General features: G+C 27.3%; 48 protein-coding genes. 20 read left to right on the top strand and 28 right to left on the bottom strand.

Annotation, left to right across the window (positions count from 1 at the left end; all coding sequences use genetic code 11):
• Positions 1 to 196 precede the first annotated feature (196 nt).
• The 8 genes from ACYQ44_RS05195 to ACYQ44_RS05160 form a co-directional block, all read right to left on the bottom strand.
• A complete protein-coding gene (locus ACYQ44_RS05195) occupies positions 197 to 2,056 on the bottom strand; it encodes an NAD(P)/FAD-dependent oxidoreductase (RefSeq protein ID WP_459995726.1) in 1,860 nt (619 codons plus the stop codon).
• A 23-nt stretch (positions 2,057 to 2,079) separates the two neighbouring features.
• Entirely contained in the window at positions 2,080 to 2,343 is a 264-nt protein-coding gene (locus ACYQ44_RS05190) for a 4Fe-4S binding protein (protein WP_459995725.1), read from the bottom strand.
• Positions 2,344 to 2,363: 20 nt separating this feature from the next.
• The gene (locus ACYQ44_RS05185) at positions 2,364 to 2,696 is read right to left on the bottom strand and encodes a NifB/NifX family molybdenum-iron cluster-binding protein (RefSeq protein ID WP_459995723.1); all 333 of its coding nucleotides are present in this window, start codon (positions 2,694 to 2,696) and stop codon (positions 2,364 to 2,366) included.
• A 12-nt stretch (positions 2,697 to 2,708) separates the two neighbouring features.
• Positions 2,709 to 3,053, bottom strand: a complete 345-nt coding sequence (locus ACYQ44_RS05180) for a NifB/NifX family molybdenum-iron cluster-binding protein (protein ID WP_459995722.1) — start codon at positions 3,051 to 3,053, stop codon at positions 2,709 to 2,711.
• 17 nt (positions 3,054 to 3,070) lie between these two features.
• Positions 3,071 to 3,943: an ATP-binding protein gene (locus ACYQ44_RS05175; protein WP_459995721.1), complete on the bottom strand. Its 873-nt coding sequence runs from the start codon at positions 3,941 to 3,943 to the stop codon at positions 3,071 to 3,073.
• Entirely contained in the window at positions 3,940 to 4,788 is an 849-nt protein-coding gene (locus ACYQ44_RS05170; RefSeq protein ID WP_459995719.1) for an ATP-binding protein, read from the bottom strand. Before ACYQ44_RS05170 ends, ACYQ44_RS05175 begins: the two co-directional genes overlap by 4 nt.
• 111 nt (positions 4,789 to 4,899) lie before the next feature.
• Positions 4,900 to 5,148 carry a DUF5320 domain-containing protein gene (locus ACYQ44_RS05165; protein ID WP_459995717.1) on the bottom strand — a complete coding sequence of 83 codons (249 nt, stop codon included), beginning with the start codon at positions 5,146 to 5,148 and terminating at the stop codon, positions 4,900 to 4,902.
• Complete coding sequence (locus tag ACYQ44_RS05160) at positions 5,145 to 5,435, bottom strand: DUF5320 family protein (protein WP_459995716.1); 291 nt, start codon at positions 5,433 to 5,435, stop codon at positions 5,145 to 5,147. The genes ACYQ44_RS05165 and ACYQ44_RS05160 overlap by 4 nt, the downstream gene beginning before the upstream one ends.
• Before the next feature lie 202 nt (positions 5,436 to 5,637).
• Here ACYQ44_RS05160 and ACYQ44_RS05155 point away from each other — a divergent pair, with 202 nt between their 5' ends.
• The 3 genes from ACYQ44_RS05155 to ACYQ44_RS05145 all read left to right on the top strand — a co-directional run bounded on the left by ACYQ44_RS05155 (position 5,638) and on the right by ACYQ44_RS05145 (position 8,257).
• The gene (locus ACYQ44_RS05155) at positions 5,638 to 6,312 is read left to right on the top strand and encodes a winged helix-turn-helix transcriptional regulator (RefSeq protein WP_459995715.1); all 675 of its coding nucleotides are present in this window, start codon (positions 5,638 to 5,640) and stop codon (positions 6,310 to 6,312) included.
• Entirely contained in the window at positions 6,309 to 7,445 is a 1,137-nt protein-coding gene (locus tag ACYQ44_RS05150; protein WP_459995714.1) for a DegT/DnrJ/EryC1/StrS family aminotransferase, read from the top strand. The genes ACYQ44_RS05155 and ACYQ44_RS05150 overlap by 4 nt, the downstream gene beginning before the upstream one ends.
• 155 nt (positions 7,446 to 7,600) lie before the next feature.
• Entirely contained in the window at positions 7,601 to 8,257 is a 657-nt protein-coding gene (locus tag ACYQ44_RS05145) for an HAD family hydrolase (protein ID WP_459995713.1), read from the top strand.
• Positions 8,258 to 8,273: 16 nt separating this feature from the next.
• Here ACYQ44_RS05145 and pepT read toward each other — a convergent pair whose 3' ends face one another.
• Together pepT and ACYQ44_RS05135 are read right to left on the bottom strand one after the other, a co-directional pair.
• Positions 8,274 to 9,491, bottom strand: a complete 1,218-nt coding sequence (gene pepT, locus ACYQ44_RS05140) for a peptidase T (RefSeq protein WP_459995712.1) — start codon at positions 9,489 to 9,491, stop codon at positions 8,274 to 8,276.
• 56 nt (positions 9,492 to 9,547) lie between these two features.
• Positions 9,548 to 10,546: a hypothetical protein gene (locus ACYQ44_RS05135; protein WP_459995711.1), complete on the bottom strand. Its 999-nt coding sequence runs from the start codon at positions 10,544 to 10,546 to the stop codon at positions 9,548 to 9,550.
• Positions 10,547 to 10,936: 390 nt separating this feature from the next.
• Between ACYQ44_RS05135 and ACYQ44_RS05130 the strand changes: the two genes are divergently transcribed.
• From ACYQ44_RS05130 to ACYQ44_RS05090, 9 genes are all read left to right on the top strand, one after another.
• Positions 10,937 to 11,806: an alpha/beta hydrolase fold domain-containing protein gene (locus ACYQ44_RS05130; RefSeq protein ID WP_459995709.1), complete on the top strand. Its 870-nt coding sequence runs from the start codon at positions 10,937 to 10,939 to the stop codon at positions 11,804 to 11,806.
• Positions 11,796 to 12,818, top strand: coding sequence for an alpha/beta hydrolase (locus tag ACYQ44_RS05125; RefSeq protein WP_459995708.1), 1,023 nt, complete (start codon positions 11,796 to 11,798; stop codon positions 12,816 to 12,818). Before ACYQ44_RS05130 ends, ACYQ44_RS05125 begins: the two co-directional genes overlap by 11 nt.
• 16 nt (positions 12,819 to 12,834) lie before the next feature.
• Complete coding sequence (locus tag ACYQ44_RS05120) at positions 12,835 to 14,478, top strand: GGDEF domain-containing protein (RefSeq protein ID WP_459995706.1); 1,644 nt, start codon at positions 12,835 to 12,837, stop codon at positions 14,476 to 14,478.
• 77 nt (positions 14,479 to 14,555) lie between these two features.
• Positions 14,556 to 16,985, top strand: coding sequence for an HD domain-containing phosphohydrolase (locus tag ACYQ44_RS05115; protein ID WP_459995704.1), 2,430 nt, complete (start codon positions 14,556 to 14,558; stop codon positions 16,983 to 16,985).
• A gap of 157 nt (positions 16,986 to 17,142) precedes the next feature.
• The gene (locus ACYQ44_RS05110; RefSeq protein ID WP_459995702.1) at positions 17,143 to 17,502 is read left to right on the top strand and encodes a PadR family transcriptional regulator; all 360 of its coding nucleotides are present in this window, start codon (positions 17,143 to 17,145) and stop codon (positions 17,500 to 17,502) included.
• 18 nt (positions 17,503 to 17,520) lie between these two features.
• Entirely contained in the window at positions 17,521 to 18,198 is a 678-nt protein-coding gene (gene pdo / locus ACYQ44_RS05105; RefSeq protein WP_459995701.1) for a protein disulfide oxidoreductase, read from the top strand.
• 3 nt (positions 18,199 to 18,201) lie between these two features.
• On the top strand, positions 18,202 to 19,158 hold the full coding sequence (gene trxB / locus ACYQ44_RS05100; RefSeq protein WP_459995699.1) for a thioredoxin-disulfide reductase: 957 nt from the start codon (positions 18,202 to 18,204) through the stop codon (positions 19,156 to 19,158).
• A gap of 260 nt (positions 19,159 to 19,418) precedes the next feature.
• The gene (locus ACYQ44_RS05095) at positions 19,419 to 21,935 is read left to right on the top strand and encodes an adenosylcobalamin-dependent ribonucleoside-diphosphate reductase (RefSeq protein WP_459995698.1); all 2,517 of its coding nucleotides are present in this window, start codon (positions 19,419 to 19,421) and stop codon (positions 21,933 to 21,935) included.
• 76 nt (positions 21,936 to 22,011) lie between these two features.
• Positions 22,012 to 22,509, top strand: a complete 498-nt coding sequence (locus ACYQ44_RS05090) for a hypothetical protein (protein ID WP_459995697.1) — start codon at positions 22,012 to 22,014, stop codon at positions 22,507 to 22,509.
• A gap of 49 nt (positions 22,510 to 22,558) precedes the next feature.
• On the opposite strand, the gene ACYQ44_RS05085 is transcribed toward ACYQ44_RS05090, so the two are convergent.
• Positions 22,559 to 24,238, bottom strand: a complete 1,680-nt coding sequence (locus ACYQ44_RS05085) for a Na+/H+ antiporter NhaC family protein (RefSeq protein WP_459995696.1) — start codon at positions 24,236 to 24,238, stop codon at positions 22,559 to 22,561.
• Positions 24,239 to 24,431: 193 nt separating this feature from the next.
• Between ACYQ44_RS05085 and ACYQ44_RS05080 the strand changes: the two genes are divergently transcribed.
• The 3 genes from ACYQ44_RS05080 to ACYQ44_RS05070 are packed head-to-tail and all read left to right on the top strand — an operon-like array spanning position 24,432 to position 26,137.
• Positions 24,432 to 24,776 carry an ArsR/SmtB family transcription factor gene (locus ACYQ44_RS05080; RefSeq protein WP_459995694.1) on the top strand — a complete coding sequence of 115 codons (345 nt, stop codon included), beginning with the start codon at positions 24,432 to 24,434 and terminating at the stop codon, positions 24,774 to 24,776.
• A gap of 14 nt (positions 24,777 to 24,790) precedes the next feature.
• On the top strand, positions 24,791 to 25,891 hold the full coding sequence (locus ACYQ44_RS05075; RefSeq protein WP_459995692.1) for a permease: 1,101 nt from the start codon (positions 24,791 to 24,793) through the stop codon (positions 25,889 to 25,891).
• A gap of 12 nt (positions 25,892 to 25,903) precedes the next feature.
• Entirely contained in the window at positions 25,904 to 26,137 is a 234-nt protein-coding gene (locus ACYQ44_RS05070; RefSeq protein ID WP_459995691.1) for a thioredoxin family protein, read from the top strand.
• Positions 26,138 to 26,151: 14 nt separating this feature from the next.
• Here the strand turns inward: ACYQ44_RS05070 and ACYQ44_RS05065 are convergent, their stop codons facing one another.
• The 16 genes from ACYQ44_RS05065 to ACYQ44_RS04990 all read right to left on the bottom strand — a co-directional run bounded on the left by ACYQ44_RS05065 (position 26,152) and on the right by ACYQ44_RS04990 (position 45,865).
• Positions 26,152 to 27,492, bottom strand: a complete 1,341-nt coding sequence (locus tag ACYQ44_RS05065) for an FAD-dependent oxidoreductase (protein ID WP_459995690.1) — start codon at positions 27,490 to 27,492, stop codon at positions 26,152 to 26,154.
• A gap of 148 nt (positions 27,493 to 27,640) precedes the next feature.
• On the bottom strand, positions 27,641 to 28,732 hold the full coding sequence (locus ACYQ44_RS05060; RefSeq protein WP_459995689.1) for a 4Fe-4S binding protein: 1,092 nt from the start codon (positions 28,730 to 28,732) through the stop codon (positions 27,641 to 27,643).
• A gap of 281 nt (positions 28,733 to 29,013) precedes the next feature.
• Positions 29,014 to 30,303, bottom strand: coding sequence for an amidohydrolase family protein (locus ACYQ44_RS05055; protein ID WP_459995688.1), 1,290 nt, complete (start codon positions 30,301 to 30,303; stop codon positions 29,014 to 29,016).
• Complete coding sequence (locus tag ACYQ44_RS05050; RefSeq protein ID WP_459995687.1) at positions 30,297 to 31,616, bottom strand: dihydroorotase; 1,320 nt, start codon at positions 31,614 to 31,616, stop codon at positions 30,297 to 30,299. Before ACYQ44_RS05050 ends, ACYQ44_RS05055 begins: the two co-directional genes overlap by 7 nt.
• A gap of 15 nt (positions 31,617 to 31,631) precedes the next feature.
• Entirely contained in the window at positions 31,632 to 32,627 is a 996-nt protein-coding gene (locus ACYQ44_RS05045) for an ornithine carbamoyltransferase (RefSeq protein WP_459995686.1), read from the bottom strand.
• Between the two features lie 33 nt (positions 32,628 to 32,660).
• Positions 32,661 to 33,860, bottom strand: coding sequence for a YgeY family selenium metabolism-linked hydrolase (locus ACYQ44_RS05040; RefSeq protein ID WP_459995728.1), 1,200 nt, complete (start codon positions 33,858 to 33,860; stop codon positions 32,661 to 32,663).
• 311 nt (positions 33,861 to 34,171) lie between these two features.
• Entirely contained in the window at positions 34,172 to 34,816 is a 645-nt protein-coding gene (gene nth / locus ACYQ44_RS05035) for an endonuclease III (protein WP_459995684.1), read from the bottom strand.
• Positions 34,785 to 35,882 (bottom strand): dTDP-glucose 4,6-dehydratase, encoded by a 1,098-nt coding sequence (gene rfbB, locus ACYQ44_RS05030; RefSeq protein ID WP_459995682.1) that lies wholly within the window; start codon positions 35,880 to 35,882, stop codon positions 34,785 to 34,787. Before rfbB ends, nth begins: the two co-directional genes overlap by 32 nt.
• 14 nt (positions 35,883 to 35,896) lie before the next feature.
• Entirely contained in the window at positions 35,897 to 36,418 is a 522-nt protein-coding gene (locus ACYQ44_RS05025; RefSeq protein WP_459995680.1) for a GNAT family N-acetyltransferase, read from the bottom strand.
• A 4-nt stretch (positions 36,419 to 36,422) separates the two neighbouring features.
• Positions 36,423 to 37,295, bottom strand: a complete 873-nt coding sequence (gene rfbA / locus ACYQ44_RS05020; RefSeq protein ID WP_459995679.1) for a glucose-1-phosphate thymidylyltransferase RfbA — start codon at positions 37,293 to 37,295, stop codon at positions 36,423 to 36,425.
• An 85-nt stretch (positions 37,296 to 37,380) separates the two neighbouring features.
• A complete protein-coding gene (gene rffA / locus ACYQ44_RS05015; protein ID WP_459995678.1) occupies positions 37,381 to 38,505 on the bottom strand; it encodes a dTDP-4-amino-4,6-dideoxygalactose transaminase in 1,125 nt (374 codons plus the stop codon).
• Between the two features lie 11 nt (positions 38,506 to 38,516).
• Positions 38,517 to 40,397 carry an asparagine synthase (glutamine-hydrolyzing) gene (gene asnB, locus ACYQ44_RS05010; protein WP_459995677.1) on the bottom strand — a complete coding sequence of 627 codons (1,881 nt, stop codon included), beginning with the start codon at positions 40,395 to 40,397 and terminating at the stop codon, positions 38,517 to 38,519.
• A gap of 1 nt (position 40,398) precedes the next feature.
• Positions 40,399 to 41,391 (bottom strand): radical SAM/SPASM domain-containing protein, encoded by a 993-nt coding sequence (locus tag ACYQ44_RS05005; protein ID WP_459995675.1) that lies wholly within the window; start codon positions 41,389 to 41,391, stop codon positions 40,399 to 40,401.
• Between the two features lies 1 nt (position 41,392).
• Entirely contained in the window at positions 41,393 to 42,346 is a 954-nt protein-coding gene (locus ACYQ44_RS05000; protein ID WP_459995673.1) for a radical SAM/SPASM domain-containing protein, read from the bottom strand.
• Positions 42,347 to 42,359: 13 nt separating this feature from the next.
• A complete protein-coding gene (locus ACYQ44_RS04995) occupies positions 42,360 to 43,052 on the bottom strand; it encodes a WbqC family protein (protein ID WP_459995671.1) in 693 nt (230 codons plus the stop codon).
• Positions 43,049 to 45,865: a glycosyltransferase gene (locus ACYQ44_RS04990; protein WP_459995669.1), complete on the bottom strand. Its 2,817-nt coding sequence runs from the start codon at positions 45,863 to 45,865 to the stop codon at positions 43,049 to 43,051. Before ACYQ44_RS04990 ends, ACYQ44_RS04995 begins: the two co-directional genes overlap by 4 nt.
• Positions 45,866 to 46,061: 196 nt before the next feature.
• Between ACYQ44_RS04990 and ACYQ44_RS04985 the strand changes: the two genes are divergently transcribed.
• The 5 genes from ACYQ44_RS04985 to ACYQ44_RS04965 all read left to right on the top strand — a co-directional run bounded on the left by ACYQ44_RS04985 (position 46,062) and on the right by ACYQ44_RS04965 (position 51,350).
• Complete coding sequence (locus ACYQ44_RS04985) at positions 46,062 to 47,450, top strand: TldD/PmbA family protein (RefSeq protein WP_459995668.1); 1,389 nt, start codon at positions 46,062 to 46,064, stop codon at positions 47,448 to 47,450.
• A complete protein-coding gene (locus ACYQ44_RS04980) occupies positions 47,447 to 48,763 on the top strand; it encodes a TldD/PmbA family protein (protein ID WP_459995666.1) in 1,317 nt (438 codons plus the stop codon). Before ACYQ44_RS04985 ends, ACYQ44_RS04980 begins: the two co-directional genes overlap by 4 nt.
• Before the next feature lie 11 nt (positions 48,764 to 48,774).
• Complete coding sequence (locus ACYQ44_RS04975; protein WP_459995665.1) at positions 48,775 to 49,200, top strand: nucleotidyltransferase substrate binding protein; 426 nt, start codon at positions 48,775 to 48,777, stop codon at positions 49,198 to 49,200.
• The gene (locus ACYQ44_RS04970) at positions 49,190 to 49,489 is read left to right on the top strand and encodes a nucleotidyltransferase family protein (protein WP_459995664.1); all 300 of its coding nucleotides are present in this window, start codon (positions 49,190 to 49,192) and stop codon (positions 49,487 to 49,489) included. The genes ACYQ44_RS04975 and ACYQ44_RS04970 overlap by 11 nt, the downstream gene beginning before the upstream one ends.
• Before the next feature lie 157 nt (positions 49,490 to 49,646).
• Entirely contained in the window at positions 49,647 to 51,350 is a 1,704-nt protein-coding gene (locus ACYQ44_RS04965; RefSeq protein WP_459995663.1) for an oleate hydratase, read from the top strand.
• Between the two features lie 795 nt (positions 51,351 to 52,145).
• Here the strand turns inward: ACYQ44_RS04965 and ACYQ44_RS04960 are convergent.
• The gene (locus ACYQ44_RS04960) at positions 52,146 to 52,709 is read right to left on the bottom strand and encodes a TetR/AcrR family transcriptional regulator C-terminal domain-containing protein (RefSeq protein ID WP_459995662.1); all 564 of its coding nucleotides are present in this window, start codon (positions 52,707 to 52,709) and stop codon (positions 52,146 to 52,148) included.
• Between the last annotated feature and the right edge of the window lie 163 nt (positions 52,710 to 52,872).

Here is a 52,872-nt window from a genome sequence, read left to right as displayed (position 1 = left end):
TAATTTAGATAGGTAAAATTTCAGAATTTACTCTTTGTGTAAAAACACAACTTTTCATTATGCTAAAAGCAATTTTAAATATTTAATCTAAAAAAAATCCAGGTCCCAATGGTTTGTTATACCATAGGTTCCTGGATTTTATTGGTAATTTACTTTTTAGTTTTTATAATAAATTGAAACAATATTTTCCTTGCCGTTATATCTTCATTGCTAATTCAAAACCACCTGTTGTTGCATCTATTATTTGTCCAACTTTTAAAGCATCTCCTATTAAATACACATTGTCTAATTCTTTTGATAATTCTTCATATAGCTTATTATTGGGCTTTGTTCCCGCTGTAACTATAATATCATCAAATTCTCCCAATGATACTACTTCTTCTTTTGTTTGAACAAATACTTCTTTTCCTTTAATTTCCTTTACCAGAGTTTTTGTATAAATAGATATTTTTGGAGCATAATTTTTCTGGAATAGTTTACTTGCTACTATCTCCATTCCTCTTCCAACTTCATCTAATGCTTCGACAACAGTAACTTTTTTATTTTCTTTAACTAATGCTTCAGCTACTTCTAAACCTATTAAACCTCCACCAATTATTAATACCCTCTCACCATTTGCTTTTTTCCCTTCAAAGAAATCAAAACCAGTAATGTAGTTTTCCAAACCTTTAATAGGAGGGACAAATGGATTTGCTCCTGTTGCAACAATAATTGCATCAAATTTTTTATTTTTAAGCGTTTCTACCGTAACTTCTGTATTTATTTTTATAGTTAATTCCTTTTCCGCTTCTCTTATTAAATCATCTAATGTATCTTTCATTGATATTTTTCCAGGCGATCTATATGCTAATACCCATTGACCACCTAAGTATTCATTTTTTTCAAAAACTGTTATATCGTAACCCTTTTTCTTTAAATATAATCCTGCAAATAATCCTGCTGGACCTGCACCAACTATTGCTATTTTCTTTTTATTTTCAATATTAACAACAAATTCTTTATGCAATTCTGGATTTGCAATACAACCTATTGGTTTTCCAGCTTTTACATTGCCAAGACATCCTTGCAAACAACTTCCGCATCTTAAATAATTATTTGAATTTGATAATATTTTATTTGGAAAATCTGGATCTATAATTAATTGCCTTCCAAATACAACTCCATCTATTACTTTATCATTCACTAATTTTATATATCTTTCATTCTTATGCATTCTACCTGCTGCTATTAATGGTAATGAAGTTAATTCTCTAATTTCTTTTAATTTTTTATCCATTACATCTGTTGGTAATGACATGTGATTATAATACCATGGTGCAGAATCACATACATTTCCCCAACCTACATGAATAGCAGAAACTCCAAATTCTTCAGCAAGAGCAAATATAGTTTTTAAATCTTCATTTGAAATTCCATTTTCCACAAACTCATTTCCAGAAATTCTTAAAAATAAAGGAATTTGGATATCTTTTAATTTTGACAACAGTTCTTTAGCAAATTTGAATCTATCTTTTCCATATTCATCTGTTCTTTTATTCATTCTTTTAGAATAAAATTGATGAACTATATAACCATGACCAAATTGAATTTCGATACCATCTGCTCCAGCTTTTTGAGCTCTTAACGCATTTTCTTTAAATGCATCAAGTATATTTTGTATTTCATATTCTGATAATTCCTTTGGCGTTTGACCTGTAGATGGACATTTAAGTGGTGATGGTGCTAACACTTCTCCTGATGCTTTAGGATTAGCAGCTCTCCCTGCATGATTAAGATGAACAATTAATTTTGTTCCATGTTTATGAAGTGTATCTGATAATTTTTTCATTCCTTCTATATGCTCATCTGTATTCAACATAGTTTGTTTAGGATGTTCTTTTCCCGATGGGAGTACAGAAATTGGTTCTAAAATAATCGTCCCAACTCCACCTTTTGCTTTTCTTTCATAGTATTTTATTTGTTCATTTGTAATAAATCCTGTTTTTGGTGTAGCTAATGCTGTTTTTACTGGAGCCATGAATATATGATTTTTCGTTTCTAATTTTCCAAATTTCAAGAAAAATCACCCCTTTTTCATTTTTAAAATCCCCTATTTCGTCCTAATCCTTTTCCAAGTCCTCGGCCCATTCCTCTTCCTCGACCCATACCACGCATAACAGGATTTTCAAAATTTGGTCTTATAGCGTTTTTAGGACATTTTTCCATACATAACCCACATCTTGTACATATGTCATTATTTATATATGGATAACCATCATCTTTTAAAGTTATTGCTCCTTCAACTGGACATACATTTATACAAATTTTACATTTTATACAATCACTTTCTCTTACCCATGGCATTTTATCACCTCCGCCATCATCTATTCCAGTTCACCAGCAAGCATATATCTTATTTCTTCCATTGCATCCTCAACTGTTTTCCCTTCTACAATTAAAGGCTTATATCCCAATTTATCTAATTTTATCATTGAACCTTTTCCCATAGAATTTCCTACCCAAACCTTACAGTGGCCTAAAAATTCCAATATTTCTTCTACCTTTGCATGCATATGTGTTTCTGCATATGGATTTTTTATTTCTTCTACTTTTTTAAATTCATTTCCATCATATTCATATACTACATATATTTCTGAATGACCAAAATGTTCATCATTCAAATGTACTCCATCTTTAGTTCCAAATGCTATTTTCACACTAATCACTCCTTAATGTGTTGCGCTTTCTACTTTTTCTAATTTTCCATTCTTATAATTTTCAATTATATTAGCTAATGTATCTTTTTTTGTTAAATACACTTCTATTCCTGCAGCTTTTAATACCTCAAAAGCATTTTTCCCAACACTTTCTAATATTAATACATTAACTCCTTTTTCAGCCAACATTTGTGATACTTTTGGCCCCATTCCATGCGCATCATTTGCTGTGTTTTCAATAATTTCTGCAATTTCACCTTTAGTTAAATCATAAATTACAAAAAGTTCTGCTCTTGCAAATCTATCATTGCTTAATGAATCTAAAGTTTTTCCTTGTGATGGTATTGCTAATTTCATAATAACACCTCCATAATTTATTTTAATTTTTTCATTACCTTATCAAAAATTTCCTTAATTGATTCAGCAGCTGGACTATTTTCATAATTAACAACAGGATTTATTTCTAAATTAGATTTTTCTACTGTCTCATCAAAAGGAATTTCGCCCAAAACCTCTATTTCATCACTTATACAATAATTAATTATTTCTTTACTTACAACAGGATTTAAATCATATTTATTAATAACTACACCAAAATCTCTTCTAAAATGTCTAACTGTTTCAATAATTCTTTTTAAATCATGCAATCCTGAAGATGTGGGCTCTGTTACTATAACAACATAATCTGTTGCTGTAATAGACGAAGTTGCAGGACATCCAATTCCAGGTGCTCCATCAATTAAAACTATATCTTTACCTTTTTCTTTAGCCTTTTCCATTGCTAATTTTCTAACTTCAGCAACTAATCCACCTGATGTTTCTTCACCTGGATTCAAATTTGCATGAACTATATCCTTTTCTCCATTTACGCTTGAATAATAATATTCTCCAGATAATGCTGTTTCAAGTCTAATAGCATCTTGAGGACATGCTATAACACATGCATTACATCCTTCACATGCATATGGATCTACATCATATATTCCATTTTCAAATGTTATAGCTTCGAATCTACATACATTCTTACAAATTCCACATTTATCACATTTATTCTGATCTATTATTGCTTTCTTTCCACCATAATAATCATGTTTTTCCTTTAATTCACCATTAAACATTAAGTTTAAATTGGCAGCATCAACATCGCAATCTGCAAGAACTGCATTATTCAATAATTCTCCAAATGAGGAACTCAGTGTAGTTTTACCAGTTCCACCTTTTCCGCTTACTATAGCTAATTGTTTCATATAATCATCCCCTTTATTGCTTCAAAAGCTTTTCTAAAGTTTTCTTCCCATTCTGGCATATATTGAGAGAATATTTTTCCTTCGGAATATAATTTTGCTATATTTCTGTCAAAAGGGATTTTTAATAAAATAGGAATATTAGCCTTTTCTGCGTATTCATCTATCATATTTGTCTTACCTGTATCTCTATTTACAACTATACCTGCAGGTATTTCCATTTCTTTTACTAAATCTACAGCAAGCGCTAAATCATGTAGCCCAAATGTTGTTGGTTCTGTTACTAAAATAGCAAAATCAGTATTTCTCAAGCTTTCTACTACAGGACATGACGTACCTGGTTGTGAGTCAATTAATACAACATCTGCCGATTTATCTATATGTTTTTTTAATTGTCTTATAATTCTTACACCTGATGGTTCTCCTATATTTAAAAGACCCATTCCAAATTTTAAATTTTCATTTATTTCACCTAATTTTATCTTACCAATACTTTTTGGTTCCTCCTTAATTGCATCTACAGGACAAACCATTGCACATGCCCCACAACCATGACACAAACTTTCAAATACCATTGTTCCTGTTGGAAAAACAGAAATTGCACCAAACTGACATGCTTTTGCACATTCTCCACATCTTATACATGCATCATTATCTACAACAGGTAGTAATATATCTACGCTTTCCTCTTTATTAAATTTTATATCAAAAAATAAGTGATCATTTGGTTCTTCAACATCAACATCTAATAACTGAACATTATATATTTTTGATAATGTATATGCTAAGTTGGTGGAAACAGTAGTTTTCCCTGTACCGCCTTTTCCACTTAATATTGTTATTTTCACACCATTTCCTCCTATCTAATATCTTTATATATATTATACCACTATATATACAAAAATAATATATCCATTTTTTTAAAAAAGGGTTGGTTTTCCCAACCCTTAATTTTCTATTTACCACCAGCCTCTGCCGCGTCCTCTACCATAACCAATACCAAATCCTCTTCCATAACCCATGCCTAATTTTCTTCCCATACCAAATCCTCTTCCATAACCACTTCTAAATCCATAGAACATGTTACCTCTAGCTAAACCATATCTAGGTGAAACTGGATTAATATAGCCTGAATTTGAACATGGTCCCATTCTTCTTCCTACTGGGCCTGTTCCCATTGGTCCTGTTCCATCAAATCCTGGCATCATCTTTCACCTCCTTGAAGATGTTTATCAATGTCTCTTAATCTTTCTTCAACAAAACGTATTTCTTCTTCAAGATATCTTTTATAATCCATCAACATAGCTTTTTCGTCTTCTATACTTGGTCTATAATAATCTTCATAATTATCATAACCAAATCCTCTTCCATAACCGCGTCCAAAACCTCTTCCGTATCCACGACCCATTCCTCTTCCCATTCCATATCCTCTGCCCGATCCAAAACCTCTTCCATAATTTCTTCCATATCCATAATCATCTTCATAATATGCCATGTCACTCACCTCCTATATGTTTTTTATATATATCCATTTTTATTATATATTTTATACATATATATGTCAAGTATTTTTGTTGAAAAAAATGTTAAGATTTTTATATATTATACTTTAAATTTATAGAAAATATCCTTATTACACATAGATTATTAAATTTTATTGACTTTGAAAGAATATCATGTTATAATTCACTCAGTGAATGAAAAGAGGTGATGAAATGTTTGATTTTGAAGATTATACTTTTTTTAATCCTTCACCAAATTTTAGAGAATTAATGATATTACAGATAATTTCACAAAATGAAAAAGTATCTCAAGAAACAATAGCGAGAAGTGTGGGGATTGTTCCATCAATGGTTAACAGATATTTAAAGGATTTTGAAGATAAAAATTATATTATCAAAACAGGTGAAAATAGGAGAAATATGAATTATGAAATAACTAAAAATGGAAAAAAAAGATTACAATTTTTAACTGTATCTTTTATTAATGAGGTATCAAAGATATACTCTGAAACAAAAAAATCATTTAATAAAGTTTTAAATAGAATAGAAAATATGGGATATAAAAATATTTTATTATATGGTGCTGGAGTTGTCGGAAGTATTGTTTTAAAAGTTTTAAATAGCGAAAGTATAAATGTCATTGGCTTTATAGATGATTCAATTTCAAAACAAGGTGATAAGCTTCACGGAATAAATATTTATTCACCAAAAGAGATTAAAAATTTAAATTATGATATGATTATTATAGCTTCTTTTAGGCATTCAGAAAATATTTTAAAAAATGCAATGGAATACGATCTTTCAAACATTTATATATTTAACATTGATGAAAATGGAAATGTATCTTTAGAGAAAGGGGAATTAAAATGAAAGTACCTTTATTTGATTTAACGAGACAGTATCAAAACATAAGGAAAGAAGTTTTAAATTCTTTAGATGAAATTTTTAGTAACGGTAAAGTTATTTTAGGCCATAATGTAAAATCATTGGAAGAAGAATTAGCCCAATACGTTGGTACAAAGTACGCAATAGGTGTTGCTAATGGTTCTGATGCCTTGGTATTATCTGTTAAAGCTTTAGATATAAAAAATGGTGATTATGTAATTACAACTCCATATACTTTTTTTGCAACAGCTAGTTGCATAACAAGAAATGGTGCAACTCCTATATTTGTTGATATTGAAAAAAAATATTACAATATGAACCTAGATCAAGTTGAAAAAATACTTAAAACACATCCTGAAAAAGATAAAATAAAAGCCATAATTCCTGTCCACTTATTTGGAAAAACTATAGATTTAGATAGATTACAATACTTTAAAGAAAAATATGGAGTTTATATTATTGAAGATGGAGCACAATCAATAGGTTCAAAGTGGAAAGACAAAAAAGGATTTTCAATAGGTGATTTAAGTATTACATCATTTTTCCCAACAAAAAATCTTGGAGGATATGGCGATGGCGGAATGGTATTTACAAATAATGAATCTCTTGCTGATAGAATTAAAAAATTAAGAGTTCATGGTGCTTCAAAAAGATATTATCATGATGAAGTTGGTTTTAATTCAAGATTAGATGAAGTACAAGCTGCAATACTAAGAATAAAGTTAAAATATCTTGATGAATATATAGAAAAGAGAATTAATATTGCAAAAAATTATGATAAGCTTTTTAAAAAGTTCAATTTAGTAGATTTCATTGACTATCCAGAAGTTTTTGAAGACAAATCACATGTATATCATCAATATGTAATTACTCTAAAAAAAGGTAATAGAGACGAATTAAGAACATTTTTAACTGAAAAAGGCATAGGAACATCCATTTATTATCCTAAAGGATTGCATCAACAAAAATGTTTTGAATATCTTGGATATAAGGAAGGCGATTTTCCAATAACAGAGACAGCTACAAGAACAACTTTAGCACTTCCTATATTCCCGGAATTAACTTTAAATGAACAAGAATATATTGTAAAATCAATAAAAGAGTATTATAAGAAATAAAGAAAATTAGCTCATATTTCCCCCCTTCACATAAAAATTGAAGGGGATTTTTGTTTTTTTAAACACTATTGAAAGACATTAATATGATAAATTTAATTGTTATTAGATACAAAATATGATATAATAAAGCTATATATTTCGTATAGGAGGTAATTATGAAGAAATATGTAGCTTTTTTTGATTTAGATAGAACTTTATTAGATAAATACAGTCCACAACTTTATTATAAATATGAAATAAAACATGGTAAATTCTCTTGGTGGAAATATTATAGAATGGGTTTATTTACATTATTTTATAAACTTGGCTTTGAAATAAAAGATATGGAAAAAATGATGCGTGAAACTGCAGCACAATATGCAGGTCAAAGTGCTGAAGAAGCTTTTGGTTTTGCAAAACAATGGTTTGAAGAAGATGGCAAATATCATATAAGAGAAAGTATGAAAAAAGAAATTGAATATCATAGAAATAATAATGCTTATCTCGTAATTATATCCGCTTCTCCAGATTCTATAGTTAATCCAGTTGCTGAATATTTAAAATTTGATGATGCTATTTGCACTAAAACAATAATAAAAAATGGGATTATAACTGGAGAAATGGGAACTTATATGTATGAAGAAAACAAAGTTATAGAAGCAAAAAAATTATGCGAAGAAAATAATTTTGACTTAAAAGAAGCATATTTTTATAGCGATTCCATCTCCGATTTACCTTTATTAAAAATAGTTGGCAATCCTGTTTGTGTGTCGCCAGATTTTAGATTAAAAAGAATAGCTAAAAAAAATAATTGGAAAATAATTAAAAAATGAGAATGGACAACCATTCTCATTTTTTTGCTACAATTTTAATTATTTCTATAATTGTTTCTACAGCTTTTTCCATAGAAGGTATTGGTATATATTCATATCTTCCATGAAAATTATGGCCACCTGTAAAGATATTCGGACATGGTAATCCCATATAAGATAATCTTGCTCCATCTGTTCCGCCCCTAATAGGCTTAATAATAGGTTTAACCCCAACATTTTCCATTGCTTTTTTCGCAATTTCAACAATCTCAAAAGGCACCTTTTCTTTCATATTATAATAACTATCCTTTAATTCTAATTCTACTGTTCCTTCACCATATTTTCTGTTTAATAACTCAACATTTTTCTCACATAACCATTTTTTATTTTCAAATAAAGTTTTATCATGATCTCTTACAATCATCACTAACTTCGCACTATCACAATCACCGGAAATATGAACCACATGAAAAAAACCTTCGTATTTTTCAGTATGTTGTGGTGTTTGTGCTTCTGGAAACATCATCGCTAATTCTGAAGCAATTAATGCTGCATTTATCATTTTATCCTTTGCAGTTCCTGGATGAATACTTTTTCCATGAACCGTATATGTTGCTGTTGCAGCGTTAAAATTTTCTGCTTCTAGTTCTCCGATTTCTCCCCCATCTACAGTATATGCAAAATCCGCTCCAAATTTTTCTACATTAAACCTATCAGCCCCTCTTCCTATTTCTTCATCTGGTGTAAATCCAACTTTTATTGTTCCATGCTCAATTTCCGGATGTTCAATTAAATATTCCATTGCTGTTACTATTTCTGCTATCCCTGCCTTATCATCAGCTCCCAATAATGTATTACCATCAGTAACTATTATTTCTTGACCTATATAATTATTTAATGTAGGAAATTCTTTTGAACTCAAGATTATATTTTTTTCTTCATTTAAGATTATATCTCCACCCTCATATTTTATTATTTTTGCATTTACATTTTTCCCTGTTAATGCAGGAGAAGTGTCCATATGAGCTATAAAACCTATTATTGGAATTTCTTTATTTGTATTCGAAGGAAGTGTTGCATACACATAACCATTTTCATCTAATTCAACATCTTTCATTCCAATACTTTCTAATTCCTCTTTTAAATACTTTGCAAGAATTAATTGCTCTGGTGTAGAGGGACAAGATTTTGATTCCTCATTTGATGTAGTATAAAACTTTGTATATTCTATAAACCTTTCATAAACTTTTTTCATATTTTTCTCCTTTCACAATAAATTATTTTTACATAATTAATATATCATGTGATTAATTAATTGTCAAATTTGAAATCTTCTATTTTTAAGAGTTTATTCTCATTTACTTTGTATTCTTTAAAATTATCATTAGATAATATATAGTAATCGTATTTATTGGATATATAAACAATTAATTCATCAGCAGGAGAATTAAAATATACTCTTTTTTTATCTGATAACAAAGACAAAACTTTTCTATCCTCTTCATTTAAAAAATATTTAATATTATTATCAAATACTATATGTATAGGAAAAAAAGAAACTTTCCCCAAAAACATATTATCAAGTATTTCAATTAAAAATTGTAAAGAATTAATATTCTGATATCTAACAACATTACTTCCATCAATTACAAGTCCTTTTACAAAATCAGTATTAAATAATTTATAATGATAATATGAAAAATTCTTTAATTGTATATTTAATATATGTCTTTCAAAATCATTTAAATTTTTATATATGTCTATAACCTTTTTGAAATAAGATTTTTTATCTTCTAGTGGATCTATTTTTAGTATTTCGTCAAGAAGGTTTTGTATAAAAGGATTTTTCTCATCAAGAGGTACATATGTTATTAAAGCATATAAATCTATATAATCTTTAAATGGTAATTTTTTAAATATAACTTTTGGTGAATATAATTCTATTCCATATTTTTTCAATTTGCTTTCATATCCACCTGGAGGAAATTTATCTGGATACATTAAAAATGTTATCATTTGAACATCTTCTTCCAGTAAATTATAATATTTTTTTAAATCTTTTATTCTATTTTCTTTTGGTTTTTCAACAATATGAATAAGCAAAAATTGTAAATCATTTAAATGCTTACTTAAGATTTTTCTTTCAGCATTTTTACTTAAAAACCTAAAAATAGATAACATTTTTCTTTTATTCAATGTTCTAGGTTTTAATAACCATTTGTTAACTTTCAATACCTCTCTTCTAATTTTTTTATTGTGTTCTATAAAATCTTTTTCTTCTATTATTTTTAATATTTTCCCAAAACTCATATATTCTACTCCTTTTATACAAATTTATTTAAAAAATCTATTATAAATTATTATAAAATTTTGTATAATATTAATGTATACCATATCTAAGTAAGGTAAACAAAAACTAGAACATTGTCTGAAAAAATAGCATATGAAGCCGAGCATAGATGTGAATCTGATACGATCTGTGTAAAAACAATTACGAAAATATACTATTTTCGAAGATTACCAATTAAGGTTTGAGTGGTTGTACTTTTTGGACATGGTATTAATGTGGTATAATTAAAAATATTATAATATAGTTAGGTGATTATTTTGGACAAAAATATATTAAAAAGAATCTATACCATTTTAATTTTAACCCTTTCATTTATATGGGGTGGTATAGTTTTAATATATGGCTTTGTTTTGTGGTTTATATTATATATTCTAAATTTATTAAATAGAAAACTTCCTATAGATGCAGAAAATTTTGATGGTCCATATACGTACACATATAAAAAAGTCAATAATCGTGATTTAAAATTGGATATTTATTATCCAAAAGAAAAAGGTATTCATCCTATTGTTTTTTTCACACATGGTGGTGGATGGGTATCTGGTTTTAGAAATCAAAAAAACAATGTTTCATGGTGTAAATTCTTAGCTTCAAAAGGATTTGCCGTTGTCTCGATTGATTACAGATTAGGCATTTCCCACACTATGGATGATATTTTATCCGATTATACTGATGCCTTAAATTTTATTAAAGAAAAAGCCTATAACCTTTCTTTAGATAAAAATAAAATTGTATTGATGGGACTATCAGCAGGCGGGCATCTTTCATTATTATACTATGCTTATAATACTTTTGTAAAGAATGAAAAAAATATTTCAGGAATACAAGGTGTAGTTGCCTATTATACTCCGTCAAATTTAAAACATTTATTTGATAAAGATGTTAAATCCGTTTTTGCCAAAATAGCTACTGCAACGACATTAAAAGATTTGCCAACCCCTACAAAAGATGGAAAGTATCTATATTACTCTCCAATATTCTGGATAAATAAAAATATGAAACCAATTTTATTAGTACACGGAAAAAAAGATAAAACCGTTCCATTTTCATCATCTGTTGAATTATTAAAAAAATTAAGGGAAAAAGGGGTTCAAACTAAAATTCTTGTTCATAAAAATGGTGATCATGCTTTTGAATTTGAGAATAGAGATATTCAGACTATAAGAATATTACATGAAACTGTTAAATTTATAAGGAGTTTGATGAAAAATGAAAATTGATTTTTCATACGAGAAAAAAAATATTGATTTTATTTCTGGATTTATTTTTAAAGGAAAACATTATAGATGCAATTATATACGCTTTAAAACTTTATATAGAAAACCCGCAGAAGGAACAGAAACCGTCGAACTATATAATTTTATTCCCAAAGACAAGACTTATGCTTCTGCATTAATTTTACACGGTTTGGGTAGTGCTAATATTAAATATATGATATGGCTTGCAAGAAGGCTTGCAAGTGTCGGAATAAACACTTCTATACTTATACTACCTGGAAATTATACCAGGGTTGATAAAAATTCAGTTAGTGGAAGAAATTACTTATGGCCTGATTTGAAGATTATGTATAAATTTTGGGAACACGGTGTTATTGATACTTTAACAACATTAGATTTTTTAAAACAAGAAGGATTATGGAAAAAAGAAAATATTTTAATTGGATATTGCTTAGGAGGAATGGTGGGAACAATTGTTGAAGCATTAAACCCTCAATTAAAACATTTTCTATTAATGACAACAGGTGGTCATTTGCCAGAAATATTATACAATTCACCTGCTACAAAATTTGTAAAAAGACTAATTGAAAAAGGATTTAAAGATGATTTTGATTTACATAATCCTAAAAAAATATTTGATATTTATCATAAACAATTAAATATTGTAAAAAATATGTCTTTAAATGATTTAATTGAATCTGAAATTGTACATCCATTATTTAAAATAGATCCTTTATCATATGCACATTTAATAAATCCTAAAAAGGTTACTTTTGTAGAAGCTCTATTTGATAGAACCTTGTCACGAAAAAGCAGAAAGATGTTAGCCAAAGAATTCAAAGGCTCCAAACATTATATTATCCCCTCAGGACATGTTACATGGTTACCATTTGAATTCTTATTAGCTAAAAATATCATTAATATGCTAAATATCGAAGACTTAAAAATAAAAAGTCGATTATTTGGCTTTGATGAAATCGAAGAAGCACTTGATGATGAAATAATAAAAAAATGAATATGGGGGGACCAAGGTGTTTAAAAAGAATTATTTTGAAAATCTGACCATTAATGGCATTATAGCTTTATTGCTTATTTTCGTATTTCCAATAAAATGGGATTTTAATCTAAAAAATGCTATTATAGTCCTTTTAATAACTTTCATTTCAGACAATATAGATGTAAAATGGAAAAATAAAACACGTCTTGTTTCTAATCTTCCTGGTTTTTTGGTCGCATATTTATACGGCCCACAATACATGTTTTTGGCATCAATTCTAACCTTTTTTAGATTAGAAAAACTGACTTTTTTACAAAGACTTAGAAAACTTTATGTATATTTTATTATGTACTATGGATCATATTTTATTATAAATACTTTACATTTTAATTTATATATTGATTTATTTTTATTCGTAACACTCTCAAAAGTTATTAATTCTATTCTCTCTGATATTGGAAAATTTAATATATTAATGTTTTTAGTTGAATATATATTTTTTATTGCTTCTTTACCAAGCATATATCTATATTTACTCAGTCAAAATAATATAGCGAAATATTATTTTTTGTTTCAAAACTTGTTATTTCTAGGAATTTATTTCTTTTTAAATAAATATTTATATGAAAAAGAAGAAGAAGCTATCAAAAATAAACGATTAAAAAAATTCAATGAGATTATGCTTGAATTTTCAAACCTATTATATTCATATTCTATAAAAGCTTCTAAATATAAAATTTTAAATGATACTGCACAATTTCTTAATGAAAAATTAGGTTATAATTATGTGTTAATTTCTGAAATAGATTATGAAAATGACTTAATAAAAAGAGTTGCTTATGCAGGATTTTCTAAAAAAGAGTTTGAAAGTTTTAAAAAAAGAAAGGTTAAAGCTTCTGAAATTATATCAGATGTTTTTAAGAATGAATATAGATATGGTGATGTATATTTTATACCAAATGTAACGGAAAGATTAGATAAAAATTATTATTTTATTCCAGAACAAAATATAAATACTCAAATTGTACATAATAAAGATTATATTTGGGATAAAAATGATTTATTAGCATTAACATTAAAAGATAAGAATGATAAAATTATAGGTTATATCTCTTGTGATAGTCCAAAAGATGGGTTACGTCCAACAAATGAAGACATGTTAATATTATCTTCTTTAGCAAAAATACTTTCTATGATTATTATTCATGGAGAAAACTTTAAGGAAATTAGAAAATTAAGCGAAACTGATTATTTAACTAAATTATACAATTCATCTAAATTAAAAAAAGATTTAGACGAATACGAGAAAAATAAAACCTTAATTTCCCTAGCTTTTATTGATCTTGATAATTTTAAACAGATTAATGATGAATATGGACATTTAAAAGGAGATTTAATATTACAAGAATTTTCTAATATCTTGAAAACTTCTATAAGAAGTAATGATAGAGCCTATAGATATGGTGGAGATGAATTTGTTATTATTTTTGAAAACATAAACAAATTTAATGCTAATAAAATTATTAAAAGACTAAAAAAGAATTTAACAAAAGCAAATATCAAATTTAGTGTTGGCATAGAAGATAGTTCTAAAACATCAATATCACAACTTGTAAAAGCAGCAGATAAGAAGACATATATTGCTAAAAACAAAGGAAAAAATAAAATTATATATTAACTTAACAAGTTAATACTTATTATTTTACCAAAAAATGATATAGTTCTAACACAACATAATAGTAAGGTGATTTTAACATGAAAAAAATATTTTTTATTTTATTTTTAATAATAAATATAATTTCTTTTCCCATAACCATAGGATTGTATAAAGCTGAACCTATTGTTATTGACGAAAAAAATGGTTTTCTAAATGATATTCTAAATTATATTGCTAAAAACAACAGCATCCAGTTAAATATTATAATTGATACACAAGAAAATTTAATTAAAAAATTAAAAAATAATAAAATCGATGCTATAGCTCCTTTAGCTTATACTAAAGAAAGAGCTAATAGTTTTTATTTTAATAATGAACCTATATTTTTTGAATGGGCTGTTATATATACAAGAAAAAATTTATCCCTTAAATCTATATTAGATTTAAAAGATAAAAAAATAGGTGTAATGAAAACCGATGTTTTTTATGCAGGGAGTAATGGAATAAAAGATATATTAAAAAGCTTTAAAATAAATGCTGATTTTATTGAATTAGATACATATGATGATATTTTTAAAAAATTAGATAAAAAAGAAATTGACGCAGGAGTTGTACCACGTTTTTTTGGACTTGATAGAGAAAAATATTACTCTGTTAATAAAACTTCTATTATTTTTAAGCCTATTGGTGGTTATATTATGTATAGAAAGGATGATAATTTAAAATCTTTATTTAACTTATTTGATAAAGATATTAAAAAATTAAAAGAGAATAAAAACTCATATTATTATAAAAAATTTGATAAGTATTTTGAACCCGTTATAAGAGAAAAAGTACCAAATTGGCTTAAATATACTATTTTTCTCGGAATCATTAGTGTTATTGTAATTTTAATGTTGCTTTATTTATATTCAAAACTATTAAAAAAAGAAGTTGATAAAAGAACAGAACTTTTAAAAGAAGCACTTAATAATTTAGAAGGAAAAATCGATGAATTGAATAAATCAAAAAAATTAATAGAAGAAATAGTAAATCTTTCTCCTAATCCTATATATATTAAAAATATCAAACAGGAAATTATTTTTGCTAATAATGCTTTTTCAAAACTTCTTGGTTTTAAAAAAGAAGAAATTATGGGGAAATCATTATTTGATTTATTTAATGAAAAAAATAAAAAACTAGTGGAAGATTCAATAATAGAAGATATTGAAATTTTATCATCAAATAAAAAAGGTTTTATTGATACATTTGAATTAAATATAAATAACATGATTAAATATTTTAAAGATTATAAATCATCTATTTCCATTTCTGATAACGAAAAAGGCTTATTAGTTTTATGGGTTGATATAACAGATATCATAAAACATCAAAAATTATTAGAAAAAAATAATGCTGAATTAGAATCCTTAAATAATAAACTATTTAAAATAATTAATATCATTAATTATCTTGGAAATAGCGATATTGATTTAAATGAATATTTTGATTATTTATTAAAATTTGCTATTGAACTTTCTGAAAATGCTGAATATGGAAGTATTTCAATTTCTGAAAGTGATAGATGGAAATTTATTTCTACTGTAGGACATAATATTAATATTTTAAAAAATCTCCCTCTTAAGAGTAAATATATGATACAAACTGGTGAAAAAATAAAAATATTTAAAAAAGAAGAATTAGAACAATTTAATGAAAGGGTTTTTGATGATAAAAATTTAAAATCGAATTTTTCAAATGCTATAAAAATCCCCAATGAAATAATGATTGCTACAGCAAAAATAAGCAAAGATAAATTATTAAGTTTTGCTCTTGAAACTTCTGAAAAAAGTAAAAAAAACTTTAACGAATCTGATAAATTAATTTTCAAGGCTTTTATTAATATTGCTAAGACAACATTATCCACAAAGTTAAACATTGATCAAGTAAAAAATGCCTATTTAAACTTTGCAAATAAATTGGCTTTGGTTGCTGAAGCACATGATGATGTAACCGGACAACATATATATAGAGTAGGAGAATTAGCATCTTTTATTGCTAAAAAATTAAAATTACCAAATGAAAAAATTTTAGAAATACATGAGTTTGCTCCCTTACACGATATTGGAAAAATTTTTATCCCCTTAGAAATATTAAACAAAAAAACTAGATTAACTGAAGAAGAATTTGAAATAATGAAAAAACATACTATTTATGCCAAACGTTTATTGGGTAATGATCAATATTTTGACACTGCTTTAAAAATAGCATTATATCATCATGAAAAATATAATGGTGGTGGATATCCTTTTAATATTTCAGGTGATATGATCCCCATTGAAGCTCAAATTGTTTCTATTGTCGACGTATATGATGCACTTAGATCAAAAAGACCATATAAAGAAGCATTATCCCATGATCTTTCAATGAAAATAATATTAAGCGGAGATAATAGAACATCCCCAGATGATTTTAATCCAAAAATTTTAGAAATTTTCAAAACTTATTCTTTAGAAATTAAAAATATATACAATTCCTTTGCAGACTAAAACCGCACACAATGCGACTTAGTTTTTTTGTAACTTTTTTTAAATACAACACATACATTATTGTTATCTTTTCTTATTGACAAATATATACATTTTGTATATAATATGTGTGTGAAAGAAAAATATGACTTTTTTGGTTGTAATTTGGAGGAAAAATATGAAAGAAGTAAATAAATGTAAAGTATTTAATAAAAGCGGAAAGCTAATATGTGATTTGCTTCTTATTTTAATTGCTGAAAAGCCTAGCTATGGATATGAATTGTCCAATAGATTATGCGAAATGGGAGTAACTATCCCTGAAGGAATAGGACAAAAAGGGAGAGTTTATCGAGCATTATCAGATTTAGAAAAGAAAAATGAGATTGAATTTGATTGGGATACTACATCTAGTCCGCCAAGAAAAATATATAAAATAACAAAAAAAGGAAAAGAAAGAATGAAAAGTTTTATTGAAGAAATGGAAATTCAGATTGAAGTATTTAAAAATTTTATTATAAAAGCAAAAGAAAATATATAACATTCGGAGGTGTTTTTTGTGGAAAAATTATTAGATGAAAAAACGTTAGAACAAGTTAGAGACTTATTAGCAGAAATGAAAGGTAGAGTAAGAATCATTTTATTTGAAAAAGAAAATTGTGAATACTGTGATGTAACAAAACAATTATATACAGAATTAAAAGATGGTGTGGAAAATGTTGATTTAGACGTACATCATATTGATTCACCAATTGCTGAAGAATATAATATTGATAAAACATTAGCTCCAGCTACAGTAATTTTAGCTTCAAATGGTTCTGATTTAGGAGTAAGATTTTATGGAATACCATCAGGTCATGAATTCAGTACATTACTACAAGATTTAATTTTATTATCTAAAAATGGTGAGGTAGAATTATCAGAAGATACAGTTAACAAATTAAAAGATATAAATAAAAAAATGAGATTAAGAGTTTTTGTTACTCCAACATGTCTGTACTGCCCAAGAGCAGTTTTATCAGCTCATCAAGCAGCAATGATTAATGAAAATATCAATGGTGAAATGGTAGAAGCTAATGAATTTTACGAAATCTCAATGAAACATAACGTAAGCTCAGTGCCACACACAGTTATTGAAGTATTTGAAAACGGAGAATGGGTTGTTAAAGGTGAATTTATTGGTGCATACCCTGAACCAAACTTTGTTGAAGAAGTATTAAAAGCTGTGGAGGGATAATAAATGTTCTTTGATTTAGGAACATCTAAAAGTAAAAACAATTTAAACGAATATTATGATATGGTTATTATTGGTGGAGGTCCCGCAGGTGTTGCAGCTGGAATATATGCTGTACAAGGAGGAATTAAACCATTAATCATTGAAAAAGATTTAGATGGTGGTCAAGTAAATCTAACAGAGTACGTTGAAAATTATCCTGGATTTACTTCTATTACTGGAGAAGAATTAGCAGAAAAATTAGGAGAACACGCAAAAAATTTTGGCGTTGAATTTCACTATGGTGAAGTAATAAATGTTGATTTTTCAAAAGATGAAAAAATTATTTCATTAGATGATGGAAATATTGTAAAAACAAAAACTGTAGTTATTGCAACTGGTGCTACTCCTAAACAATTAGGTGTTCCTGGCGAAAAAGATTTTGCAGGTAAAGGTGTTTCTTACTGTGCAACCTGTGATGGTCATTTCTTTAAAAATCAAAAGGTTGCTGTAATCGGTGGAGGAAATACTGCTGTTGAAGAAGCTTTATACCTTTCAAAAATAGCAAAAGAAGTTTATATTATACATAGAAGAGACAAATTAAGAGCAGATAAAATATATCAAGATAAAGCTTTTAACACAGAAAATATAAAATTCATATGGAATTCAACAGTTAAGGAAATAAAAGGTGATAAAAAAGTAAATCAATTAGTACTTGAAAATAAAGAAACAGGAGAAATAACAAACTTCGATGTTGATGGAGTATTTATTTTCGTTGGATTATTACCTGTTACTAAATTATTTGAAGGTAAAATAGAATTAGATAAATATGGTTATATAATTACTGATGAACACAAAGAAACAAATGTTAAAGGAGTTTTTGCAGCAGGAGATGTAATACAAAAAGAATTAAGACAGATCATAACTGCAGCTGCAGACGGAGCCATAGCAGCATCATTTGCAGTAAGAGAATATTTCAATTAATTTTGATTATCAAACCATTAATAAAAAACCGGCGAAAATTATCGCCGGTTTTTTTATTTTATATTTATCTTAATTTTATTAATATTATATTAATTCAAAAAATTTAAGATAAATTTTAACCCTTTATTATAAGATTCATGAAAAATAATAATCCGTTTATTATCTAAAAAATTCACAAATTGTAGTGTAAATATTTTATTACACCACAACATATTGTGGTATAATGGTAATGAAAAAATTTTTATGAGGGGGTATGGTTTGTGGAAAAAATATATAATATTGAGGAATTTTTAGATTTTTTTTCTGATATAAATTTATCAGAAAATGCAGAAAGAATTTTAAGAGATAGATATTTATTAAAAGATGGAAAAGGAAATTATCTTGAATATAATTGGGATGATATTTCAAAAAGAGTGTCAAGATATATTGCTAGCGCAGAAATATTATATATAGATGATATTGAAAAGATACATGAAGTAGAAAAAAAGTATTATAAACTTTTAAAAAGCCGTGTTTTTTTACCAAATAGCCCAACCTTATTCAACGCTGGAAAAACTTTGCCTCAAAGTATTTTTAAAAAAACCATCGAAGAAATGACATTAGAAGATTATAAAAATATATATAATTCTAGATCCCGTCATAATATGCTATCAGCATGTTTTGTTGTACCTCTTGAAGATTCTATGGAAGGAATTTTTGATGCTGTAAAAGATGCTGCATTAATACAAAAATACGGTGGCGGAGTGGGTTATGATTTTTCTGAATTAAGACCGAAAGATAGCTCTATTGCTGGTACAGGTGGAAAATCATCTGGACCAATAAGTTTTATGCATGTTTTTAACACAACAGCTTCCACAATTGAACAAGGCGGTGCGAGACGTGGTGCTCAAATGGCTGTAATGAGATACGACCATCCTGACGTAATAGACTTTATTAATTCAAAAAAGAATAATGATGGAAAATCTGTCCTAAATTATTTTAATATATCTATTAATTTTGATAATCCTGAAGAATTTCTTAAAAAGCTTGAAAATGACGAGGAATTAGAATTATCTCATCCAAATTCAAATATTAAAAAAACAATAAAAGCTAAAGAGTTGTTCGATTTAATTGCTAATAATGCATGGAAATCAGGAGATCCTGGAATGCTTTTTCTTGGAAGACATAATAAATACTACGCTTTAGGAGATATTACACCTGTAAGTGCTACTAATCCCTGTGGAGAGGAACCTTTGCCGCCATATGGGAGTTGTAATTTGGGCTCAATTGATATAGCTAAAATTATTGATTTTATTGACCTTGGAAATCCCAATGATGAAAAAAATAACTTATTAAAAGAGTTAATTTATTGGACAACAAGATTCCTTGATGATGTTATTGATATAAATGTATATCCACTTGAACAAATTGATAAAGTTTCAAAAGAACAAAGATTTATAGGACTAGGCATTATGGGACTTGCAGATGCATTATATAAAAAAGAATTACCATATAATTCCGATAATGGCCGAAAATTTATGGCTGAAACGATGGCTCAATTTGCGTACTATTCTCATCTTGCTAGTACAGAACTCGCAAAAGAAAGAGGAAATTTCCCTCTCTTTGAAAAATCTAAGTATAAATCAGGATTTATTCCTTTTCCTATGTTGGATGATAATTATTCAGAAAATATAAAAGTTTGGAATGATCTTATCAAAGAACATTTTTATGGGGAAGCAAAAAAATATAAAAGAAATGTCCAAGTTAATACAGTTGCTCCAACAGGATCCATTTCAAATATTGCAGATACTTCTAGCGGAATAGAGCCAAATTTTATGCTTGCATATATTAGATATATGACCGATAAGGAAGGAAACAGAGTTCCATTGCCATATATGAACAAAATTTTAAGAGATAAATTAGATGGTTTATTAAATAGTGAATTAGAAGCTGAAATAATTGAAAAAGGATCAATTCAAAATATTGAAGGAATTCCTGAAGAATTTAAAAAAATTTTTGTAACTGCTATGGATATTTCTGGAATGGATCATCTTTTAGCACAAAATGTTATTCAAAGCTATTTAGATGCATCGTGTTCAAAAACTATTAATTTGCCAAAAGAAGCTACAGTTAAAGAAATAAAAGATATTTATAAAAAGGCAATGGAATTAAATTTAAAAGGGATAACAATATATAGAGATGGGTCTTTAGAAACACAAGTTTTAACAAAAGCAGAAAAAAAAGAGGATAAAAAAGTTACTTTCTTCGTTTTAGATGAAAAACATAAATTAAGAGCTCGTCCGCGAAAAGAGACACTAAAGAGTGTAACAAGAAAATTCAAAACTCAAGAAGGTACAGTTTATATTACAGTATCATTTGACGATAATGGTGAAGCTATAGAAATCTTCCTTTCAGATGGAACTGAAACTGCTGAAATAATTGGCAGATTATCTTCAATAGCACTAAGATCAGGAGTTTCTGTAGATGAAATACTAGAACAATTATCTAAGGTAAAAGGTACATACTGTAAAGGTATATCTAAAGAAATAAAAAGCGCTCTTGATGATTTCGAATCATTGTGGAAAGAAAATGAAGTAGAAATATTTCATGTTGGAAAACCTTTAAGCAAAGAAGAGGTTGAAAAATTTGTTCATGCAAATAAATTAGAGTATGTTAAGGGATATTATATTGATAATGAAGGAAACACATACTGCCCTACATGTTTAAGTAAAAATTCATTATTAATGACAGAAGGTTGTATTTCATGTAAAACATGCGGATGGTCAAAATGCTCATAGCTTAAAATAAATATAGCATAAAAGTTATATTTTTAAAGTATAATTTATATTATTATAAATAACGTGAGGTGTTAAAATGGCAAAATGCAAAAGTTATCATGAAGCTGCTATTGAAGGGGCAAATGACGGTATATTTCACGGTGATCATATTCACCCAACAGTAATGGTATGGACTTCATTAAATGATGAAAAAACTACAAAATTAATAGAGAAAGTTTCAGAGTTTGATGCTGATTTTGCTGAAGATTTAAAAGAAATGCTTAGTGAATACGGAAATGAAGCTAAAGATATTGCAATCCCATTTCCATTTTCTTTTGAAAGTGATGAAGAATTTGATTTAGCAGAAAAATTATTAAAAGATATATCAGATATTACTGATGCAAAAGCTTATTCTTTTATAGTTGAAGCTATGAGCATAGATGATGAAGATGATACTGTACCTTCAATATTCACTGAGTGCAGAGAAGGAAAAATATTCTTAACTCTTTTTGATTGGGAATACAATATTGTTGATGAAGAAGAATATGAAAGTTCTGATGAAGATATTCAAAGTTTTAGATTGAAAATATTTTAATTTAATATACTTAACAAAAGGAGCGGAATTAATTCCACTCCTTTTGTTATTATGCTTTTAAATCTTTTGGATCTGTTGATTTTCCATAGAATCTTATTACTGAAAATAATCCTGCAAATCCTAATATTAATGTTAACCAAATTGGTAATCCTAATCCTACAAAAATATATCCAACAACTGCTACTAATGCTGCTGTAACTGCATAAGGTAACTGTGTTTTAACGTGATCAATGTGATCTGCTGATGATGCCATAGAAGACATTATAGTTGTATCTGAAATAGGAGAACAATGGTCTCCAAATGTTGATCCTGTCAAAACTGCTCCCAATGTTGCAAATACTAATGTTGATGGTTCGTTTCCTGTATATGCTGCTGCTAAAGGAACTGCTAAAGGTAACATAATAGCCATTGTACCCCATGAAGTTCCTGTTGCAAATGCAACAATTGATGACATAATAAATACTAATGCTGGAACCAACCAGCTAGGTAACGATGAAGATACAACTTGAACTAAATACTCTGCTGTTCCTAAATCAGAAGCAATAGAGCCTATTGACCATGCTAGAATCAAAATAATTGTAGTAATAACAAGTGATTTTGCGCCTTCTACCCAAGCTTCTAATGCTTTTCTCAATGTCATAATACCTTGAGAAACAGCCATAATAACCGCAACTATACTTGCTAAAGCAGAAGCCCAAATCAATGCAGCTGAAGCATCAGCATTACCAAAAGCATTTCTAATTCCATCCCATGTAAATGGCTCGGATAATCCTCCACCTGAATACCATAATCCAATAAAAGCAAAAATAATTAATGTTAATATAGGTACTAATGCATTTGATACTTTTAACGGTATATCACTTTCATCTAATTCTTTTTCAAAATCTGTTGAAAGCATAGGTTCTGCATTATCTGCTAATACCTTACCTGTTAATCTAGCTCTTTTTTCTGCTTCATACATAGGTCCAAAATCCCTCATCAAAGCTCCTATCATAAATACCATAAATAAGGCGAATAAACCATACATTCTATATGGAATAGATTGGAAGAAAACCCCATATGGATTAACGTCTGTTCCTAATGCATTAAATGCATCTCCAATTAGACCTAATTCATATCCTATCCATGTAGAAATTGCAGCCATTGTTGCAACTGGAGCTGCAGTTGAATCAACAATGTATGATAATTTTTCTCTTGAAACCTTTAATTTATCTGTTAATGGTCTCATTGTAGGTCCAACAATTAATGTATTTGCGTAATCATCAAAGAAAACAACAACACCCATCAATGCAGTTGCTAATTGTGCACTTCTTGCTGTTTTTGCCTTTTTAGCAAGTGCATTAGCTATCGCTCTTGTACCACCCATTTTTGCAATAACACCAACCATACCGCCTATAGTCAACGTAAAAATTATAATACCAGCATGCCAACCATCAGCTAAGGCATTTACAGGATATTCAAAAGTTTTTGTATAACTTTCGATGAGTTTCATAAAAAAACCTGAATCTGATGTAGCAAAAACATTAATTAAAGCTCCCGAAAATACACCTAATAATAAGGAAAGAATAACTTCTTTTGTAACAAATGCTAAAATAATTGCCAAAAGAGGTGGAATAATAGACCAAAAACCATAATTTATAGTTGTTGCATCTCCTCCCTCAGCAAAAGCCAAAGTCGCCATTAAAACAAAAACCAACATAATAAAAAAGATCGTAAGTTTTTTCTTCATAAGCACCCTCCCTTAATTGATTTTTAATTATTATATCATATTTTACATGATTTTGTCAAAAATAGTTAATATATGTTATTTTACCTGATTTTAGAGAAATTTATTTTTTACTTATTCGTATAAAAAAATTAATATTTATTTGCTACCATATATCCGGATATTCGAATATATGGTTAAATTAATTTAATGGGAGGTGACTATTATTATTGAAGATATTATGAAAATTTTATCTGATAAAATTCGATTAAGGATTTTAAATATTTTAAGTGAAAAACCACGTTGTGTATGCGAGCTAACAGCTATTTTAGACTTGCCTCAATCAACTGTTTCAAGGCATCTAGCAAAAATGAGATTAACAAATATCGTAAAAACTGAAAAAATGGATTCTTTTACTATTTATAGCCTTAACGAAAAATATATTAAAAAATATACTTTTATTAAATGGCTAATAAAAGACTTAAATAAAGAATTTAAAAATGATTTAGAAAAAGCTAAAAACATTTCAATAGTCAATGGTAGTTGCTCAATTTTAAAATAATTTGGAGGTATAATATGAAAAAGGAACTTAAATCATTTTTGATTATTGTGTTTATTTTTTTACTTTTTTATTTTCTTCCGTTCGAAAATGAAAATATTCACAATTCTTTAATCAATGGATTTGTTATGCTTCATGAATATGCAAGACAACATGTACTTTTATGCTTAGTTCCAGCATTTTTTATCGCAGGTACAATATCTGTTTTTATTAGTAAAAATGCTATTTTAAAGTTATTAGGTCCCGATGCAAAAAAAATTATTGCTTATCCTGTAGCGGCTATTTCTGGAGGAATTTTAGCTGTATGTTCATGTACAATACTGCCACTTTTTGGAGGAATTTATAAAAGAGGAGCTGGGATAGGGCCTGCAATTGCTTTTTTATTCACAGGACCTGCAATAAATATTGCTGCTATTTTTTTGACAGGTACTGTATTAGGATGGGAATTATCTTTTGTTAGATTATTTTCTACAATTATTTCTGCTATTTTTATAGGGGTAATAATGCAATTTTTATTCAAAGAAATGGGAGAAGGGGGATTTGAAATCCCGGAAAATGAAAATATTCCATTAAAAAAAACTTTAGCATTTCTAATTTTTCAACTGGCATTCTTAATTTCAGGAAGTTTAAAATTGAATTTAACATTAAAAATTGTTTTAATGCTATTCTTTGCATTTGGTTCTATTTTTTTAGCTTTTACTTTTGATAAGAACATTAGAAAAAATTATATATATGAAACCTGGGATTTTGCAAAAAAGATTTTGCCTTATCTATTTTTTGGTGTTTTTTTAGCTGGTATTATATCTTCTTCTTTACCTGAAAACATTGTTCATAACCTTTTAGGTGGAAACACTATATTTTCTAATTTATTTGCTTCTGTATTTGGTGCTTTTATGTATTTTGCTACATTAACTGAAGTTCCTATAATACAGTCATTAATGAAACTTGGTATGGGAAAAGGACCTGCTTTAGCATTATTTATGGCTGGATATACATTAAGTTTGCCAAATATGATAGTATTAACTAAATTATTAGGGAAGAAAAAAGCTTTTACATATTTTATATTAGTTATATTTTTCTCAACATCATGGGGCATAATATATGGAAATTTATTTTAAGGAGGTTTTAAAATGAAAATCGAAGTTTTAGGCTCAGGCTGTCCAAGGTGCAAACAAACATATAAGGTTTTTAGATTAGCAATAGAAGAAACAAAGAAAGAAGATGTTGATTTGATCTATGTAACAGATATTAACGAAATAATTTCAAGAGGTATCATGGCAACTCCCGCAGTTGCTATTGATGGAAAGATTGTATTTTCCGGAAAAATACCTACATTAGAAGAAGTAAAACAGCTATTATCCTAATAAAAGGATGGCAGCTAAGCCATCCTTTTATTTATATATTCTAATCCAGCAGTATTAAGGAAATTCCACGGTTTATTAAAATGTGGTTGGAAAAAGAAATCTATAAATGCTAATTCATTCATTTTCATTTTGTTTTGGATTACCACAGACATAGTGTTAATCGATTGAGTTAAATCAGCTTTCGAACATATTTGAGCTCCTAATATCTTCCCATTTTTCTTTTTATATACAACTTTAAATATTAATTTTTCAAAAGTTGGCATAAATTCTGGTCTGTGATTTTCTGTAATAATAATAGATTCAACATCTAATCCTTGTGATTTTGCTATTGTTTCCGTTAAACCAGTTGCTGCTATATTATTTCCATATATTTTTATTCCTGAAGTCCCTTGAGTTCCTAAATGTTTTAATCTTTTTTCTACTAAATTATATGCTGCAATAGTTCCCATTCTAACAGCATTTGTTGCCAATGGAATATACTCATATTTTTTTAATGGATTATAATATACTGCACAACAATCACCAGCTGCATATACATCTTTTTGACTTGTTCTCATATATTCATCTACAACGATAGCCCCATTATCTAACATATTAAGTTTTCCTTTAAATAAATGTGTATTGGGTTTAAAGCCCATAGACAATATTACCAGATCAGTTTCATATTCTGCTTTATCCGTAATTACTTTTTGAACCTTTTTATCTCCTTCAAATTTTATTACTTTTTCACCTAATACTAAATTAGCTCCATGTTTTTTTAAACCATTTTCTGCTATATCTGAAAACTCCTCATCTAAATATTTACTTAATATTCTATCTTCAATATCTATTAATGTTACATTTTTGCCATGCTCTAAAAATGCCTCAACCAATTCTACTCCAATATATCCCGCTCCTACAATAACAACATTTTTTACTTCATCCATTTTTTTTATAATGTTTTGAGCATGATAGAAGTTTTTTGATAACAATATGTTTTCCATATGGATTCCTTCAATGTTTGGAATTACTGGCCAAGATCCTGTAGTTATTATTAATTTATCATATGTATCTTCAAAAACCTCCTTTGTTTCTATATTTTCAACAATTAATTTTTTGTTCTCAAAATCTACATTTTTTACATTATGTTTCATTTTTGTATTTATCCCTAAATCTCTTAGTTGTTCAGGGGAAGAATAAAATAATCCATTTGGATCTTTAACAACTCCTTCTACATGCAATGCAATACCGCAAGATAAAAATGAAATTGTATCATTTCTCTCATAAACCGTTATTTCGGCCTCTTTATATAATTTTGATGAATTAATAGCCGCAGCAGTTCCAGCATGTGTACAACCTATAATCGCAATTTTCATATACAATTCCTCCTTGTGATTTTTTTAACTTTATTACTAAATAAGATATTTTTTATCGGTTTTATTATAACACTTTTTATACTAATTACAATTAAGAAATAATTACAAAACAATAAAGATCAAAAAAATATCCCGATGAATCGGGATATTAAATCACACCACTAATCGCTTTAACTGGACATCTACTCTGACATAAACTACAACCAAAGCATTTACTTTCATCAACTATAACCTGTTTATTTTCTTTATCAACTGTTATTGCCCAATATGGACATACCATTTCACATAATTTACAGAAGGTACATTTGTTTAAATCTATTTGAGGATATTTTGGTTCAAAAACTACTTCTTTTTTCTTTAATCCCGTTTTTTTAACTTCTTCTATACTATTAAATCCATATTTTTCTAAAGCTTTTGGCAATTGTTCAACAATAGTTTTGTATAATTGTTTTCCTCTAATTAAAGCTGCAGATAGCATTTGGACAGCATCAGATCCTGCAAGAAGATATTCTATAACATCATCTGCAGACGCAATTCCGCCTACACCTATTACTGGCATTTCTGGAACTGCAGTTTTTATAGTATTCACTAATGCTAATCCAAGATTTTTTATTACTGGTCCAGAAATCCACACTTGCCCTTTATCGTTTCCAATTAAATTTGTTCTATTTTCTATATCAATTAACATTGTTGGTCCTAAAGAATTTATCGCAACAACACCTGTACCGCCATTTTCCAATACCATTTTGGAAAATTCAACAGGATCTGGAATATGTGGACTCATTTTCATAAATATTGGTTTATTCGTATTAGCTCTGATAGTTCTAACAGTTTCAGCTATATTATCTAAATTTTTCCCTACGTAATGTGTTGAAATTTCAAAAGCATCAGCAAATTTATCTAATTGCGGAATTAATACTTCCATATCTTCTTTTGTATATCCAGCACTTACAATTAAAGGCAAATCAAGCTCTTTTTTTAATCTTGGTAATATTTCATTTATCCATTTTTCAGGTGGTAATTCTGACCATAATTCTGCATTTACAATATAATTATTAGTTCCATATATACATGGTCTTGGTACTTCAGCAGCTTTCGTGGAAATAGTTTTTGTAACCATCCCACCTACTCCAAGCCTTGCTAAATATAACATTTTTTCATCATCACCAACAAGTGGTCCTGATGCTGGCATTAGCGGATTTTTTAATTTTATACCTGCAAATTCTGTACTTAAGTCCATAATATTCCCCCTCATATAAATTAGTATAGAATCAGTGTAATATTCTATACAATTATATAACTTTTATTTTAAAATTAAAAATCCGTATATCTTTATTTAATCATTTTTTATCAATTTGATTTTCAAATAAGTCAAAAAATCTTATCTGTTTAAAGGTATTTATATTTTTTAATTCACCCAAAAAGAAAGGTAACGAAAACTCCCAATTTACCTAAATATAGTATATAAAGTGAATTTATATACTATATAAAAACATCCCCAGATGATTTCTGGAGATGTTTTTATAATCTCTTCCATAATTTTTCAGAAACTTTTCTTGCTTCGCTATAAATTCTTTCAACTTCAAACTTTATCTCTCTATCTTTCATTAAAAATTCTCCATCAATTATTGTATCAATAACCTCTAATTTATCCCATATCCCAAAAAACACATGTCCAAAAATATTATCTTTATTCAATGGTGTGAAAGGTGTATAATCATACGAGATCATATCAGCTTTATAACCTTTTTTTATTCTGCCTAGTTTTATTCCCAACATTTCTCCAACAAGTTTATACACGTTATCTATATTATTTTTTAAATCTTCAAAGTTGAAAAAGGTAGGATCTTCATATCTATATTTCTGAGTAAAATATAAGTTTAAATATTCTCTTGTAATATTATATCCCAAACCATCATTACCTATAATAGTATTTATTCCTTTTTCTTTTAATAACTTATAATTTGGTAATCCTACAGCATTATTCATGTTTGACGTTGGATTTAACGCGATATATATACCGTATTTTGACATAATATCCGCTTCTTTTTCATCAATATGCACACAATGGGATAATATAGAATTTTTATTCAATAGTCTAAACTCTTCTAATCTTTCAACTACTCTTTTCCCATGTTTATTTATAGAATCTTCTTCATCTTCTATGCTTTCCGCTACATGGATATGTATTGGTGCTCCCTCTAAAGCATCAGACACCTTTTTTAATGTTTCATTCGATAAAGAAAGTGATGCATGTAGTCCAAACATGCCTGCATGTTTTTCCGAAGAACTTTTCAAAAATTCACTATTTTCTTGTATACATTTATCTACGTCAAATCTATCACTTGTTTCAAAACAAAAAATTCCACGCATTCCTATTTCATCACATAACCCTTTTTTTAATTCATTTAATGTCCCTTTTATCGCTATCCCACTAGCGTGATGGTCTATTACAGTGGTAATTCCATTTTTTATAAATTCAATTCCACTTATTATAGAACTATAATAAGTTGTTTCCAAATCAATCTTCGAATCCATTCTCCACCATAATTGCTTTAAAATATCTGAAAAGCTTTTTGGATTAAACTCTACACTCATCCCCCTTGCAAATGTTGAATATATATGAGTATGACCATTAGCAAAACCAGGCATTACGAGCTTCCCTTTAAAATCTATTACTTCTTCATTATCTTTTTTTTCATATTCCTCCATATTTCCTATTTCAAGAATTTTATCAGTAAATTTTATGTACTGATTCTCTCTATAATTTTCATAATCAAAAATATTGCAATTTATTATGGTTTTCACCATTTAATTTCTCCCCTTTTTATATATTTCCCCTTTATTCTTTGATTTAAATTCCCTTCTTTTATTACAAACCTACCTCTTGATATTGTAGAAATAACCTTTCCTTTAACTTTAAATCCAAAATAAGGAATGTAATTTGAATTTGAATGATGTTCTTTTATTATCCATTCTTTTTTTGGATCAAAAATTACTAAATCCGCATCATAAGATGGCAATATTCTCCCCTTTTTCCTTAGACCATAATATTTGGCTACATTTTTTGTAAATTTATCTATTATTCTTTCACCAAATTTTGTGTACATTAAATTAAAGGAAAATTCAACACCACCTATTCCCATTGGCATTCCATTTATTATATCCTTCTTTTTTTCGTTTACATTAAAAGGACAATGATCTGTACCTATAGTATTTATATAATCAATATTATTTATTAGCATTTCTTTTTCTTTTTCACTTCTTAATGGTGGTGTCATCGTATATAAATACCCTTTTTCTGTATTATATATATCTTCTGAAAAATAAAAATAATGAGGACAGCTTTCAATAATTAGATTTTTACCTAAAATATGATTAAATTTTTTCTTTAACTCTTCTAATGTTTTACCACTAGTTAAATGAACAATATACAATTGAGCATTATAATATTCTGCCATTTCTGCTAATTTTATTACCTCCGATAATTCTGAAATTGTAGGCCTATATTCTGAATGATCTGCAATTTTTATTTTATTATTCTCATATTTTTTTATAATTTCATCATTTTCAGCATGAACCGAAATAACTATTCCATAGTTTCTGGATAAATCCAATAATTTTGATATATAATAATCATACGTTCTTCTATTTGAAGAGGAATATGTTGTAAATAATTTTATACTTGAAATACCTAACTCCCTTGCAGTTTTCATTATTTTCTCAGGTTCATCAATAGGATTTGCAATTGTAGCATGAAATGCATAATCAGTTAAACTTTTTTTTGCTAAATTCATTCTTTCTTTAAATGCCTTCTCCATTCCCTCTGCAGTTCTTACTGGATCTAAAAAATCTATATAAGATGTAATACCACCATATACCGCTGATATAGAACCTGTTTGAAAATCATCTGCAGATATATATTTTCCCAAGTCAAGATGAAAATGTACATGAGGATCTATAAAACCGGGAAGTAAATACTTCCCGGAAATATCATAATATTTTTTTGCTTCTAATGTAGATTTTGAAATATCATATATTTTCCCATTTTTTATATATATATTTGCATTTATAAGATTTCCATCAATATATATCAAACCATTTAAAATACCTAAATCAAACATAAAAATCACACCTTATTATCTTCCACCCATTAATAAAGTCATTACAGCCTTTGCAGTATGTAATCTATTTTCTGCTTCATCAAATATTACTGAATGAGGGCCATCTATAACTGAATCTACAACTTCCTTTCCTCTATCTGCTGGTAATGCGTGCATATAAATTGAATCATGTCTTGTTAATTTCATTTTATCTTCATCGCAAATCCAATCTTTGTGTTTTGCTGTTTCTGCCTTGATTTCTTCTGGATCATCTGAAACAAAGAAGCCTCCCCAATTTTTAGGTATTACAACATGTGCGTCAACAAATGCATCTTCCATTTTATGTGATATATTTAGTTTACCTCCATACTTTTCTGCGTTTTCTTGTGCTTGTTTAACTATATCTGGCATTAAATCAAATTTCTCAGGATATGCTAATGTAACGTCCATACCTAATCTTGTAAATAATAATATTTGTGATTGCGGAACTGATAATGGTTTCAAGTGACTTTCAGCATAAGCCCAGCTAATACCAACCTTTAATCCTCTTAAATTTTTACCGAATCTTTCTTGCATTGTCATTGCATCTGCCAATACTTGGAATGGATGATAAACATCATCTTGTAAATTCATAACAGGAACTTGAGATACAGAAGCCATACCTCTTAAATATTTATTTCCTTTTCCAAATTCACAAGCTCTAACAGCTATACCATGACCCATTCTCGCCAAAACTCTTGCTGTATCTTCTGGAGTTTCTCCGTGAGATAATTGCATAGTACTTGGATTCAAAAAGTTTGCATGTCCTCCTAATTGAGCTATACCTGCTTCCATAGAATTTCTTGTTCTTGTTGATTGATCAAAGAAGATTAAAAATAGTGTTTTATACAACAAATATGGAGTTGGTATATTTGAGGCCATTTTTATTTTCAAGTCTCTTGCTAAATCTAACATCATTTCTATTTCTTCATTTGTAAAATCTTGCGTGGTTATGAAATGCCTACTTTTTTCTGTTTTAAAAAATGCTGACATATCTATCTTCCCCCTTATCTTAATTATAGTAAATTATTTGATTTTTTCTACTAATGTTTTTGGAAAATTAGCATAAAAAGCTGCTGCTTTAATTAAATGCTCTATTTTTACTTTTTCATTTGGAGCATGAGCATACTTTTCATCTCCAGGTCCAAATCCAACAGTTGGAATTCCATATACACCAGCAGTTGCTATACCATTTGTACTAAAGGTCCATTTATCTATTAATGGTTCATTTCCAAAAGTTTTTATATAAGTTTCTTTTGCTGCTTGAACAACATCAGAATTTTCTTCAAGAACCCATGTTGGAAAGTATTTTTCAACTGGATATTCTATTCCTGTATACGCTGGTTTTGAATATGTCAACTCTACTATCTCAGCATCTATCCCTGTTTTCTTAAATATTTTTCTGATTTCTTCAAAAGCGCTTTCCTTTGTTTCACCAGCTGTAAGTCTTCTATCAATATGAATAACACATTCATCTGGAACAGCATTATGAGAAGGCGATTTGAAAAATATTTGAGAAACAACAATTGTACCTTTTCCTAAAAATGGGTCATAATGAAGGTTTTCATTTAATTTTTCTATTTCATTAATAATCTTTGCCATTTTATATATAGCGTTATCTCCTCGTTCTGGCGCACTAGCATGTGCAGAAAGTCCTACAGTTTTTATTCTAAATTCAATTCTACCTCTGTGTCCTCTATATACATTTAAACTAGTCGGTTCTGTAATAACAACAAAATCTGGTTTTAATTTATCTTCTTCTACTATATATCTCCAACATAATCCGTCACAATCCTCTTCCATAACCGTACCTGTTACATAAACAGTAAAATCATCTAAAAGATTTAATTCTTTTAAAATTTTCATTCCATAAACCATGGAACACATACCTGCCTTTTGATCAGATGCACCTCTTCCATATACCCATTCGTCATCCCAATCACCACTAAATGGATCTTTATCCCATAAGTCTGGATTCCCAACCTCAACAGTATCAATATGAGCATCCATAGCTATAATATGTTTCCCATTACCAATCCTTCCAAGAATATTTCCCAGACCATCAATTTTAACTTCATCAAACCCAACCTTTTCCATTTCTTCTTTAATTACTTGAATGACTTCTTTTTCTTCTCCAGAATAACTTCTTGCTTTTATGAGTTTGCTCATGAATTTAACAATATCTTCTCGATATTTTTCAGCTAATTCTAATGTTGTCAATCCTATCCCTCCCTTTTAAACTTTATAAAATTATATAACTTTTATTTTAAAATTAAAAACCCATACAACTTTCATTAACAGTATTTTAGCATTTAGATTTTTAAATATTCCCAATTATCTCATTATTTTAAACATTTACTATTAAATATAAAAAAACAGCACCAAATTTTGGCGCTGTTTCATTAAAATGTTTGAAAACACTATAAATAAAATTAAAAACGAACAATTATTTTAATTAAAATTTTTAGTTATATTATTATTTTCACTGTATATTTTAAGGAAATTTTAATTGAATCTATAATATTAACAAAAGAATATTATTTTAAATTTTTATAATAATCACAATAATCTTTTATAGGGCATTCTTCACATTTTGGATTTCTTGCTTTACAAATATTTCTTCCGTGGTAGATTAACCAATGATGAGCTTTACCCCATAATTCTTTTGGAATAGCTTTCATTAAATCTTCTTCAGTTTTTTCAACATTTTTTGAATTTGCTAATCCTATTCTATTTGATACCCTAAAAACATGTGTATCAACTGCAATAGCTGGTTTATTAAATGCAACACTCAACATTACATTTGCGGTTTTTCTACCAACTCCAGGTAATTTTACTAGTTCTTCCTTTGTATCTGGTATTTTACCATTATACTTTTCTAATAATATTTTACATGTATTTATTATATTCTTGCTTTTTGTTTTATACAAACCAACACCTTTAATATACTTTTCTAGTTTTTCAGGAGTTAATTTGACAAAATCTTCAGGAGTTTTGAATTTCTCGAAGAGTTTAGGTGTTACTTTATTTACTTGATTATCTGTGGTTTGAGCTGAAAGCATTACAGCAATTAATAGCTCAAATGTATTATTATATTTTAAAGCAGTTGTTGAATCAGGATATGTTTTTTCTAATATTTCCAATATTTTTTTAATTTCTTTTTTTGATTTTACTCTTTTCATTACCGCCTCCATAATTCTTCTCATAAAATTCTAAATACTCACCAGATATTACTCTTTCTACCCAGACTTTATTGTTTAAATACCAATCTATTGTTTTTTCTATTCCCTCATCAAACATTACTTCTGGTTTCCAACCTAATTCTTCTTTTATTTTTGTTGGATCTATTCCGTATCTTCTATCATGCCCTAATCTATCTTTTACATGTTTAATTAAACTTCCGTTTATTTTTTCGTCTTCAGTTTTTTCTTTTAAAATTTCTATTATTCTTTTTACTATATAGATATTCTCTTTTTCATTATGACCACCTATATTATATACTTCACCAATCTTTCCATTTTCAAATACTAAATCCATAGCTTTACAATGATCAGTTACATACAACCAATCTCTAATTTGTTTTCCATCACCATATATTGGTAATTCTTTATGATTCAATGCATTATTTATTATTAATGGTATTAATTTTTCTGGAAATTGGTATGGTCCATAATTATTTGAACATCTTGTTATGTTTACTGGCAAATTATAAGTATCATAATATGATTTTACTATTAAATCAGCGCTAGCTTTACTTGCACTATATGGGCTATGTGGGTCAAGAGGTGTTTTTTCCGTAAAATATCCTGTTTTACCTAAAGACCCATATACTTCATCTGTTGAAATTTGTAGAAATTTAACACCTTCTCTATATTTTCTAATATCTTTTTCCCAATACTTCTTTGCTACACTTAATAATATTTGAGTTCCTAACACATTTGTTCTTAAAAACACCTGCGGTTCATGTATTGATCTGTCTACATGACTTTCTGCTGCAAAATTTATTACTCCTTCTATATTATATTCTTCAAAAATATGCTCAATTAATTCCTGATTATTTATATCTCCTTTTATAAATTTAAATCTTTCTTTTTGTTCTGGGCTTAAATTTTCTAAATTTTCTAAATTTCCAGCATATGTTAATTTATCAAGCCCTATTATTTTTCTGTCTTTATATTTTTCTAAATAATAATATACAAAATTACTTCCAATAAAACCTGCTACTCCCGTTATTAGTATGTAATGCATTTTGTATTCCCCCATTACTCTCTAAACTTAGCTAATAATATTAAATCCATGTAATTTCCATTTCTAAATACTTCTTTTTTCAAAATACCTTCTTTTATATATCCCATCTTTTCATATAATTTTAGTGCTCTTTTATTATTTGAAATGACTTCTAGTTTTATTTTCTTTATATTCAATTCATAAAATACAAACTTTTCTATCAAATTAACAGCTTCTCTACCATATCCATTTCCCCAATATTTTTCATCAATAAAAAAACCAGCATTACAAACAGAATTTTTAAAATTAACATTTCTAACTATACACCCCCCTATCAAATTATCATCTTCTTTTTTTATTATAGCAAAATCATATATATTATTTTTTCTTCTTTCTGGAATCAATTTAAAAAAATTCTTTTGATCTTCCAATGAAAATGGCATTATTATATTTAAAGATAAAAACTTTCTTACTTTGTAATTATTCATTATATCTTTTAAAGCATCTAAATCACTTTCTTCATAACTTCTTAAATATATTTTTTCTCCATCATACATAAAATCACCCCTCATCAGATACAAAAGACAATAAATATTTTCCATATTCTGTATTTTTTAATTCTTTCCCAATTTTTTTTAAATCTTCCTGAGTAATCCAACCATTTCTATAAGCTATTTCCTCCAAACATGCTATATATAATCCTTGTCTTTTTTGAATTGCAGCTACGAAATTTGATGCTTCTAACAATCCTTCAGGTGTTCCTGTATCCAACCATGCAAATCCTCTACCAAGAAGTTGAACTTTTAATTTTTTCCTTTTCAGATATTCTTTATTAATATCTGTAATTTCTAATTCACCTCTTTGAGAAGGTGTAATTTTTTTTGCTATATCAATGACGTTATTATCATAAAAATATAATCCAGGAACGACATAATTAGATTTTGGCTTTTTAGGTTTTTCTTCTATGCTTATGACATTAAACTCTTTATCAAATTCTACCACTCCAAAATCAGAAGGATTCTTAACATAATATGCGAATATCATTGCTCCTTCAATTAAATTTTTTGATTTTTTTAAAATACCCGAAAATCCTTGTCCATAAAATAAATTGTCCCCTAAAATCAAGGCTACATTATCATTTCCTATAAAATTTTCTCCTATTAAAAAAGCTTCAGCTATTCCATTGGGATGATTTTGAACTTTATATTCTAAATTTATTCCAAAGTTATTGCCATTTGCTAATAATTTCTTATACAATCCTATAAATTCTTTGTTCGAAATTATCAATATATCTCTTATCCCTGAAAGCATCAATGTTGATAATGGATAATATATCAATGGTTTATCATATATAGGTATCAAATGTTTACTAATAGCTCTAGTTATCGGATATAATCGCAATCCCATCCCTCCGGCTAATATTATTCCTTTCATATTCTCGCCCTTTCTCAGATAAGATTTAAATATCTACATCAAAATTCTTTGCAATTTAATAATAGATTCATTTAAAATTTTTTGATTATATAGACTCATATATCGAATTTATAATATAATCTATTTCTTCTTCAGTAAGATGCAAATGTAAAGGTAATCTTAAAATATTTTCACTAATAATTTCTGTTACTGGAAAATCCCCTTTTTTATATCCCAATTTTTCCCCCATTGGAGATTCGTGTAATGGAATATAGTGAAATATAGCTTGAATACCTTTATTTTTCAAATTATCCATTAATCTATTTCTATCTTTATTAGAATTTAATAAAATATAAAATATATGATAATTAGATGAAGAATACTCTGGAATTCGGGGTAATTTTATTAACCCTTTCTCCTCAAGTGGTTTTAATCTCTCAAAATACATATTAAAAATTTTTTTCCTTTTTTCTAAAATTTCATCCATTCTCTCTAATTGAGCAAGCAAAAAAGCGGCTAATATATCAGAGATTACAAAACTAGATCCTATATCAACCCATGTATATTTATCAATTTCACCCCGAAAAAACTTACTTCTATTTGTTCCTTTTTCTCTAATAATTTCAGCTCTTTCTATTAATGAATCATCATTTAAAACTATAGCTCCGCCTTCTCCACATGTATAATTTTTTGTTTCATGAAAACTATAACATCCTATATCTCCTATAGTTCCTAAATATTTTGATTTATATTTAGCATTAACTGCTTGCGCAGCATCTTCAATTATTTTTAAAGAATATTTTTTAGCAATATTTAATAATTTATCCATATCGCAAGAATACCCTGCATAATGCACAGGCATTATAACCTTTGTTTTAGAATTAATTTTTTCTTCTATTTTATCAATATCAATATTTAGATTATCTGGATTAATATCCACAAATATCGGTTTTGCTCCCCTTAATAAAATTGCATTTGCAGAAGATACAAAAGTAAAAGAAGGCATTATAACTTCATCATTTTCTTTTATATCTAATAATATAGCAGACATATCCAAGGCTGTACTTGCTGATGTTGTAAGCAAAACTTTTTTTGCTTTAAACTTTTTTTCCATTAATTCCTGTACTCTTTTTGTAAAAGAACCATCTCCACTTATTTTTGAACTCATAATTGCTTGATTCATATATTCGAGTTCTTTTGAAGAATAATATATTTTATTAAAGTAGATCATGATAAACACTCCTATTTGAAATATAGATCCCACCATATTTTAAAAGAAACAATGTTCCAGATTTTTGCAGCTAATTTGAAATTATTATTTTCATTACTATAATAATTATCTAATAAATTTTTTACATACTCAAAGTCAAACACACTATTTTTAAGTTCATCTTCACTTAAAATTTCAAATATAAATGGTTTTAATTCTTTTTTCAACCACCAAAATATCGGCAAAACAAAACCTTCTTTTTTTCTATTTATTATTCTATCTGGCAATATCCCTTTTAATGATTTTTTTAATATATCTTTTATATTTCCATCTTTTATTTTCATATTTCCTGGTAATGAGGCTACATATTCCACCAATCTATAATCCAAAAATGGAGATCTTACTTCAACAGAATGTGCCATTGATAGGAAGTCAACAAATGCTAATACTTGATCTGGCAACAAGGTTTTCCATTCTAATTCTAAAACTTTATTTAAAGGATCTAAAGCTTTTAAATTTCTCACATCTTCTTTCAACAAATCAAAAGAATTAAATTTATCATACTCGAATATATCACTATTTAATAATTCTTTTTTCTCCTCATCTTTAAATAATAATATTTCATATTTCCATTTCTCAAGATTGCCTTTAGACTTTAAGTATAATTTTTCTAAAAATTCTAAATTATTTTCGAATGGTTTTAAATTTTTAATATCTTTCTCTGATAACTTATAGCCAGATTTTATTTTGGTATATATTCTTTCAAAATAATATAAAGGTTGAGATAATCTTGGAGCTAAATAGCTCCCAAAAAGTTCATCTGCTCCATCACCAGATAAAGCAACTTTCACATGTTTTGAAATTAATTTAGTTAAAAAATATGTCGAAATAGCTCCAGAAAAAGGGGAATCAAAACTTTTTAAAATCTTTGGAATATCTTCTATTAATTCTTTTGGAGACATAAAATACTCATAATGTTCAGTACCTAAAATTTTCGACATTTCCCTTGCAGCAATAATATCTTGATTTTTATGTTCTAAATAGGTTGTATATCCTAGAGAAAATGTTTTCACTTTAGAATTTGAATACCTGGCCATAATAGAAACTACTGAACTAGAATCCAATCCTCCACTTAAGTAGGCTCCTATAGGAACATCACTAATCATTCGCTTTTTTACCGCATCTTCAAAAAGAGTTTTGATATTATAAGTTATTTCTTCTAAATCATCATTATTTGACATTGAGAAATTTATTTCCCAGTATTTAAAATGTTTTTCTCTTTTCTTTTCAACATCAAATACTAAAATTTCTCCTGGAAAAAGCGAATAAATGTTTTTAAATGGAGTAAAAGGAGCCGGAATATTTTTGAATGTAAAATAATGATTAAGAGCTTCAAAATTAGGTTTTTTTTCATATTGTGGATAATTTAATATTCCTTTTATTTCAGAAGAAAAAACTATTTCTCCATTAATAATAGAATAAAATAATGGTTTTTGCCCCATTCTATCTCTTATCAATAACAATTCTTTTTTTCTCAAATCCCAAATCGCGATAGAAAACATTCCATTAATTTTATTTACAAAATCTTTACCATATTCTTCGTATAAATGTACTATAACTTCTGAATCAGAATGATCTGTATAAAATAAATGTCCCTTTTTTACTAATTCTTTCCTTAATTCATTGAAATTATATATTTCTCCATTCCAAACCATCCATATATTTTTTGTTTCATTATGAATTGGCTGCTTTCCACTTAAAATATCTATTATACTCAATCTTCGAGAGCCGAGATTGATATATTTATCTTGGTAAAATCCTTCTTCATCAGGCCCTCTATGCAATATTTCATTATTCATTTTTTTTAAAATTTCTATATTTCCTTTACCACTAAATCCTACAATTCCACACATATTATCCCTCTATCTTTTTCTTACGATTTTCTTCAGCGATCTCCACCAATTTATAATAATTATAATTCCATGTTCTGTATTTTCTATCAGTACATGTTTTGCATAATGAAATTTCATCCATTCTACCTTTTAAATGTAATTCCCTTATGTTTTCAAACTCTTTACCAAGCCATATCTCTTTTATACTTTTTTCTTTTACGTTTCCAAAATTTGTTTCAAAAGCTATATCATAACCACACATTGCAACATTACCAAAAGTATCTACATTCATTCTTTCAAAGGGCCATGGGCAAGGAGCTGTAGATGGCAAATATGGCGTCGGATCAGCTGACTTCGAAGGATCTCCCATTCCCCACGTTAAAAATTTTCTTAACTGTACATGATCGACCTTCCCTTTCCAAAAATCTAAAATTTCATCTGGATTTATTCCTTGCTGAACAATTGCACTTACTATAATTTTTGTTTTACTTTTTAATTTATTCCTTAGATTTACCATTCTTTCAACATTCTCTACTAATGTTTCCCAATTTAACCCTATCCTAATTTTCTCATAATCCTCTTTTTTCGCTGCATCAACGCTAAATTCAATCATATCAATATTTGCTTCTAATAATCTTCTTGAATTTTGTTCATTAAATAATGAACCATTTGTTATTAATCCTATTTTTGCTCCTACTTCTTTTGCATATTCAATTAATTCTACCATTTTAGGATGCAGCATTGGCTCCCCACCACCAGTTAATCTTATATATGCCCCATATTGTCCGCATTCATCTGCAATCTTTTTAAATAATTCTTCTTTTATATATAATTCTTTTTTATAATTATCTCTTATTGTTGATATTGTATATGGACAAGAAGGACATTTAGCATTACATACATATGTAACACTTAAAACAACCATCAATGGAAAATTCTTTGCTTCTTCCTTTATTTTATATTCTTTAGGTACATGCGTTAAAAAATCCGTATAAATTTTATATGTTTTTTTCATATTATTTCACCTCCGGATCAATATAAGATGCATAACTTGATTGCCAATCCTTGCAGTTTTTACACAAATCAGGCAATTCTGACCATCTTCTTTCTAAATGTTTTAACCTAAATTCTTTTAGTGTTGTATTCCAAATCTCTTTTATGCTATTTAACCTAATATCTCCAAATATAACCTCACAATTTAAATCTACAGCACACATACAAACTTTACCCTGATCAGAAATATTCATAGTATTCATAGCCCAATTACATGGCAATCTAAATTCATAATCTTTTAAATTTTTTGCTTCAACCTTTCCTGCCCAACTTACTTTAGGCCTTACTTTTACTGGAATATCATGTTTATTCCAAAATTTTATAAAGTTCTCTAGCTCTTTTTCATTTTCTGACATTTCAACAAATTGTACAAATATTTTTTGATTTTTTGTTCCTATTTTATCTAATAATTCTTTATATTTTAAAACTCCTTTTACAACATTATTTAAATTACCATTTACTCTAATTTTCTTATAAGTATCTTCATCAAAAGCATCTATCCCTACATACAATACATCTAATCCAGCTCTAATTAATCGTTCTGACCATCGTTCGTTTAATAAATTTCCATTTGAATTTAAAACAACATCTTTTAATCCTTTTCTTTTTGCATAACTTACTCTTTCATCTAAATCTCTTAACATTAATCCTTCTCCAAAAAAAGTCATCCATACTCTTGTCGAAGAATTTTCTATTGCTATTTCATCTATAATTTTTTTATATAAATCCCAAGACATTATTCCAGGTTTTCTCTTCATATTCTTATGAGGACACATAAAACATTTTAAATTACAATAAGAAATAGTATCTATTAGTACAACTTCTGGAAAAATATTTTTTTCTTCATCTTTTATTCTCTGGAGTAATATTTTCTTTAATTTTTCTTTATCATAATAAACATCAAAATTTTTTTGCATTTTTCCCCTCCGTTCAAATTTTATTTTGAAAAATATATTTTGAGGATTTCTCCCCACAATTAAATATTACGTCTAAAACAGTTACATTATGAATAAACCCATCATATAATTGAAGATATTCTGGATAATCATAATTCATAAAATATATCTGAATATTGTTTTGCTCAAATTTTTTAATATTCATATAGTTTTTTGCCGAAGGTCCAGAAACATATATTTTTGCATTAAAATATTTAATAATATCTATTATCCTCTGATTCCTATCTTGAGTTAATATATTTAATTCTGAAGATTTAACAAACTTTGTGTTTATTTTTAGAATTTCTGCAATTTTTTTTGTAGTATATATATTTAAATCATTTAATTTTGTCCATTTTTTTTCCATATAAAAATTTTTTATTAAAAATTCATATTCTTTAAAATATTTTGCTTTTGAGTAATTAGCTAAAAATGAGTAATAATGTTTTTTTTGCCAATTAATTTTATCTGAAACTTCTACTTCATATATTTTTTGTTTTATGCTATTAGACTTTACCGGGACAGTAATCCATTGAGCACCATTTTTGGTTTTTATTTTATTTCTATTACGCCAATCATGTTTTGTATATTGAACATCATCTAAAAAAACAAATACATCAACAAGATTAATCATATCAAAAACACCTTTCCAGGGTAAATAATTTGGTTGTAATATCGCTATTTTCATGATTTATTTCCCGCCTTCTTTAATAATTTAATAACAAAATTTTCAAATTCTCCAACAAATGATTTATATTCCAAATCTTTATTTTTTATTTTTCTCTTGGATTGAACAAAATTTTTAAAATTTTCATCAATAATAATTTTTTTTGCAAATTGATATAATTCCTCATAATCTCCTAATTTAGGAAAAATTTTAAGCGCATCTTTATAAAACATTAATGGTAATGAATTTACTCTATTTTCTATTGATTTTTTTGTATAATCATAATCCTTAACAAAAGTTATTATTGGTAAATTAGCATAATAAGCTTCATTAAATGAAATTCCGCTTCCATTAGGAGCAGAATTTATGTAATAATCACAACTTTTTAAATAAGCACGCGCATTTAAATCTGCGCCTAATAACATTATTTTTTTATTATATATATATTTTTGTGGAATATATTCTTTGAAAATACCTTCATAATTAGGACCAAAATATACAAAGGTAATATTTTCAATATCGTCCGATAACTTTTTCACTACATTCCAATAGTGTTTGTTATAATATTTTACAGCTCTTCCAATAGAAATAATAACTTTGTTATTCTCAAATATTTTATAATCTTTTTTTATGTCTTTATTTTTATTTATTAATTCCGAATTTACAGGTGGTAATTTAAAAAATATATTTTTCGTAAAAATATTTTTATCTTTTAATCCTGTATACACAAAATCTACCTTATTATCAAAATAGGGTTCTATATCTTGGGTAATATGTCTTCCTATTATCTTAGAAACTTTTTTTAATAATGGATATACTAATATGCCATATGGTGCTAAATAAAATGATTGATAAAAAGATATATCAGGGTTAACTTTCGCTATATACTTATAGTATTGAATTATTCTATCTTCCATATTTTCCGATGGGCTAGGAATAAAAAAATCTATATTATTTTTAGCTAAAATTTTTTTAGCATATTCTGCATTATTGAAACTATTTTCATCTAACAAACTTAAAATATGATATTCTATATTTTCATTATGACTATTGATTATACTTTCAAAAACAAATCTAAACAATATTTGAAAATAATCTAATCCATTTAAAATATATAAGAAATGAATTTTCTCATCTTTTTCCTTTTTTGACAAAAAGTATTTATTATAATATTTATTTAAATATTTTTCTCCTTCTTTTTCAAGATATATAAAAGGTTTATCTGATAAATATTCGAATCTTTCATAACTTTCAAATTTATAATATAAATTTCTTAGAAAATAATCTATTTTTTTCTTTAATTCAAGCCTTCCATTTATTAATAAATATTCTGTAAATTCCATAAAATTCTTTATTTCTTTCCTATCTAAATAATAATTAAAAATATACTCATTATTCTTAAAATTTTCCGGATTTTTATAAGATAATTCTAACATTTTATTTATATCATTTTTTTTATTACTTAGAGTATGTATTATTTTTTTTATGTTATTCAGCATTTTTTTGAAATAATAATTATTTTCAATAAAATCCCTATATTTTTCAGATTCATACTTGGTTTCTATAACTAAATTAGCAGCTTCATCAACACTATTAAATATTAAATCATTAGGCCATTGATTTTTGCTCCCGTAATAATTATGAATAATAGGCTTTATACCTTTAGCCATTCCTTCAATAACATTGTAAGGATGACCTTCATGAATACTAGTAGATAGAAGATAATTTTTATCTTCCCACCACTCTTCCATATCGTCAACCCAACCATAAAATATAACGTTATTTTCTAAACCCATTTCTTTTATCATATGTTTTAAATAAATTTCATACCTTAAATCTTGAAAGTCCCCAGCAATATGAAGTTTGTATCTTTTATCTTTTTCAACTAATTTTTTTATTATTTGTAGCATCATGGGAGGGTTTTTTTTATGTGATATATGCGCAACCCAAGCGATATTAAAACCTTTTTCTCTTTTTTTAAATTTTATAGTATCTAATTTAATACCATTATGAACTATCTCAATATCCACCATATTTTCAATATTTGGAATATAAGATCTGATTATATCTTTAATATGATCAGCAACAAGAATTAACTTGTCTATATTATTCCAATTAATTTTTGTTGGATAATAGGAAAGAGATTCGTAACTATGCAGTCTTATTATTGCAGGTTTCCCTATTAATTTTTGATAGTAACTCCCTATAATCGCCACTTCATTTGCCCATTCGAACCATACAATATCTGCCCAGTCTATTGCTTGATATATTTCTTCGTTTTTCGTAACTATAAATTTTCTTACCCAATATTCATCTGATAATCCCTCTATAATATCATTTATAAAGTTATCAAGTCCCTTTGCACAAATAAAAGCTAATTTGGGTAGTTTTTTTGCATTTTCTAATTTATTTTTAAATTTTTGAATTTTTTCTTTAAAATAACTTTCCACACCTTGATTAGCATTATTAAATGCTTTTTCTAAAAAGGATATAGACTTATCAAAATGTCCTTCAAATAAAAATAAATCTGCTAACATATCGTTTATAGCCCAATCATTTGGATCATTTTTATAATAAGTTAAAGCAGTTTCTTTCAATTTATTCCAATTTTTTGTTTTATAGTATATACTGGATAGATTAAATAAAGCATCTAAATTGTTTGGATTTATTTTCAATAATTCTTTCAATATACCTATGGCTTTATTTTTTTGATTTAAATTATAATAAGCAATTGCTGCAAACAAATAATCAGATTCACTTTTTTCTTTTTTATTATTAAAAAATTCTATAACTTTATTAAAATTACCATCATTAATCATTTTTTCTAAATTCATTTTTTAACCTCCAAAAAATCTTATTCAATTAATATTTCGTCTTAAAGGATGCTTTTCCTTAACTAATTGATTAGTAAAGCTAATTAATTAGTTATATATATTAATTATAAAATTAAATACAATTATATGATTAGCTTTACTAATTATATAATTGTATGATATAATAGTATTATACTAACAACTCGGGGGTGAAATAGTGTTAAGTAAAGATTTAATAAATGAAATAATAACCACTGTATTAAAATATGGTGGAGATTTTGCAGAAGTGTTTGTTGAAAAAAGATATACAAATACTTTTGAAATGAAAAATGGAGATCTTGAAAATGCTTCATCAGGAAATACTTTTGGTATTGGAATAAGAGGTTTTTTTAATACTCAAGCAGTATATGCATATACAAATGATTTAAGTAGAGAAAGTATATTAAATGTTGCAAAAAGAGTTGGTGAAGCTCTTGGAGAGATTAAAATAAGAGATTTAACTTTGAACCTTACAGAAAGATCATATGAAAATAAGCACGTTATTTTATTATATCCTGAAGATATATCAAAAAAGAAAAAGGTTGATGTAATGAGAAGAGCATATAATTCTGCAAAACACTATTCCGATTTAATAAAACAAGTAGTTGTTAGATACTGGGAATATAATCAAAATATCTTAGTCGCAAATTCTGAAGGTGTTTTTGCAGAAGATAATAGAGTTAGAACAAGATTAATGATTTCTGCTGTTGCAGAAGAAAACGGAATAATGGAAACAGGATTTTACGGTCCAGGAGCTGGCATGGGATTTGAATTTTTTGACAGAATAGATGTAGAAGAAGCTGGTAAAGTTGCTGCACGAACCGCAGTGAAAATGGTAAAAGCTGAGCCTGCACCTGCGGGGAAATTACCAGTAGTTATTGCAAATGAATTTGGTGGTGTTATTTTCCATGAAGCCGTAGGGCATGCTCTTGAAGCAACATCTGTTGCAAAAGGTGCTTCTGTTTTCGCTGGCAAATTAGGACAAAAAGTTGCAGCAGAATGCGTTTCTGCTGTTGATGACGGTACAATTCCTAACGCTTGGGGTTCAACTAATATAGATGATGAAGGAACTCCAACAAGAAGGAACTTACTAATAGAAAAAGGTATTTTAAAAGGCTATATGATAGATAAATTAGGTGGAAGAAGAATGAATATGGAACCTACAGGAAGTGCAAGAAGACAAAATTATACATTTGCACCAACTTCAAGAATGACAAATACTTTTATTTTGCCAGGAGATAATTATCCTGAAGAAATTATTGCTAATACAGAATACGGACTATATGCAAAAAGAATGGGCGGAGGTTCTGTGAACCCATCAACTGGTGAATTTAATTTTGCTGTAAATGAAGGATATTTAATAGAAAATGGGAAAATCACAAAACCAGTTAGAGGTGCCACGTTAATAGGAAAAGGATATGAAATAATTCAAAAAATAGATATGGTAGGAAATGATGTTGCTAGAGGACAAGGAATGTGTGGATCAATTTCTGGTAGCATTCCTGCAGATGTGGGACAACCAACTATAAGGGTTTCTGAAATAATTGTTGGGGGGCGAAACAAATGACATATAATAAATTTAAAGATAAAATATTTAAATTAGCTAAAGAGAAAGGTTTTGAAGCTCAAATTTCTTATTCTAAAAATTATGAATTTTCAATAAGATTAGCAAATGGAAATATGGATGAATACAAAGATGCTAATAGTAGTTCAATTTCTTTAAAAGTGTTAAAAGATGGAAAAATAGGAGCTGCTTCAACAACTATTTTTGACAATCCAGAGAGATTACTCGAAGAAGCTATAACAAATTATGAAATTATTGACTCTAATGAAGAAAATATGTTTCATGACGGTTCTGGTGAATATTTAGATATAAAATCGTATTATGGAAAATTTGAAAAATTAAGTGTTAAAGAAAAAATGGAAAAATTAAATAAAATGTTTGAAATAGCATCTAAAGATGAAAAAATAATGATGGTACCTATGACAGTATATGCACATCAAACAACAGAAATAGCAATGGCAAATACTTTGGGATTGGATAAAATATATAAAGGTGATGGGGGATATGCATATTTATCTGTTGTTGCTAAAGATGTATCTCCTAGATCAGGTTTTTGGTATGGTATTGCACCATTGCCAGAAAAATTAAATGTTGAAGATATTGCAAATAAAGCTTTAGAAGAAGCTAAGTTAAAAATAGGAGCAAAGTCAGTAAAGAGCGGTAAATATAGAATTATCTTTAGAAATGATGTTTTTGCATCATTATTAGCTACAATGTTAATACCTATGATTTCAGCAGAAAATGCGCAAAAGAATATGTCTCCTTTAAAAAATAAATTAAATGAAAAAATAGGTAGTGAAATCTTAACCATAAAGGATATTCCATATTATGAAGGATCTTTATCTAATGCACCTTTTGATTCAGAAGGTGTTCCAACTACAGAAAAAGATATTATCAAAAAAGGTGAATTTAAAACATTTTTATATAATTTAAAAACGGCAAAAAAAGAAAATAAAAAATCAACAGGTAATGCTGGGGGAAGAGGAATATCTCCAATAAATTTATTAGTCGAACCAGGTGAAAAAAGTTTTGATGAATTAATTAAGGAATTAAATAATGGAATTATTATAACTTCGTTAGAAGGATTACATTCTGGTGCAAATCCAATTTCTGGAGAATTTTCGCTAGGAGCACAAGGACTAAAGGTAGAAAATGGAGAAATTGTTGGAGGAGTTGAGCAAATCACTGTATCAGGTAATTTCCTTGAAATATTAAAGAAAGTGGAAAAAATAGGAAATGATATGTGGATCTCATTTAGTGATACTATAGTTCCATCTGTAATTATATCTGAAACAGATATTGCTGGTAATGAATAGGAGAGATTTTTATGGCATTAGATATTAGCAGTCTTGAAAAAGCTATAAATTCTCTGGATATGCTTATACAAAAAACAAATGATAATGAATTTATGGAATCTCTTGATTTAACATTTAGATATGGAATTAAAACCGGAGTTATACAGAACTTTGAATTTACATATGAATTATGTTGGAAATTTATGAAAAGATGGCTTGAAGAAAATATAGGGAAAATTTATGTAGATGGCATACCAAGAAAAGAGCTTTTTAGATTAAGCTATGAAAATAAACTTATAGATAATGTTCAAAAATGGTTTAAATACCATAAATATAGGAATTTAACGTCTCACACATATAATATGGAAATTGCAGAAGAAGTTTTTGAAGTATCAAAAGAATTCATAAACGATGCTAAATTTTTATTAGAGAGGCTTAAAGAAAAAAATGACTTTTGATATTAAAGAGGAATATTTTAATTTAATTATAGAAATTTTAAGAAAATATATGTGTAATTGCACAATAATAATTTTTGGTTCCAGAATTACTGGTAATTCAAATGAATCTTCTGATCTTGATATTGCTATTGATTGTGGAAAAAAGATAAATTTAACAACTTTGTTTGAAATTGAAGAAGATTTTCAGGATTCGGATTTACCTTTTAGAGTTGATATTATTGATTGGCAAAGAACTTCCGAAAGTTTCAAAAATATTATATTAAATAATTACATCAAAATAAAAATATAGCGGCCTCAGGTCGCTATATTTTTTATAGGATTTACATTTTCACAAATTGCCTAATGTGTTGCAAGTTTGCACATATAAGCAATTTTGTTTATTTACAAAAATAAACAAATGGTTTATACTTAATCATGTCAGAAAAATTTGAAGGAGGTTATCAAAAGTGAGTGTATATCAAAGAGAATATAATCCAAAAAAACCAAAAGGAATTGAAAACAAAAAAGCATATCTTGTAGGATCAGGAATAGCATCTTTAGCAGCAGCATTTTATTTAATAAGAGACGGTCATATGGATGGAAAAAATATTACAATTTTCGAAAGAAAAGATATAAATGGCGGAGCATTAGATGGTATAGGAGATCCCGAAAACGGTTATATCATTCGTGGTGGTAGAGAAATGGAAGAGCATTATGAATGTACATGGGACATGTTCGCAGATATTCCATCTCTTGAAGATCCAAACAAAACAGTGTTAGATGAAATGAAAGAAATAAATGATTGGGATCCTAATGTTTCAGCACAAAGAGTAATTAAAAGTGGTGGTGAAAGAGTTCCAGTTCCAACATTAGGTTTAGAGGAAAAACATATAAAACAACTAACAAAATTATTTTTAATGAAAGAAGAAGATTTAGGTGCTATGACAGTTGAAGAATTTTTTGATCCATCATTTTTAGAAACAGATATGTGGTTATTATGGAGAAGTATGTTTGCATTTCAAAATTGGCATAGTGTAGTAGAAATGAAAAGATATATGGAAAGATTTATTCATTTATTACCGGGTATGACAGAATTAAGAGATATTTTATTTTCAAAATATAATCAATATGATTCTTTTGTAATTCCTTTAATAAGATGGTTAGAAGAACATGGTGTTAATTTTGTGAACAACACACAAGTTATAGATCTTGATATAGATATAACGGAAAATGAAAAGGTTGTAACAGGTATTCATTTAATTCAAAATGGAGAGAAAAAATATATAAAAACAACAAGAGATGATTTAGTATTTGTAATAAATGGATCAATGACAGAAAATTCAACATTGGGTAGTATGGATAAAGCTCCTGAATTGAATACTGAATTAGGACCAGTATGGAGTTTATGGAAAAATATTGCAGCAAAAGACCCAGCATTTGGAAGACCAGAAGTATTCTATGAAAATATCGATAAAACAAAATGGGAATCATTTACAATGACATTTAAAGATTCAAAAATGGCAGATGTTCTTAGAGACCTAACAGGAAGAGACCCATATTCTGGAAGAGTTGTAACTGGAGGTATTGTAACAATTAAAGATTCAAATTGGCTAATGAGTGTTACATGCAGTAGGCAACCACATTTTGCAAATCAGCCAGATAATGTATTGGTATTATGGGCATATGGTTTATTCCCAGATAATGAAGGTAATTATATAAAGAAAAAGATGAGTGAATGTACAGGTGAAGAATTATTAAGAGAATTATTATATCATCTTGGTGTAGAAGGAGAATTAATGGAAGAGATAGTAGATAGTGCTATTGTTATACCTGCAATGATGCCTCATATAACAAGTCAATTTATGCCACGTGTAAAAGGAGATAGACCGGAAGTTGTACCAAAAGGAAGCGTTAACTTAGCATTTTTAGGACAATTTGTAGAGATAGAAAATGATTGTGTATTCACAGTGGAATATTCTGTGCGTTCTGCAATTATAGCAGTTTATAAATTATTGAATCTTGATAAAAAAGTTCCTGAAATTTATCCAAGTAAATATGATATAAGGCATGTTATAAATGCAACTAAAACATTATATAGTGGAAAACCTTTGCCTGCAGAATTTTTTGTAAAAAAGCTTTTAAAAGATACATCTCTTGAAGGTTTAATGTAATATAGATGAGGCTAACAAGCCTCATCTTTTAGATTATAAATTATTTTTGGTAGTATGTATTATAATCTGTAAAAAATTTTCCAGATACTAAAAAACAGGCCCTTTTTAAAAGACCTTATTATACATAAGGAAAGAAGTGATATAGCTATTACACTCTTATATATAGAAATAATAAAATAACTTATTAAGTTAGAAATATTACATATAATGATAAATTTTTTGCAATTCCAAACATTATAAATTCAAAAAATATTACAGTAATAATTAATATAATTTCTATATGATTATTATTAATCCTTTTGTATTCAAAGCGGGTATAAAAATTGGACAGACTCTCAAAAAATTGAAGAATTTAACCAAATATATTTTTGTTATTATCAATCATATCAAATAATTTTATTACAAGACAAAATATAGAAAATTATTTAATATCTTCTGTATTATTGATTTTTTCTTATATTCTCTATATCATAGTAAAAAATAAACAAAATAAAATTATTGATTTTTTATATGCTTTCACTTTTTTTGGTATCACATATTTTCTTATTTGGAAGCATTTTATAATAGTTTTTATTTTTATTACTGAAACAATAAGATTATTTATCAGATACAAAAATATTCATAATAAAAACATCTCCAGATGATTTCCAGAGATGTTTTTATTAGTTTTTATCTAATTTTATATTTTTGACGGATTTTCAAAATTGGTTTTTATAAACAATTGAATGTATTTAAAAATTTTTAAATCAGCCATCACATTAAAATATATACTTGCAATATTAAAACTATTTTGTATTATTTTTTGCTTTTTTCGAATTTTTTTAATGCTCTTTTTATATCGCCTTCTATAATTTTATTAAGTTTATCTGTTAAGATTTTAGGATCTTCATTCATTTTATTTTTTATCCAATCTATTATCATACCAGTAAGAGCTATTTCATAAAATTTCACAACATAATTTTTATCCTCAATTGAAACATTTATTCCTTTTGATAATTCTTCAACAACATCATAAATAAATTTTGCAACAGTATCATATAAATGTAATTCCAAACGATCTCTATCTATTGAATGATATGCGTTTAAAATAATTTTTTTATTATCTTTTAAATAATATAGTAGATTTAAAAATCCTTTTTGCCAATTTTTATATGTTTTATTTTCTCCAACAGCTTCTAACATATCTGTAATAAAAATCCATTCTAATAAATCATATATATCATGAAAATAATAATATAATGTACGTCTGTTTAAACCACAATTATTTACAATATCATTAACAGTGATTTTTGCTAAAGGTTTATTTTTCATTAAATCTTTTAATGAATTTGCTAGTGCTTTTTTTGTTATTTCAGACATAAAATTCAACTCCGTATTAGCATTTATTTTTTAAATGTAGCTTCCACATAGTATTGTTTTTATATCTACTCTAAATTATTATTATATATTATATTATAACACGGATATGAGGTTGATACTATCGGCAAAATTATACTGTTTTATTACTTCACCATAGATGGAC

The sequence above is a fragment of the Marinitoga arctica genome (genome assembly GCF_054657315.1).
Note: the sequence above shows the minus strand (reverse complement) of the source record. Positions and strands in the feature narration are given on the sequence as shown.

Excerpts from the sequence above, each read along its gene's own strand:
- ACYQ44_RS05190 (WP_459995725.1), bottom strand. The coding sequence starts at position 2,343 with ATGCCATGGGTAAGAGAAAGTGATTGTATAAAATGTAAAATTTGTATA.
- ACYQ44_RS05180 (WP_459995722.1), bottom strand. The coding sequence starts at position 3,053 with ATGAAATTAGCAATACCATCACAAGGAAAAACTTTAGATTCATTAAGC.
- ACYQ44_RS05175 (WP_459995721.1), bottom strand. The coding sequence starts at position 3,943 with ATGAAACAATTAGCTATAGTAAGCGGAAAAGGTGGAACTGGTAAAACT.
- ACYQ44_RS05165 (WP_459995717.1), bottom strand. The coding sequence starts at position 5,148 with ATGATGCCAGGATTTGATGGAACAGGACCAATGGGAACAGGCCCAGTA.
- ACYQ44_RS05160 (WP_459995716.1), bottom strand. The coding sequence starts at position 5,435 with ATGGCATATTATGAAGATGATTATGGATATGGAAGAAATTATGGAAGA.
- ACYQ44_RS05155 (WP_459995715.1), top strand. The coding sequence starts at position 5,638 with ATGAAAAGAGGTGATGAAATGTTTGATTTTGAAGATTATACTTTTTTT.
- ACYQ44_RS05150 (WP_459995714.1), top strand. The coding sequence starts at position 6,309 with ATGAAAGTACCTTTATTTGATTTAACGAGACAGTATCAAAACATAAGG.
- ACYQ44_RS05145 (WP_459995713.1), top strand. The coding sequence starts at position 7,601 with ATGAAGAAATATGTAGCTTTTTTTGATTTAGATAGAACTTTATTAGAT.
- pepT (WP_459995712.1), bottom strand. The coding sequence starts at position 9,491 with ATGAAAAAAGTTTATGAAAGGTTTATAGAATATACAAAGTTTTATACT.
- ACYQ44_RS05135 (WP_459995711.1), bottom strand. The coding sequence starts at position 10,546 with ATGAGTTTTGGGAAAATATTAAAAATAATAGAAGAAAAAGATTTTATA.
- ACYQ44_RS05125 (WP_459995708.1), top strand. The coding sequence starts at position 11,796 with ATGAAAATTGATTTTTCATACGAGAAAAAAAATATTGATTTTATTTCT.
- ACYQ44_RS05115 (WP_459995704.1), top strand. The coding sequence starts at position 14,556 with ATGAAAAAAATATTTTTTATTTTATTTTTAATAATAAATATAATTTCT.
- ACYQ44_RS05110 (WP_459995702.1), top strand. The coding sequence starts at position 17,143 with ATGAAAGAAGTAAATAAATGTAAAGTATTTAATAAAAGCGGAAAGCTA.
- trxB (WP_459995699.1), top strand. The coding sequence starts at position 18,202 with ATGTTCTTTGATTTAGGAACATCTAAAAGTAAAAACAATTTAAACGAA.
- ACYQ44_RS05090 (WP_459995697.1), top strand. The coding sequence starts at position 22,012 with ATGGCAAAATGCAAAAGTTATCATGAAGCTGCTATTGAAGGGGCAAAT.
- ACYQ44_RS05085 (WP_459995696.1), bottom strand. The coding sequence starts at position 24,238 with ATGAAGAAAAAACTTACGATCTTTTTTATTATGTTGGTTTTTGTTTTA.
- ACYQ44_RS05075 (WP_459995692.1), top strand. The coding sequence starts at position 24,791 with ATGAAAAAGGAACTTAAATCATTTTTGATTATTGTGTTTATTTTTTTA.
- ACYQ44_RS05070 (WP_459995691.1), top strand. The coding sequence starts at position 25,904 with ATGAAAATCGAAGTTTTAGGCTCAGGCTGTCCAAGGTGCAAACAAACA.
- ACYQ44_RS05065 (WP_459995690.1), bottom strand. The coding sequence starts at position 27,492 with ATGAAAATTGCGATTATAGGTTGTACACATGCTGGAACTGCTGCGGCT.
- ACYQ44_RS05060 (WP_459995689.1), bottom strand. The coding sequence starts at position 28,732 with ATGGACTTAAGTACAGAATTTGCAGGTATAAAATTAAAAAATCCGCTA.
- ACYQ44_RS05055 (WP_459995688.1), bottom strand. The coding sequence starts at position 30,303 with ATGGTGAAAACCATAATAAATTGCAATATTTTTGATTATGAAAATTAT.
- ACYQ44_RS05050 (WP_459995687.1), bottom strand. The coding sequence starts at position 31,616 with ATGTTTGATTTAGGTATTTTAAATGGTTTGATATATATTGATGGAAAT.
- ACYQ44_RS05045 (WP_459995686.1), bottom strand. The coding sequence starts at position 32,627 with ATGTCAGCATTTTTTAAAACAGAAAAAAGTAGGCATTTCATAACCACG.
- nth (WP_459995684.1), bottom strand. The coding sequence starts at position 34,816 with ATGAAAAGAGTAAAATCAAAAAAAGAAATTAAAAAAATATTGGAAATA.
- rfbB (WP_459995682.1), bottom strand. The coding sequence starts at position 35,882 with ATGCATTACATACTAATAACGGGAGTAGCAGGTTTTATTGGAAGTAAT.
- ACYQ44_RS05025 (WP_459995680.1), bottom strand. The coding sequence starts at position 36,418 with ATGTATGATGGAGAAAAAATATATTTAAGAAGTTATGAAGAAAGTGAT.
- rfbA (WP_459995679.1), bottom strand. The coding sequence starts at position 37,295 with ATGAAAGGAATAATATTAGCCGGAGGGATGGGATTGCGATTATATCCG.
- rffA (WP_459995678.1), bottom strand. The coding sequence starts at position 38,505 with ATGATCTACTTTAATAAAATATATTATTCTTCAAAAGAACTCGAATAT.
- asnB (WP_459995677.1), bottom strand. The coding sequence starts at position 40,397 with ATGTGTGGAATTGTAGGATTTAGTGGTAAAGGAAATATAGAAATTTTA.
- ACYQ44_RS05005 (WP_459995675.1), bottom strand. The coding sequence starts at position 41,391 with ATGAAAAAAACATATAAAATTTATACGGATTTTTTAACGCATGTACCT.
- ACYQ44_RS05000 (WP_459995673.1), bottom strand. The coding sequence starts at position 42,346 with ATGCAAAAAAATTTTGATGTTTATTATGATAAAGAAAAATTAAAGAAA.
- ACYQ44_RS04995 (WP_459995671.1), bottom strand. The coding sequence starts at position 43,052 with ATGAAAATAGCGATATTACAACCAAATTATTTACCCTGGAAAGGTGTT.
- ACYQ44_RS04990 (WP_459995669.1), bottom strand. The coding sequence starts at position 45,865 with ATGAATTTAGAAAAAATGATTAATGATGGTAATTTTAATAAAGTTATA.
- ACYQ44_RS04980 (WP_459995666.1), top strand. The coding sequence starts at position 47,447 with ATGACATATAATAAATTTAAAGATAAAATATTTAAATTAGCTAAAGAG.
- ACYQ44_RS04975 (WP_459995665.1), top strand. The coding sequence starts at position 48,775 with ATGGCATTAGATATTAGCAGTCTTGAAAAAGCTATAAATTCTCTGGAT.
- ACYQ44_RS04970 (WP_459995664.1), top strand. The coding sequence starts at position 49,190 with ATGACTTTTGATATTAAAGAGGAATATTTTAATTTAATTATAGAAATT.
- ACYQ44_RS04960 (WP_459995662.1), bottom strand. The coding sequence starts at position 52,709 with ATGTCTGAAATAACAAAAAAAGCACTAGCAAATTCATTAAAAGATTTA.